Annotated in this window: 34 protein-coding genes and 2 pseudogenes; 19 read left to right on the top strand and 17 right to left on the bottom strand. The window is 30.2% G+C overall.

Annotation, left to right across the window (positions count from 1 at the left end; all coding sequences use genetic code 11):
• Nucleotides 1-58: 58 nt before the first annotated feature.
• The 3 genes from xrtF (at nucleotide 59) to Q0352_RS12555 (ending at nucleotide 1519) form a co-directional block, all read left to right on the top strand.
• Nucleotides 59-595 (top strand): exosortase family protein XrtF, encoded by a 537-nt coding sequence (gene xrtF / locus Q0352_RS12565; RefSeq protein ID WP_299527996.1) that lies wholly within the window; start codon nucleotides 59-61, stop codon nucleotides 593-595.
• Nucleotides 592-1026, top strand: a complete 435-nt coding sequence (locus tag Q0352_RS12560; RefSeq protein WP_299527995.1) for an exosortase F system-associated protein — start codon at nucleotides 592-594, stop codon at nucleotides 1024-1026. The genes xrtF and Q0352_RS12560 overlap by 4 nt, the downstream gene beginning before the upstream one ends.
• A gap of 85 nt (nucleotides 1027-1111) precedes the next feature.
• A complete protein-coding gene (locus Q0352_RS12555; protein ID WP_299527994.1) occupies nucleotides 1112-1519 on the top strand; it encodes a heavy metal-binding domain-containing protein in 408 nt (135 codons plus the stop codon).
• A 94-nt stretch (nucleotides 1520-1613) separates the two neighbouring features.
• Here the strand turns inward: Q0352_RS12555 and groL are convergent, their stop codons facing one another.
• The 7 genes from groL to miaB form a co-directional block, all read right to left on the bottom strand.
• The gene (gene groL, locus Q0352_RS12550; RefSeq protein ID WP_299527993.1) at nucleotides 1614-3248 is read right to left on the bottom strand and encodes a chaperonin GroEL; all 1635 of its coding nucleotides are present in this window, start codon (nucleotides 3246-3248) and stop codon (nucleotides 1614-1616) included.
• 19 nt (nucleotides 3249-3267) lie between these two features.
• On the bottom strand, nucleotides 3268-3546 hold the full coding sequence (gene groES / locus Q0352_RS12545) for a co-chaperone GroES (protein ID WP_299527992.1): 279 nt from the start codon (nucleotides 3544-3546) through the stop codon (nucleotides 3268-3270).
• Nucleotides 3547-3707: 161 nt separating this feature from the next.
• On the bottom strand, nucleotides 3708-4052 hold the full coding sequence (secG, locus tag Q0352_RS12540) for a preprotein translocase subunit SecG (RefSeq protein ID WP_299527991.1): 345 nt from the start codon (nucleotides 4050-4052) through the stop codon (nucleotides 3708-3710).
• Nucleotides 4049-4846, bottom strand: a complete 798-nt coding sequence (locus Q0352_RS12535) for a hypothetical protein (protein WP_299527990.1) — start codon at nucleotides 4844-4846, stop codon at nucleotides 4049-4051. The genes secG and Q0352_RS12535 overlap by 4 nt, the downstream gene beginning before the upstream one ends.
• Before the next feature lie 4 nt (nucleotides 4847-4850).
• Complete coding sequence (locus Q0352_RS12530) at nucleotides 4851-5357, bottom strand: LptE family protein (protein ID WP_299527989.1); 507 nt, start codon at nucleotides 5355-5357, stop codon at nucleotides 4851-4853.
• Nucleotides 5358-5418: 61 nt separating this feature from the next.
• Nucleotides 5419-6654 (bottom strand): sigma 54-interacting transcriptional regulator, encoded by a 1236-nt coding sequence (locus Q0352_RS12525; RefSeq protein ID WP_299527988.1) that lies wholly within the window; start codon nucleotides 6652-6654, stop codon nucleotides 5419-5421.
• Between the two features lie 4 nt (nucleotides 6655-6658).
• A complete protein-coding gene (gene miaB / locus Q0352_RS12520) occupies nucleotides 6659-8092 on the bottom strand; it encodes a tRNA (N6-isopentenyl adenosine(37)-C2)-methylthiotransferase MiaB (RefSeq protein ID WP_299527987.1) in 1434 nt (477 codons plus the stop codon).
• 131 nt (nucleotides 8093-8223) lie between these two features.
• Between miaB and Q0352_RS12515 the strand changes: the two genes are divergently transcribed.
• The 8 genes from Q0352_RS12515 (at nucleotide 8224) to Q0352_RS12480 (ending at nucleotide 19164) form a co-directional block, all read left to right on the top strand.
• Entirely contained in the window at nucleotides 8224-9444 is a 1221-nt protein-coding gene (locus Q0352_RS12515) for a hypothetical protein (RefSeq protein ID WP_299527986.1), read from the top strand.
• Between the two features lie 232 nt (nucleotides 9445-9676).
• Complete coding sequence (gene topA / locus Q0352_RS12510) at nucleotides 9677-12172, top strand: type I DNA topoisomerase (protein ID WP_299527985.1); 2496 nt, start codon at nucleotides 9677-9679, stop codon at nucleotides 12170-12172.
• A gap of 51 nt (nucleotides 12173-12223) precedes the next feature.
• A complete protein-coding gene (locus tag Q0352_RS12505) occupies nucleotides 12224-13384 on the top strand; it encodes a formimidoylglutamase (protein ID WP_299527984.1) in 1161 nt (386 codons plus the stop codon).
• A gap of 104 nt (nucleotides 13385-13488) precedes the next feature.
• Nucleotides 13489-14862 carry a gliding motility lipoprotein GldK gene (gene gldK / locus Q0352_RS12500; protein WP_299527983.1) on the top strand — a complete coding sequence of 458 codons (1374 nt, stop codon included), beginning with the start codon at nucleotides 13489-13491 and terminating at the stop codon, nucleotides 14860-14862.
• A 32-nt stretch (nucleotides 14863-14894) separates the two neighbouring features.
• A complete protein-coding gene (gene gldL, locus Q0352_RS12495) occupies nucleotides 14895-15542 on the top strand; it encodes a gliding motility protein GldL (RefSeq protein WP_299527982.1) in 648 nt (215 codons plus the stop codon).
• A gap of 45 nt (nucleotides 15543-15587) precedes the next feature.
• On the top strand, nucleotides 15588-17120 hold the full coding sequence (gene gldM / locus Q0352_RS12490) for a gliding motility protein GldM (protein WP_299527981.1): 1533 nt from the start codon (nucleotides 15588-15590) through the stop codon (nucleotides 17118-17120).
• A 12-nt stretch (nucleotides 17121-17132) separates the two neighbouring features.
• The gene (gldN, locus tag Q0352_RS12485; RefSeq protein ID WP_299527980.1) at nucleotides 17133-18035 is read left to right on the top strand and encodes a gliding motility protein GldN; all 903 of its coding nucleotides are present in this window, start codon (nucleotides 17133-17135) and stop codon (nucleotides 18033-18035) included.
• A gap of 73 nt (nucleotides 18036-18108) precedes the next feature.
• Complete coding sequence (locus tag Q0352_RS12480) at nucleotides 18109-19164, top strand: FAD-binding oxidoreductase (RefSeq protein WP_299527979.1); 1056 nt, start codon at nucleotides 18109-18111, stop codon at nucleotides 19162-19164.
• On the opposite strand, the gene Q0352_RS12475 is transcribed toward Q0352_RS12480, so the two are convergent.
• Nucleotides 19130-19534, bottom strand: a complete 405-nt coding sequence (locus Q0352_RS12475) for a DUF983 domain-containing protein (RefSeq protein ID WP_367274645.1) — start codon at nucleotides 19532-19534, stop codon at nucleotides 19130-19132. The genes Q0352_RS12480 and Q0352_RS12475 overlap by 35 nt on opposite strands.
• A gap of 126 nt (nucleotides 19535-19660) precedes the next feature.
• Between Q0352_RS12475 and Q0352_RS12470 the strand changes: the two genes are divergently transcribed.
• The 3 genes from Q0352_RS12470 to Q0352_RS12460 are packed head-to-tail and all read left to right on the top strand — an operon-like array spanning nucleotide 19661 to nucleotide 23301.
• Nucleotides 19661-21580, top strand: coding sequence for an ABC-F family ATP-binding cassette domain-containing protein (locus tag Q0352_RS12470; RefSeq protein WP_299527978.1), 1920 nt, complete (start codon nucleotides 19661-19663; stop codon nucleotides 21578-21580).
• The gene (locus Q0352_RS12465) at nucleotides 21571-22503 is read left to right on the top strand and encodes a 1-aminocyclopropane-1-carboxylate deaminase/D-cysteine desulfhydrase (RefSeq protein ID WP_299527977.1); all 933 of its coding nucleotides are present in this window, start codon (nucleotides 21571-21573) and stop codon (nucleotides 22501-22503) included. The genes Q0352_RS12470 and Q0352_RS12465 overlap by 10 nt, the downstream gene beginning before the upstream one ends.
• 3 nt (nucleotides 22504-22506) lie before the next feature.
• The gene (locus Q0352_RS12460) at nucleotides 22507-23301 is read left to right on the top strand and encodes a glucosaminidase domain-containing protein (RefSeq protein WP_299527976.1); all 795 of its coding nucleotides are present in this window, start codon (nucleotides 22507-22509) and stop codon (nucleotides 23299-23301) included.
• Between the two features lie 55 nt (nucleotides 23302-23356).
• Here Q0352_RS12460 and Q0352_RS12455 read toward each other — a convergent pair whose 3' ends face one another.
• A complete protein-coding gene (locus Q0352_RS12455; RefSeq protein ID WP_299527975.1) occupies nucleotides 23357-23851 on the bottom strand; it encodes a hypothetical protein in 495 nt (164 codons plus the stop codon).
• 158 nt (nucleotides 23852-24009) lie between these two features.
• Here Q0352_RS12455 and Q0352_RS12450 point away from each other — a divergent pair, with 158 nt between their 5' ends.
• Nucleotides 24010-25953, top strand: coding sequence for a YgiQ family radical SAM protein (locus tag Q0352_RS12450; RefSeq protein WP_299527974.1), 1944 nt, complete (start codon nucleotides 24010-24012; stop codon nucleotides 25951-25953).
• Nucleotides 25954-26023: 70 nt separating this feature from the next.
• On the top strand, nucleotides 26024-27616 hold the full coding sequence (locus Q0352_RS12445; RefSeq protein ID WP_299527973.1) for a mechanosensitive ion channel family protein: 1593 nt from the start codon (nucleotides 26024-26026) through the stop codon (nucleotides 27614-27616).
• 951 nt (nucleotides 27617-28567) lie between these two features.
• Here Q0352_RS12445 and Q0352_RS12440 read toward each other — a convergent pair.
• The 8 genes and pseudogenes from Q0352_RS12440 to Q0352_RS12405 form a co-directional block, all read right to left on the bottom strand.
• On the bottom strand, nucleotides 28568-30148 hold the full coding sequence (locus Q0352_RS12440) for an NAD(P)/FAD-dependent oxidoreductase (RefSeq protein WP_299527972.1): 1581 nt from the start codon (nucleotides 30146-30148) through the stop codon (nucleotides 28568-28570).
• 403 nt (nucleotides 30149-30551) lie between these two features.
• Nucleotides 30552-30719 (bottom strand): annotated as a pseudogene (locus Q0352_RS12435) (type IX secretion system membrane protein PorP/SprF); the annotation flags it as partial.
• A gap of 59 nt (nucleotides 30720-30778) precedes the next feature.
• Nucleotides 30779-32074 (bottom strand): carboxypeptidase-like regulatory domain-containing protein, encoded by a 1296-nt coding sequence (locus tag Q0352_RS12430; RefSeq protein ID WP_299527971.1) that lies wholly within the window; start codon nucleotides 32072-32074, stop codon nucleotides 30779-30781.
• 114 nt (nucleotides 32075-32188) lie between these two features.
• Nucleotides 32189-34336 carry a M3 family metallopeptidase gene (locus tag Q0352_RS12425; RefSeq protein ID WP_299527970.1) on the bottom strand — a complete coding sequence of 716 codons (2148 nt, stop codon included), beginning with the start codon at nucleotides 34334-34336 and terminating at the stop codon, nucleotides 32189-32191.
• A gap of 323 nt (nucleotides 34337-34659) precedes the next feature.
• Nucleotides 34660-36045 (bottom strand): MFS transporter, encoded by a 1386-nt coding sequence (locus tag Q0352_RS12420; RefSeq protein ID WP_299527969.1) that lies wholly within the window; start codon nucleotides 36043-36045, stop codon nucleotides 34660-34662.
• 231 nt (nucleotides 36046-36276) lie between these two features.
• Nucleotides 36277-38457 (bottom strand): acylase, encoded by a 2181-nt coding sequence (locus Q0352_RS12415; RefSeq protein WP_299527968.1) that lies wholly within the window; start codon nucleotides 38455-38457, stop codon nucleotides 36277-36279.
• A 174-nt stretch (nucleotides 38458-38631) separates the two neighbouring features.
• Nucleotides 38632-40332 carry a lysine--tRNA ligase gene (gene lysS / locus Q0352_RS12410; protein WP_299527967.1) on the bottom strand — a complete coding sequence of 567 codons (1701 nt, stop codon included), beginning with the start codon at nucleotides 40330-40332 and terminating at the stop codon, nucleotides 38632-38634.
• A 244-nt stretch (nucleotides 40333-40576) separates the two neighbouring features.
• Complete coding sequence (locus Q0352_RS12405; protein WP_299527966.1) at nucleotides 40577-41089, bottom strand: DUF456 domain-containing protein; 513 nt, start codon at nucleotides 41087-41089, stop codon at nucleotides 40577-40579.
• A 132-nt stretch (nucleotides 41090-41221) separates the two neighbouring features.
• On the opposite strand from Q0352_RS12405, the gene Q0352_RS12400 reads away from it, so the two are divergent.
• From Q0352_RS12400 to Q0352_RS12390, 3 genes and pseudogenes are all read left to right on the top strand, one after another.
• Nucleotides 41222-41593 (top strand): BlaI/MecI/CopY family transcriptional regulator, encoded by a 372-nt coding sequence (locus Q0352_RS12400; RefSeq protein WP_299527965.1) that lies wholly within the window; start codon nucleotides 41222-41224, stop codon nucleotides 41591-41593.
• A complete protein-coding gene (locus Q0352_RS12395) occupies nucleotides 41590-43098 on the top strand; it encodes a M56 family metallopeptidase (protein ID WP_299527964.1) in 1509 nt (502 codons plus the stop codon). The genes Q0352_RS12400 and Q0352_RS12395 overlap by 4 nt, the downstream gene beginning before the upstream one ends.
• Nucleotides 43099-43110: 12 nt before the next feature.
• Nucleotides 43111-43391, top strand: a pseudogene (locus Q0352_RS12390) (hypothetical protein); the annotation flags it as partial.

Genomic DNA, 43391 nt, shown 5'->3' with positions numbered 1-43391 from the left:
TAATATAGAAATGTTCATATAAATTTGTAGTTTTATGCAAAATTAAAATTCTTTTTTTGTGCAAAGCAATAAAACGGTCATATTATTTTTGATTAAATTTTTCGGAACCTATATATTGTTGTTTCTAATCTATTCAGCTTATTTGAATAAAACACAAAAAAATAGTGAAGTGTTTTCTTGTGCTCCAATTACCAAAATTGTTGCAAAACAAACTGAAATTGCGTTAAATTTTTTTGGGTATAATGCTAAAATTGAACAACATACTGAAGAAGTATCTGTTAAATTATTTATAGATAATATATTCATTGCTCGTATTATTGAAGGGTGTAATTCCATTAGTATTATTATATTATTTATTTCTTTTATTGTGGCTTTTTCAAGTGATTTAGAAACAACATTTTTATTTATAGTATTTGGAAGTTTACTTTTGTATGTAACCAATGTTTTTAGAATTGTTATAATTTCAATTGCATTATACAAATTCCCTCAATATCAATATGTGTTGCATGATATTTTATTCCCATTAATAATTTATGGAACTACTTTTTTGCTTTGGTTTTTGTGGATAAGAAAATTTTCAACGCTAAAAAAATGAAAAAACAACTTCAAATATTTCTAATAGTATTTTTGGTTTTAATGTTAGTTGCTGTTAGAGTTTTTGTTCAACCATATTTTTATGACCCTTTAATTGAATATTTTAAAGCCGATTACCTTCATAATTCAATTCCTGAAATAAATTTGAATTTTTTTTTTCTAAATTTATTTTATAGGTATTTTATGAATACAATAATTTCTTTAGCTATTTTGTATGTAGTTTTTGATAATTTTAAAATTCTAAAATTTTCTTTTAAATTTTACACAATTGCATTTGTAGCATTAAGCGTTATACTATTTATACTTTTGAAATTTAATTTAAGTAACGATTATAAACTTATTTTTTATGTTAGGAGATTTTTAATTCACCCAATTTTTTTACTGGTTTTATTACCAGCTTTTTATTATCAAAAATTGAAGCAAGAAAACTAAGACCTGAAAAAAGTTTAAAAAGAGTTGTCATTTTTTATTACTTTAGTAGACTATATAAAATGTATAATATTTAAAAATTAAAATAATGAAAAAAACAATTTTTGTACTTACAGCAATTTTCTCGTTTGTTGTACTTTTTACTGCGTGTAAAGAAACTAAAAAAGAAGAAGTTAAAGAAGATGTTAAAATTGAAAGTCATGAAGGTCATGACCATGGTTCAGAAGAAATGTCTACAGCGGATGTTTACCAATGTCCAATGGATTGCGAAAAAGGAAAAACATATGATGAAGTGGGTTCTTGCCCAGTTTGTAAAATGGATTTAAAAGTAAAATCAGTTGATGCAAAAGAAATGATACATGCTGACAATTGTAAGTGTAAAGAAGCTGGCGAATGCACTTGTGAAGGCGATGTATGTGAGTGCCAATCAGAAATGGCTTCAATGACTAAAGATAGTGAAATGTGTGCACCAGGAAAATGTTCATGTAAAGCTTAGAGTATAATTTAAAGTGATAATTTAAAATTTCAGTAAACAAAAAAATCCGATGTTTTTAGCATCGGATTTTTTTATAATATATTGAATAACTTTTTTACATCATTCCTGGCATTCCACCACCCATTGGAGGCATACCGCCACCTGGAGCATCTTCTTTTATATCAACCAATGAACAAGCAGTTGTTAAAATCATACCTGCAACTGAAGCAGCATTTTCTAACGCAATTCTTGTTACTTTAGTAGGGTCAATAATACCAGCTTTTAGCATTTTAGTATATTCTCCAGTTTTAGCATTATAACCAAAGTCTCCTTTTCCTTCCATAACTTTAGCAACTACAACTGAACCTTCACCACCTGCATTTTCTACAATTTGACGTAATGGTTCCTCAATTGCTCTTGCTAAAATTTTAACACCTGTTAATTCATCTAAATTATCAGTAGTAAGTGTTTTTAAAACTTCTATAGTTCTTACCAAAGCAACTCCACCACCAGCAACAATACCTTCTTCAACAGCAGCACGAGTTGCATGTAATGCATCGTCTACTCTGTCTTTTTTCTCTTTCATTTCAACTTCACTAGCAGCACCTACATATAAAACAGCAACACCACCAGCTAATTTAGCTAAACGTTCTTGTAGTTTTTCTTTGTCGTAATCTGAAGTAGTAGTTCCAATTTGCGCTTTAATTTGCGCAACTCTACCTTTTATATCTTCAGCATTTCCAGCACCATTAACAATAGTTGTATTGTCTTTATCAATAGTAACTCTTTCAGCAGTACCTAACATTTCAAGTGTTGCTTTTTCTAAAGTTAAACCTCTTTCTTCAGCAATTACAGTACCACCTGTTAAGATTGCAACATCTTCTAGCATTGCTTTTCTTCTATCACCAAAACCTGGAGCTTTTACTGCGGCAATTTTTAGTGCTCCACGTAATTTGTTCATTACTAATGTAGCTAAAGCTTCACCCTCAACATCTTCAGCAATTATTAATAATGGTTTTCCACTTTGGGCAACAGGTTCTAGAATTGGTAATAAATCTTTAAGATTTGTAATTTTCTTGTCGAATAATAAAATATATGGATTTTCTAAATCTACTAACATTTTATCAGCGTTAGTAACAAAATAAGGAGATAAGTAACCTCTGTCAAATTGCATTCCTTCAACAATATCTACATAAGTAGAAGTTCCTTTAGCTTCTTCAACAGTAATAACACCTTCTTTACCAACTTTTTCAAAAGCTTGTGCAATTAAATCACCAATAGTTTCATCATTATTTGATGAAATTGAAGCGACTTGCTTTATTTTATCTGATTTGTTACCTACTTCTTGAGATTGCTCTCTTAAATTTTTAACAATAGCTTCAACCGCTTTGTCAATACCGCGTTTTAAATCTAATGGATTTGCGCCTGCAGCAACATTTTTTAATCCTTCTTTTACAATTGCTTGCGCTAATACGGTTGCAGTTGTTGTTCCATCTCCAGCTAAATCGTTAGTTCTTGAAGCAACTTCTTTCACCATTTGAGCTCCCATATTTTCTAAAGGATCTTCTAATTCAATTTCTTTTGCAACAGTTACTCCATCTTTAGTAATTACAGGTCCACCAAAAGATTTTCCTATAACAACATTTCTTCCTTTTGGTCCTAATGTTACTTTAACTGCATTTGCTAAAGCATCAACACCACGCTTTAAACCATCACGTGCTTCTATATCAAAAATTATATTTTTTGCCATTTTTTTATTTTTAAAACTATTAAATAATTGCTAAAATATCAGACTCTCTCATGATTAAATATTCAGTACCTTCTAAAACTAGTTCAGAACCTGCATATTTACCAAATAAAACAGTATCACCAACCTTTACAGTCATTGGTTCATCTTTAGTGCCATTACCAACAGCTATTACAGTACCTTCTTGTTGTTTTTCTTTCGCTGAATCAGGAATAATAAGTCCTGAAGCAGTTGTAGTTTCAGCTTCAAGAGGTTTTACTAAAACTCTATCTGCTAATGGTTTAATAGTATTTTTGTTCATTTGTAATTTGTTTGAAATTTATGAATTCTATGAATTAAACTGTCTAAAAGTGTGCCAGTTTAGTAAAACTGACAAATGTACTTTTTAACTAAAAATATAGGAAATAAAAATGCCAACGTGTCATCCACATTGGCATTTTTATTTTCTATATTTTTTAAATATTATTGAGCGGAATCTTTTAAAGTTGTTGTTGCAGCAGGTAGTTCTGGTACATCTTGAACTTCACGATTTTCAATAGTGTTTTCAATTTCTGAACTTGTATCAATTACATTTACTTTTGGTGCTACAAAATTTGATAATAAAATGAGCGCAAGTAATATTATTGATAATGTCCAAGTGCTTTTGTCTAAAAAGTTAGTTGTATTTTGAACTCCACCTAATGCTTGTGTTCCACCACCACCAAAAGAAGAAGATAATCCTCCACCTTTAGGGTTTTGTACCATAATAATTAGAATTAGCAAGAATGCTACGATCATAATTAGAACTAAAAATAATGTATACGTCATGACTTGTTTCTTTGTAAAATTTTTATTGCTTTAATTCGGTCTGCAAAGAAACTACTTTTTTCTGGATATTTCAAACATAAAATGCGATATGCTTTAATTGCATTTCCATACTTCTTTTGTTCTAAGTAAACTTTAGCTAAAGTTTCAGTCATTAAATTGTCATTTTCTTTAGAACTTTCAATGGAAACATCAAAATTTACAGCGTTTTTATCTACAGGCTTAATTTTTGGGTTTGACTCAATAAATTTGTCTATAACACTAAATTTATCGTTTTTTTTCTCTTCTCTAATAATTGGTTTTTGACTAATTAATTGCATCCATTCATTAAATGAATGAGGTTCAGCACTACTAAATGAGAGTGGTTTGCCAATTTCTAGAACTTCAGTTGCATTTTGTGCATTTTCTTCAATTTCTTCTTTTGGAACAATTGTAAGTTTTGTTTTTTCATTTTTAGAAGAAACAATAGCTGTTATTTTTTCATGTAATACTTTAATAGTTTCGGCTTCAACAATTTCAATATCTTCTAATACTTCAACATTTGTAGTTGTTTTATTAATAAATATTGGGGATGTAATAAAGTTAAAAAGTACGCTTCTATCTATAGTATAAGCAGCAGTTTTTTTTAATGTTGGGTTATATTTATAACTATTAGTTTTGTTAAGTCCTTTTAATAATAATGCTCTAGCAGATTGAAAATAAGGAAATTCACTAACAATTTCTTCTAATTTCTGCGTTCTTAACGTATTTATAGATTCAGGGTTTTGTAATATGTTTATGTATTGTGAACTATTCATAAAGTTACCACTTTGCTACTGAAGCATTAAAAATATCTTGTGTTACGCGTTCCAAAATTTCATTAAAAGCATCATCTAATATTCCACCTACTAATTGTGCATTAGCATCATAATCATAATAGTGAGAAAACGTTCTTTCAAAATTATCTTCTTCTAACTTATTATTATAAAAGCGAACATTTACTGTAATTGTAAGGCGGTTTTGTGCTGCAGTTTGTGCTGCAGTTGCAGTCATTGGGTTAATTTTGTATCCAGTTATTTCACCTTCAAATTGTAAATCTCCACCTGATTTTACTAGAGTTAAATTGGTTTGTGTTGTGAATAAATCTTGAAAACGAATTGTAAATTCCTGACTTAAAGAAGGTTCAACTAAAATAGCGTTGTTTGGAAAATAATCTATTTGCACTGATTTCACATCGGGATGTAAATTAGTTCCTGTGAATGAATATATCCCACAACTTTGAGCAGAAACAATCAATAAAAATAAAAGGGTGTATTTAAATTTTTTCATTAAAATGTTTTAAACCTGTTTTGATGAATTTAAAAAATAAATTCAAAGTTAATTATTTAAACTATAAATCGTATTGTTTTATTTTACGATATAATGTTCTTTCAGAAATACCTAATTCTTTTGCTGCCAATTTTCGTTTTCCTTGGTTTTTTTCTAATGATTTTTTTATTAATTCAATTTCTTTACTTTGAATTGATAAACTTTCATCATCATCAATAGTTTCAGTGAATTCAAAATCGTCATCAAAATTAAATTTTTCATTAATACGAACAACTTCAACATTGTTTTCATTTTCTATTTCTGAAGAATCTTCTTTGTATATTTTTTTAATAAGATTTTTGTTTTCTTCTTGAACTTTATGGCTGTCTCCACTTTTCATTAAATCAAGCGTTAACTTTTTTAAATCGTTAATGTCATTTCGCATGTCAAACAACACTTTATACATGATATCTCGTTCGTTTGCAAAATTACCACTTGAATTTTTTTGATCTATAACTGATGGTAGGTTTGTTCCTTTACTTGGCAAATATTGAAGCAGTTTTTGCGAAGAAATTTCTCTATTTTCTTCAACTACTGAAATTTGTTCTGCTATGTTACGCAGCTGGCGAATATTTCCAGGAAAGCCATAATTTTCTAACATTTTTACAGCACTTTCTGAAAGTCTAACAGTTGGCATTTTATATTTTTGAGCAAAATCTGCTGCAAATTTTCTAAATAATAAATGAATATCAGCTAAACGATCACGTAATGGAGGCAAATGTATTTCAATAGTGCTTAAACGATAGTATAAATCTTCTCTAAATTTTCCTTTTCCAATTGCATCGTGCATATTTAAGTTAGTTGCAGCAACAATACGAACATTTGTTTTTTCTACTTGTGAAGAACCAACTTTAATAAATTCACCATTTTCTAATACACGCAATAATCTAACTTGTGTAATTAATGGCAATTCACCAACTTCATCTAAAAAAATAGTACCACCATCAGCTACTTCAAAATATCCTTTACGTGCAGAAGTTGCTCCTGTAAAAGAGCCTTTTTCGTGCCCGAAAAGTTCACTGTCAATAGTTCCTTCAGGAATTGCACCACAGTTTACAGCAATATATTTTGCGTGTTTACGATGTGATAAATTATGAATTATTTTCGGAATACTTTCTTTACCTACACCACTTTCACCCGTAACTAATACTGAAATATCAGTTGGTGCAACTCTAATTGCTTTTTCTAAAGCTCGGTTTAAATGAATATCGTTTCCAATAATTTCAAAACGTTGTTTTATTGCTTGTAATGATTCCATAGTTTTAAATTCTTTTTCCAAGAAGCGTTGCTGAAGTACAATCTTCAATATAAACATTTACAAAATCACCAATTTTTTCATCTCCTTTTGGGAAAACCGCAACCGCATTTTGTGAATTTCTACCTTTCCAATGTGCGTCAGATTTTTTTGAAGAACCTTCAATTAAAATCTCAACAGTTTTTCCAACAAACTGTTCTAAATGATATAAACTGTGTTTTTGTTGCACTAAAATTATTTCAGCTAAACGTCTTTTCTTAACGTCAAGTGGAATATCATCTTCCATTTTTTTAGCTGCAGGAGTTCCAGGTCGTTCAGAATAGGCAAACATAAAACCAAAGTCGTATTTCACATATTCTAATAAACTTAATGTTTCTTGATGTTCTTCTTCAGTTTCACCACAAAAACCAGTCATCATATCTTGTGATAAAGCGCAATCAGGAATTATTTTTTTAATGTTATCAATTAATTCCATATACTCTTCACGCGTATGTTGTCTATTCATTCTTTTTAGTACAGAAGTACTACCAGATTGAACTGGTAAATGAACGTAATTACAAATGTTATCGTGTTTTGCCATGGTGTAAATTACATCTAAATTCATATCCTGAGGATTGGATGTAGAAAATCGAATTCTTATTTTTGGAAATGCAATAGCTACCATTTCTAATAATTCAGCAAATCCAATAGCAGTTGTTTGTGCAATTTCTGAAGCATTTTTAAAGTCTTTTTTTAATCCGCCGCCATACCAAAGGTAACTATCCACATTTTGACCTAAAAGTGTAATTTCCTTATAATTTTGTTCGCTAAGTTGTTTAACTTCTTCTAAAATACTTTTTGGTTCTCTGCTACGTTCTCGCCCTCGTGTAAAAGGAACTACACAAAAAGTACACATATTATCGCAACCTCTGGTAATAGATACAAAAGCTGAAACTCCATTGCTATTTAATCGAACAGGAGAAACATCTCCATAGGTTTCTTCTTTAGATAATATTACATTAACGGCATCTCGTCCAGCATTTACTTCTTCTAATAAGTTTGGTAAATCTCTGTAAGCATCTGGCCCAACAACTAAATCAACTATTTTTTCTTCTTCTAAAAATTTTTCTTTCAAACGTTCTGCCATACAACCTAAAACCCCAACTTTCATTCTAGGATTTATCTTTTTAACGGCATTGTATTTTTCTAAACGTTTACGAACAGTTTGTTCTGCTTTTTCTCTAATTGAGCAGGTATTTACCAAAACTAAATCGGCTTCTTCAATTAAATGGGTGGTGTTATATCCTTGTTCAGATAGTATTGCTGCTACAATTTCACTATCATTTAAATTCATAGCACAACCATAACTTTCAATATATAGTTTTTTGCTATTACCTTCTATTTGATTGGTCAAAAGCGCTTGACCTTGGTTTTTTTCTACGATTACTTTTTCTTGACTCATATATCTTTTATTCAGGTGCAAATATAATTCATTTTTTCAGATATATGACATATTGGCAGAATATTTTAAATTTGAAATAAGTTAAGATATCTTAACTTTGTTTAAGTAAATACTATTTAAATTGTTTTAATATGAAAACTAAAAATTTATTTTTTTCGGCGATTTTAATTTCAATTTTTTTTATTTCTTGTTCAAATGATGACAAGTATGAATACTATGATTTAGCAACACCAGTAACAATTAGTTTTGATGAATTAAGAAAATCGGTAGATATTTTACCTCCAAGAGTAATTGAACAATCTGGAAAAATTTACAGTTACAACAAGTATATTTTTGTAAATGATAAAAATAAAGGGATTCATATTATTAACAACACAAATCCTGAAAATCCGGTTAAAATTTCATTTTTACAGATACTTGGAAATATAGATATTTCAGTTAAAAACAATTTCCTATATGCTGATAGTTTTATTGATTTATTGGTTTTTGATATTTCAGATATTAATAATATAAAATTAGTAAATCGTTTAAATGATGTTTTTCCATATTATTACAGCATACCTCAAAATACTGTAGTAGACTGGCAAGCTTTAAACACTCAAAATAATGTAGTTGTAGATTGGGTAATTAAACGTGAAAGAAGAGAAATAAATACAAATATACTTTATAATGATATTGCTTTTGCTGAAGCAGTGGTCACTTCAGGTCAAGGAGGTTCAATGGCTCGTTTTAAAATTGTAAACTCGTATTTATATGCAGTTGATAGCCATTCAATACATATTTTTGATATTGGGAATTTAGATAACCCAACTCAGTTGGAATCTGTATCTGCAGGTTTTGATATTGAAACTATTTTTAATCAAAACCAATACTTGTTTTTAGGTAGCATGTCTGGTATGTTTATTTATGATATTACAGAACCAAGTTCGCCCCAATTTGTATCTGAATTTAGTCATGGAACGGCTTGTGACCCCGTTGTAGTTGATGATAATTATGCGTATATTACTTTAAGGTCAGGGAATTCTTGTGGTGCTTTTGATAGCAGTTTGCAAATTGTAGATATTTCAGATATTAAAAATCCGATATTAGAAAATTCGTATTCCATGGTAGGACCTTATGGATTGGGAGTAAAAGATGAAAAGTTATTTATTTGTGATGGAGATGCAGGTTTAAAAGTATATGATAAAACCGATGTAAATGAAATTGTGTTATTAAACCACTTTAAAGACATTAATACTTTTGATGTAATTCCTCTTGAAAATCATTTATTAATGATTGGAGAAGGTGTTTTATACCAATATTCTTATGAAAATAATGATATTAAATTGCTTAGCACCTTTAATTTATACTAAGTTTTTATAATAATAATCAGTTTTTCGGGCTCTTTTTATTTTTATTTTATTGCTGAAAAGCCAATAGGAGTCTATGTTTTTGAGTAATATTTTTTTGTTTAAAATTTATTTAAACTTCCCATTTAAAAAAATCTATATACTTTTGCAATCCAAAATCTCAATAAGATTCTAAATAATTTTGAAGAAGAAAAAGAAATTATTGAGAGATGAAAGAAAATAATTAATAAGAAATATGGCTAAAAATTTAGTAATAGTTGAGTCACCGGCAAAAGCAAAAACAATAGAAAATTTTTTAGGAAAAGATTTTCAAGTAGAATCAAGTTTTGGGCATATTGCAGATTTACCTTCAAAGGAAATTGGAATTGATGTAGAAGGAGATTTTATGCCAAAATATGTTGTTGCAACTGATAAAAAAGCAATTGTTAAAAAGTTAAAAGATTTAGCGAAGAAAGCTGATACTGTTTGGTTAGCATCGGATGAGGATCGTGAGGGAGAGGCTATTGCATGGCATTTATTTGAGCAATTAAAGCTGAAAGAAGCCAATACAAAGCGAATTGTTTTTCACGAAATAACAAAGAAAGCTATTTTAAAAGCTGTTGAAAATCCAAGAAGTATAGATTATAATTTAGTAAATGCACAACAAGCAAGAAGAGTTTTAGATAGGTTAGTAGGTTATGAATTGTCGCCTGTACTTTGGCGTAAAATAAAAGGAGGTTTATCAGCAGGGAGAGTGCAATCTGTTGCTGTGCGTTTAATTGTTGAAAGAGAAAGAGAAATTAGTGAATTTAAGCCCGTAGCTTCTTATAAAGTTGTTGCTGAATTTATTACTGAAGAGGGAAAGAAATTTAAAGCAACTTTACCTAAAAATTTCGAAACGAAAGCAAAAGCTGAATCGTTTTTAAATTCATGTATTGAAGCTGATTTTAAAGTTGAAGACCTTCAGAAAAAACCAGCTAAAAAATCACCAGCAGCACCATTTACAACATCAACATTACAACAAGAAGCTTCAAGAAAATTATATTTTCCGGTAGCTAAAACTATGATGATAGCGCAACGTTTGTATGAAGCAGGTTTTATAACCTATATGAGAACGGATAGTGTAAATTTATCAGAAGATGCTAAAAATGATGCAAAAGAAGAAATTACATCATCTTTTGGAAAAGAATATAGCAAACCAAGAAGCTTTAGTACAAAAGCTAAAGGGGCTCAAGAAGCTCACGAAGCAATTAGACCTACAACTATGAGCACACAATCTGTTTCAGTTGATTATGACCAAGATAGATTGTACGATTTAATTTGGAAAAGAACAATTGCGTCTCAAATGAGTGATGCTCAGTTAGAACGTACCAATGTTAAAATTACCAATAACAAAAACACCAAAGTTTTAACAGCAAATGGTGAAATGATAAAGTTTGATGGTTTCTTAAAAGTGTATTTAGAAGGTACTGATTTAGAAGATGAAGAACAAGAAGGAATGCTTCCTTTTATGGCTGAAGGTGAATCTTTAATAAATGAAGTTATTACAGCAACAGAGCGTTATACAAAAGCGCCATATCGCTATACAGAAGCTTCTTTAGTAAAAAGATTAGAAGAATTAGGTATTGGTCGTCCATCAACATATGCACCAACAATTTCTACAATTCAGCGTAGAGAATATGTAGAAAAAGGTAGTATTGACGGAACAGATAGAGATTATACACAGATAAAATTAGAAAGTCAAAAAGTAACTTTAGCTACTTTAACAGAAAAAGTTGGTTCAGATAAAGGTAAATTAACACCTACTGATATTGGAAACATTGTAAACGATTTTTTAGTTGAAAATTTCTCAAATATTTTAGACTTTGGTTTTACTGCAAAAGTAGAATCTGAATTTGATGATATTGCTGAAGGAAAAGAAGATTGGATTTCTATGATTAAAGATTTCTACAATAAATTTCACCCAATAGTTGAAGATGTTGCAGCAAATGCTGACCGTGCAAAAGGAGAGCGTTTATTAGGAGAAGATCCGGAAAGTGGAAAAAATGTATATGCTCGTTTAGGAAGATTTGGAGCAATGGTTCAAATTGGCGAAGCAACCGATGAAGAAAAACCAAAGTTTGCTAGTTTACAAGGAGACCAAACGTTAACTTCAATTACGTATGAAGAAGCAATGGATTTATTTAAACTGCCTAAAACTATTGGTGGCTATGAAGATATTGAGGTAATAGTAGCAAACGGTCGTTTTGGCCCATATATTAAATATGACACCATGTTTGTTTCAATTCCGAAGGATGAAAATCCAATGTCTGTTGATATTAATAGAGCTATAGAATTAATTCAAGAAAAGCAAGAAGCCGATGCTCCTATTGGTGAACATGATAATTTACCAGTTCAAAAAGGAGTTGGACGTTTTGGTCCGTTTTTAAAGTGGAATGGAATTTATATTAATGTCAATAAAAAATACGATTTTGATAATTTAACAAAAGAAAATATTGTTGAATTAATTGAAGATAAAAAACGTAAAGATATTGAGAAAGTATTGCACAACTGGGAAGAAGAAGGTATTAGAGTTGAAAAAGCACGTTGGGGTAGATCAAACATTTTAAAAGGAAAATTAAAGATAGAACTGCCAAAAACTGTCGATGCTTTAAAATTGACGTTAGAAGAAGTAAAAGAAATAATTGAAAAAAAATCACCCAAAAAGAAAGCAACTAAAAAAACTACAAAGCGTAAAACAACGAAAAAATAAATTTTTTGATTATCTTGCTCCAAAATAGAAAAAGATAACAACCCCTAATCAATGAATTTCGAATATCTTAATCCTGTTGATGAAACATTATTGATTCATGCCAAAATGCAATCTAGTCAAGCTTTTGGTCAATGTATCGATATTTATACAGCGCAAAATGGTTTTCCAGATTTAACTAAAATAAGAATAGCAATAATTGGTGTAGAAGAAGGAAGGGCTTCTGTAGGAAATTACGGAACAGGTTCTAATTTAAATGAAATTAGAAAAGAATTATACAAATTATATCTAGGCAATTGGCCAATAAGTGTTGCTGATTTAGGAAATATCTCACAAGGAAATACAATTGAGGACACTTATTTTGCTTTAGGGAACTTATTATCTTACTTAATTAAAAATAAAATAATACCTATTATCATAGGCGGAAGTCAGGATTTAACGTATGCCAATTATAGAGCATACGATAAACTTGAGCAAACTGTAAACATAGTAGCAGTTGACAATAAATTTGATTTAGGCTCTATAGAAGATGAATTGACTTCACAGTCATACTTGAGTAAAATTGTAATGAATAAGCCAAATAATTTATTTAATTATAGTAATATTGGTTATCAAACCTATTTTAATTCTCAAGAGGAAATTGATTTATTAGATAGTTTGTTCTTTGATACGTATAGATTGGGAGAGGTTGTAAACTCCATTAAACTAGTTGAGCCATTGATGAGAGATGCAGATATTGTGACGATAGATTTATCTGCTATCAAAAATTCAGATGCACCTGCAAATAAGAATGCAACACCAAACGGGTTTTCAGGAGCAGATATTTGCGCTATTTCACGTTATGCAGGAATAAGTGACAAGGTAACTTCATTTGGTATTTATGAATACAATGCTGAATTTGATGCTAAAACCCAAACAGCTCAATTAATATCTCAAATGATATGGTATTTTATTGAAGGTGTTAATTATAGAGCAAAAGATTATCCTTTTGGGTTAAAAGATAATTACCAAAAATATAGTGTGCCAATTGACGATCAAATACTTACTTTTCATAAAAGTAATAAGAGTGGTCGTTGGTGGATGGAAATTAATTTAAACGATAATAATAAATTTAAGAGACATGCGTTAATACCATGTACTTATGAAGATTATATAAGTGCAACTAATCAGGAAATCCCTGATAGATGGTTTAAGACATTAAAAAAATTAGTATAAAAAATTATGTATTCATACATAATAAAATACGTTTTTTTTTGTTTTAAACAGATTAAAGTAAATATTGTTTTTTAAAATAATTAGTAATAGGTTTGCCTAAATAGATGAAGAAAATAATTATGAAGAAAATATCATTGTATATTTTATTGGCTTTATTAGTATATAGCTGTGGTTCTAGTGACCAAGGTGAGTTGATAGGTGTAAGATCACAAAGTAGATGGTATTCACAAAAACCATTAGGAATGGTTTTAATTCCAGGAGGTTCTTTTACAATGGGGAAAAGTGATGAAGATGTTGCAGGATCACTTACAACACCTTCAAGAACAGTTACTGTAAGACCATTTTATATGGATGAAACTGAAATTACGAACAGTGAGTATAAAGAATTTGTATTTTGGGTTCGAGATTCAATTATAAGAACAAAATTAGCGCTATTATCAGAATTAATGTCTGATGACACCAATATAATTCTCCCAGATTACCAATTTTCAAATCCAGATACTACAAATATGTCTCCATACCAAAAGTATATGATGAATAATTATGGTAGTTTAGGAGATGTAAATTCACCATTACAAGGAAGATCATTAAATTGGGGAGAAGAATTAATTTGGGATAATAATGAATTTCCAGACGAATATTATTCAGAAGTAATGGATACAATGTACGTATCTATTGAAAATAGTTTTGATGGAAAAAGAATTTTGGATACCAAAAAATTAAAATTCAAATACTCATGGTTAGATAGAGGTGCAGCTGCAAAAGAAAAAGGAGACAGAAAAGATTTTATTAAAGATGAAATAGTTGAAGTATATCCTGATACAACTGTTTGGGTAAAAGATTTTAATTATTCTTATAATGATCCAATGCACCAAGATTATTTCTTTCACCAAGCGTATTCTGATTACCCAGTTGTTGGAGTTAATTGGAAACAAGCAAAAGCATTTTGTAGTTGGAGAACGAAAAAGAAAAACGATTTTTTAAAGTCAAAAAAGAATGCAAGTTCAGTACCATATTTTAGATTGGCAATTGAGGCAGAGTGGGAATATGCTGCACGTGGAGGTTTAAATTATTCAACATATCCATGGGGAGGACCTTATACAACTTCTGATAGAGGTTGTTTTTTAGCAAATTTCAAACCAGCTAGAGGTGATTATGCTGTTGATGGAGCTTTGTATACTATGGAAGCTAAATCGTATAACCCAAATGATTATGGACTTTATAACATGGCAGGTAATGTATCTGAATGGACAAATACAGCTTATAGTGAAGCATCCTATTATATAGGTTCAACCATGAATCCAAATGTGGAAATCTCAGAAAATCACAGAAAAATTATTCGAGGAGGATCCTGGAAAGATGTAGCGTATTTTTTAGAAGTTAGTACAAGAGATTATGAATACGGTGACTCAGCAAGAAGTTATATTGGTTTTAGAACAGTACAAGATTTTTTAGGAACTAACATTGAAGGTAATTAAAAAAAAATAACCCAAACTTAAAAATTAAAATTATGGCATCATCAAAGAATACTAAAAAAATATTTAATATGGCTTATGGCCTTGGAGCATCTGTAGTTATTATAGGAGCTCTTTTTAAACTTACACATTTCCATATAGGTTTTTTAACAGGAAATGTTATGTTAGCCATTGGGTTAATTACGGAAGCTATAATATTTGCTATTTCCGCTTTCGAACCTGTTGATGATGATTTGGATTGGGCACTAGTTTATCCCGAATTAGGAAGTGGACAAGATAGAGATAAAGATAGAAAAGATGCAAGAGAATCTCAAAGTTTACTTTCCCAAAAGTTAGATTCAATGCTGAAAGAAGCTAAATTAGATGCCGGTTTAATGCAAAGTTTAGGAGAAAGTATTCAAAACTTTAAAGGTGCTGCAGAAAATATTGCACCTGCGGTAGACTCTATAGCTGCTACAAATAGATATAGCGAGCAAATGTCAATGGCAGCAGCTCAAATGGAATCGTTAAATAGTTTGTATAAAGTACAACTTGATAGCTCAAGTAGACAAGCTGAGATTAATCAACAAGTTGTTGTAAATTCAGAGAAATTAAAAGAACAAATGGAATCCTTAACAACAAGTCTTTCTTCACTGAATAGTGTTTATGGAGGTATGTTATCTGCAATGTCTAATAAAAAGTAATTAGTTGAATATTGGCTAATAAATTAATAAAAAAAACTAATTAGTATGGCTTCAGGTACACTATCACCAAGGCAGAAAATGATTAACTTAATGTACTTAATTTTTATTGCGATGTTAGCAATGAATATGTCCAAAGAAGTACTCTCAGCTTTCGGGTTTGTGAATGAAAAGTTGGTTGATAATAATACAGCTACATCCTTAAAGAATAATGATATATTATCAAATATAGCAACCAAAGCTCAGGAACAACCAGAAAAATATAAATCCTTATATGATACAGCTAAAAAAGTTGATGATTTGTCAAAAAATTTCAACAGCTTTTTAGAGGGTGAAAAGGCATTATTCCTTGCTGAGATTGAAGATGTTAAAGATTATGAATCTATGGATCAGGCAGGAATTGTCGATGAATATTTTTTTAAAGGAGATACCTTTACTGAAGGTGGAAAAGAATTTTTAAATAGTATAAACTCCTATAGAGACCAAATAATTAAACTTGTTGGGAATAATACAGTTATTATAGCAAATATTAATAAGAGATTTAACACATCTGATCAGGAAACAGAAGGAGGAATTAAACAAGCATGGTTAAATAATAGATATGAAGGATTCCCTTTAATATCTACCATTACTAATTTAACATCAATGCAAACAGATATTAAAACAACACAATCTGATATTTATGGAAACCTTCTAGGAGGTCAATTAGAAAGTGACGTTTCCATGTCAAACTATAAAACTATTTTAATTCCTGAAAAATCAGCATTTTTCCAAGGTGAAAATTTTAAAGGAAAAATAGTACTAGGACGTTATGATGCTTCTTTAAAACCAGAAAAAGTGGTTGTAAATGGAATTGAAATTAAAGAAATTAAAGATGGTGGTGCGGAACTTAATTTTCCAGCAGGTGCAGTAGGTGAGAGAGAAATTAAAGGGAAGTTTGTTTTTATGGAAAATGGAGAACCTGTTGAAATAGAAATTAATAGTTCTTATGCTGTAATTCCAAAACCAAATAGTGCCGTAATTTCTGCAGATAAAATGAATGTTGTATATAGGGGAGTGCCAAATCCTATGACAATTTCAATACCAGGAATACCTGATAATTTAGTTACTGCAAATGGAGTTGGACTAAAAAGAGCAACAGGTTCAGGTAAATACACAATGACACCTAGTACAGGAAATGAAGTTAAAATTAGTGTTTCAGGTAAAATGCCTGATGGACAGACAGTTAGTACTTCTCAAAATTTTAGAATAAAGGATATTCCTTCTCCAAGTGGAAGTATAAGAAAACAAATGGGGTATGTTATAATGCCTAAAACTAGTTTGGAAAACTCTACTGTTGGTGCTGAATTACCAGATTTTGATTTTGATTTAGTACTTAGGACTTCAGGTTTTACTTTAAAAGTACCAGGACAAGGTGCAGTGGTAGTTAGAGGTAGTAAAATGGATGCTCAAGCTAAAAAAGCTATTGCTAAAGCTAAAAGAGGTGATGTAGTTACAATATTCGATATTAAATCATCGTTAGTAGGTAATACTACTTATAAAATTAAAGAAGCATCAGCTGTAAGTATTGAAATACAATAAAATAAATTTTAAATGATAAATAAGAAACATATTGGGATTTTTATTTTAGCATTTTTGCTATTTAATTCAATATATGCACAATCAAATTTATTGAATGCGCAAAATCCTTCTGATATTGGTGTGAAAACAGCCGAGCAATTAGCTGTTGATAATGACAAGCCATTAGAATACGGTTATATAGACGATAGGGATATTTTATGGTCTAAAGTTGTATGGGAATATATAGATTTAAATGAGCGTATTAATTTACCTATGTATTACCCAATTGATACTACAAGTATCTCTGGGAATAGACGTTCTTTGTTTGATACCTTATTAAAAGGTATTAAGAGCGATGTAATTACTGAAGTTTATGATGATGACTATTTTACAGCTAAAATGACTAAGGCTGAAATAAATAGAAAATTGTACAGAATTGATACTACTGAAGCAGGTATTGATGAGTTGAATGCAGGAGCAACCAATATTGATGAATATATTGATAAAATTAACTTAACATCTCAAGATATTGAAGGTATCAAAATTAAAGGACTTTGGTATTTTGACAAGCGTCAGGGAGAATTAAAATATCGTTTATTGGCAATAGCACCAGTTGCACCAGATATTCAAACAATGGGAAGAGAAAATTTTAATCTTAATGAACAATTAGCGTTGTTTTGGGTGTGGTTTCCAGATGCGAGAAATACACTTCATGAAATGAAAGTTTTCAACCAAAAAAATTCAGCATACCCAATTTCATTTGATCACTTGTTAAATGCAAGAAGATTTAACTCTATTATTTATAGAGAAGAGAATATTTATGGGAATAGAGATGTAGCACAATATGTAAAAGGAAATGCATTATTCCAAGTATTGGAATCTAATAAAATTAAAGAGGGTATTAGAAATAAAGAATTAGATATGTGGAATTACTAAATTCTACCTATTATAAAACAAAAAACTCTTGCATATAGCAAGAGTTTTTTGTTTTATAGCCTAAATTTGTCCGATGCAAGTAGATTATATAATTGTCGGTTTAGGATTAGCAGGTTTAGCCTTTACAAAAGAGTTAGACAACAATAAAAAATCATTTATAGTCTTTGAAGATAATTCTCAAAATTCTTCAATTGTTGCAGGAGGAATGTACAATCCGGTAATTTTAAAACGTTTCACCCCCGTTTGGAATGCAATAGAACAATTAGAAATTGCAGTGCCCTTTTATGCGAAATTAGAGAAGCAATTCAATAAAAAATATGATTTCCCAGTAGATATTTACCGAATATTTAAATCGGTTGAGGAACAAAACAATTGGTTTATTGCTTGTGATAAACCATTGCTAACTAATTATATGATTGCTCAAATAATTAATAAAAAATTTGATGGAGTTTTAGCGGATAATGGTTTTGGAAAATTAACTAATACAGGAAGAATTGACACTAAATCTTTATTGGAAGATTACAAAAATTATCTAACAGATAGCAACTTATTAAAAAATGAAAGATTTGAATACACTGAACTAAAAATATGCAATGACGGTGTTGAATATAAAAATGTAAAAGCATCAAAAATAATTTTTTGTGAAGGCTTTGGAATCACCAAAAATCCGTTTTTTAATTATTTACCAATGCAAGAAGCAAAGGGAGAGTTGATAGCCATACATGCTCCCAAATTAAATGTAGATTTTTTAATAAAGGCTTCAGTATTTGTGCTGCCGTTAGGTAACAATTATTATAAAGTTGGTGCTACATTTAATTGGAAAGATAAAACAAAGCTTCCAACGGAAGAAGGTAAACAAGAATTGAGTACTAAGTTAGAATCGTTTATAACCGTTCCTTATACAATTGTTGAACATACAGCAGGAATTAGACCAACTGTAAAAGATAGAAGACCTTTGGTAGGAAAGCATCCAATACATAAAAATTTAGCGATTCTAAATGGCTTAGGAACTCGTGGAGTTATGATTGCACCTATAGCTGCAAAAGCATTGTACAAATATTTAGAAGAAGAAGTCGCATTAGATAAAGAGATTTCTATTGATCGTTTTCAGCAGCTTTTTTCAGATTAGCACTGTAGGAAACAAAAATATTAATCCAAACAATGCGAGAAAGACGAATGGTAATAGGAGCGGTTAAAATTAATATTACGACAATAGGAATAAAACTTTCCAATAAATTTAAATGAAAAACTAATGTAGATATTACAAAAGTTATTATTGCAAGTCCAACAGTTAGCCCATAATTAACATACATAGCACCATAAAAAAAAGAAGGTTCCATCATATATTTAAAATTACATTCTGAACAGTTTTCATGCATTTTAAATGCTTTATGAAGTTTAAAAATGTTCTTTTCAACCATAAAATCACCTTCATGACATTTTGGGCATTTATTAAATAAAATGCTATATAATTTTGATCCTTTTTTTATGATTTTCATTAAATTTAAGCTAAGACTCATTTTTTATTAAAATAAAAAACTTTAATTCAGTTCCAAACTTATTTATAGTAAGTTTGCAAAGTTGATATAAAAACACACAAATTTACATTAAATTATAAAATATAAATGCTTAACGTACATAATTTAACGGTTTCTTTTGCCGGTTCTGATTTGTTTTCAGGAATTACTTTTAAATTAAATAAAGGAGATAGAATTGGTTTAATTGGGAAAAATGGAGCGGGAAAATCTACACTGCTAAAAGTACTTTCTAAAGATATTGAAAGTACTAGTGGAACTATGGCTTTTGATAAAGAAGTACGTATTGGTTTTTTGCGTCAGGATATAGATTTTGAAGAAGGAAGAACAATTTTAGAAGAAGCTTACCAAGCTTTTGAAGAAATTAAAGAAATAGAAAGCAAACTAGAAAAAATAAATCAAGAATTAGCTGACAGAACAGATTATGAAAGTGATTACTATCATGATTTAATGGTTGATTTAAATGACTTTACACATAGATACGAATTGCTTGGTGGTTATAATTATCAAGGAAATACAGAAAAAATATTACAAGGTTTAGGTTTTCAAAGAGAAGATTTTGATAAGCTAACAAATACTTTTTCTGGTGGATGGAGAATGCGTATTGAATTGGCAAAGTTATTATTACAAAATAATGATATTTTATTATTAGATGAGCCGACAAACCATTTAGATATTGAATCTATTATTTGGTTAGAAAACTTTTTAAAAGTTTATCCAGGTGCCATTGTTTTAGTATCGCATGATAAAATGTTTTTAGACAATGTAACCAATAGAACCATTGAAATTTCTTTGGGTAAAATATATGATTATAAAAAACCTTATTCTCAATTTTTATTATTGCGAGGCGAGATAAAAGAAAAGCAATTACAAGCACAAAAAAATCAGGAGAAGGAAATAAAAGCAACCCAACTTTTAATAGATAAATTTAGAGCCAAGGCAAACAAAGCAACCATGGCTCAATCTTTAATAAAAAAATTAGATAAAGTTGAACTTATTGAAGTTGATGATGATGACAATGCAGTGATGAATATTCGATTTCAAATTTCAAAGGAACCTGGAAAAGTAGTTGTTGAAGCTGATAATCTTTCTAAGAGTTATGGGAAAAAGGATGTGTTGGAAAATGTTGATTTACTAATTGAAAGAAATAGCAAAATAGCTTTTGTAGGGCAAAACGGACAAGGGAAATCTACTTTGGCAAAAATTTTAGTTGGGGAAATTCCTCATGGCGGTCATTTAAAATTAGGACACAATGTACAAATCGGGTACTTTGCTCAAAATCAATCAGAATATTTAGAGCCAGAACAAACGGTATTGGAAATTATGGAAAATGCAGCTACCGATGGTAATAGAGCCAGAGTTAGAGATATGCTAGGTTCTTTTTTGTTTGGTGGAGATGCGGTAGATAAAAAAGCTAAAATGTTGTCTGGTGGTGAAAGAAATAGACTGGCATTATGTAAATTACTATTGTCACCGTTCAATGTTTTAATCATGGATGAGCCAACAAACCATTTGGATATTGCATCAAAAAATGTTTTAAAACAAGCACTTAATAAATTTGATGGCACACTTATTTTGGTTTCGCATGATAGAGATTTTTTACAAGGACTAGCAACCACAGTATATGGTTTTAAGGATAAAGTGATTAAAGAATATTTAGGAGATATCGACTTTTTCTTGGAGCAACATCAACTTGAGAATTTACGAGAGGCAGAAAAGAGAACGGTAGTAGCAAAAAAACCAGAAGCTTCTAATAAAAAAGAATATAAATTATCACGAGAAGACGAAAAAGAACTTAAAAAATTAAAGAATCAATTATCTAAAATAGAAACTCAAATAGATAGGTTGGAAAAAGAAATTTCAGAAATGGATGTGGATTTAACTGAAAACTTTGAGCTTGCTTCGACAAAACCCAATTTTTTTGATAACTACAAAGCAAAAAAACAAAAAGTAGAAAAATTGATGGAGGAATGGGCTGAAATTGAAGAAAAAACTGAGAATTGTTCTTAGCAACTAAAAATAGCAGAATTCAAAAAATTCATTTAGCTGAAATAAGTGATAAAGAGATTTCTCTTTATATAAAGCGAGAAGATGAGTTGCATCCCTTTATTTCAGGAAATAAATATAGGAAATTAAAATACAATTTACTGGAAGCTTCTAAACAAAATCAGCATACATTGTTGACTTTTGGAGGTGCTTATTCTAATCATATTGCTGCAACTGCAGCAGCAGGTTTTGAACATAATTTTAAAACAATTGGAATTATAAGAGGTGATGAACTGGCAAATAATTTAGAAGAGATTCTTAGAAATAATGCAACATTAAAATTTGCTTCTGAACATCATATGCAATTTCATTTTATTTCAAGAAGTGAGTATAGAAATAAAACCACACCTGAATTTATAGCTAAGCTAAAAGAAAATTTTGGTGACTTTTATTTAGTCCCAGAAGGAGGAACAAATAATTTCGCGGTAAAAGGTTGTGAAGAAATTTTGACAGAAGAAGACGAAAAATATGATGTGATTTGTAGTTCAATTGGAACAGGTGGTACAATTTCAGGATTGATAAATTCATCTAAAAATCATCAAAAAGTAATAGGATTTCCTGCCTTAAAAGGTGATTTTCTTCAAAATGAAATTAAAAAGTATGTACTAAAACAGAATAATTGGAGTTTAAATACAAATTATCATTTTGGAGGTTATGCTAAAATTTCAGAAGAATTAATTACTTTTATCAATAATTTTAAAACTGAAACGCAAGTACCTTTAGAACCAATTTATACTGGAAAAATGTTATTTGGTATTGTTGATTTAATAAAAAAAGATTATTTTAAAAAAGGAACTAAAATTTTGGCAATTCATACCGGTGGTTTACAAGGAATTGATGGAATGAATTTAGTGTTAGAAAAGAAAAAATTAGCTCAAATAGTATAACGTATGAAGTTTAATTATTTATTAATATTACTAGTAATAGTAGGTTTACTTTCAAGTTGTAAATCTAAAAAAAGTGTTGTTAGAAAATCACACAAGAAGGAAGTTATTGTTGTAAAAACCAACCAACCTATAAGTAATACGAATACTACTACGACCAGCAAAAATTCAGTAATTAAAAATTCAACCTTAGATTATATTGAAAATTATAAAAATACAGCAATGGAATCTATGCGTAAGTTTCAAATTCCAGCAAGTATTACTTTAGCACAAGGAATCTTAGAATCGTCAAGTGGGAATAGTGAATTAACAAAAAAATCTAACAATCATTTTGGCATAAAATGCCATAGAGGTTGGGAAGGAGAAAGTGTTTACCATGATGATGATGAAAAAGGTGAATGTTTTAGAAAATATGAAAATCCTGCCACTTCATTTAAAGATCATTCTTTGTTTTTAACTAGTAGAGATAGATATTCTAAATTATTCAAATTAAAAGAAGGAGATTACGTTAGATGGGCTAAAGGATTAAGTGAAGCTGGTTATGCTACTGATAGAAGATATCCTGCAAAATTAATAGCGCTTATTGAAAAGTATGATTTGCATAAATACGATACTCAAGTCTTAGGTAAAAAGTTTAAAAATGATGATAAGGTTGATTTGAATAGTCATACTGTTGCAAAAGGGGATACCTTATATTCAATTTCAAAAAAATATGGTGTAACAGTAGAAGAACTAAAAAGGTACAACGGATTGTCTTCTAATGATATTAGTATTGATCAAATATTATTGTTAAACAAATAAGAAACGCTGCATAAAGCAGCGTTCTTAACAAACAATTAACCAAATCAAACTAAAATTAACATCTATTTATTCTGTAATTTCTTGATTCTCCATTATTTTTATTTCTTCTTTCTTGATTATTTCTTTTTCCATGAGCCATTCTTTTTTTACCGTCTCTCATTTTAACCATTTGATGGTTTTCCCATTTTTCAAATTGTTCTTTATTAAGAATGCTTTTTATAGCCGTTTTATTCGCAATCTGATTTTCTAAACAATTATTTTGATTTTCAAAACGTTGTTCATTTGTTAACTGAACCCCCTTTTCTTTATTTTGTTTAAATTTTTCATTAGTAGCCAATCGTTTTTCAGCTTGTTTTTTCTTCAAGTCATAAATGGCTTTTTGTTGATTTTTATCTAAATCAAAATGTAAAGTCATTCTTTTTGTTTGTAAAGTTGCATGTTGTTCTGGTGAAAATTGATTTTTTTGACCAATTTTATTTTTGTTTCCTTGTGCATTTACAGTTGTTGAAACTAAAAATGCAATTACTAAAATCCCTACTATTTTTCTCATAATTATATAATTTTATATTGTTATACCTCTTTGACCATTAATAATTACAAAGGTTTAAAACGTTAACACTCATTAACTTTTGTTAACTTTTATTTTATGAAATATGTTATGAAGGAGCTTTCTTTAGAATTGTTTTAAATAGTGTATTTTTGCAAAATATGATAATGAATAAACTTTCAGATTGGTTACCTACCACTAATAAAGAGGTGAAACTTAGAGGTTGGGAAGAACTAGACGTCATCCTTTTTAGTGGAGATGCGTATGTAGATCATCCAGCATTTGGACATGCAGTTGTTGGTAGAATTTTGGAAAGTTATGGATTAAGAGTCGCAATTGTTCCTCAGCCAAGTGTAAATGATAATTTACAGGATTTCACTAAAATGGGAACTCCTAAACTATTTTTTGCTGTAACAGGAGGGTGTATGGATCCAATGGTTAGTAATTATACAGCAAGTAAAAGAAGACGTGATAATGATGCATATACTCCTAATGGAGATAAAGGTTTTAGACCAGATTATGCAACTACTGTTTATACGAACATTTTAAAGGAAAAATTTCCTGATGTTCCTGTTTTAATTGGAGGTATTGAAGCTTCTTTACGAAGAGTTACACATTATGATTATTGGAGTGACACTTTAAAACCAACAATTTTAGAAGATTCAAAAGCTGATTTATTAGTATATGGTATGGGTGAACAGCCTTTACGTGAAATTGTAACACTATTACAAAAAGGAGTTCCTTTTTCAAGTATTAAAACGGTAAATCAAACAGCATTTTTATTGAAGAATGATGAAGAACTTCCTAAAAATAAAAATTGGAAAGATGTAAGCATTCATTCACACGAGGTTTGTTTGAAAGATAAAAAATTGTTTGCTTCAAACTTTAAAGTGATTGAGCAAGAATCTAATAAGTTATTTGCAGATCGTATTTTCCAAAAGGTGAATACTTCTACGTTGGTTATAAATCCACCGTATCATACCATGACGGAAAAGGAAATTGATGCTTCTTTCGATTTACCTTTTACACGTTTGCCGCACCCAAAATATAACAAGCGAGGAACAATTCCTGCGTTTGAAATGATAAAGTTTTCTATAAATATTCATCGTGGTTGTTTTGGAGGTTGTAGTTTTTGTACTATTTCAGCACACCAAGGAAAATTTATAGCAAGCAGAAGTCAGGAATCTATTTTAAAAGAAGTTGATCAGGTTGCAAATATGCCCGATTTTAAAGGGTATTTATCTGATATTGGAGGTCCTTCCGCAAATATGTACAAAATGAAAGGGAAAGTGCAGGAAATTTGCGATAAATGTGTTTCGCCTTCTTGTATTTCGCCTGTGATTTGTCATAATTTAGATACTTCGCACAAGCCATTAACTGAACTTTATAAAGCTGTTGACAAGCATCCAAATATAAAAAAATCGTTTATAGGGAGTGGAATTCGTCATGATTTATTAGTGCCAGAATTTAATAAATTAGCCGATCCAAAAGAGTTAGATGCTTACACTGAAGAAGTGATGACTAATCACGTTTCTGGAAGATTAAAAGTGGCTCCTGAACATACCTCAGATAATGTATTGAAATTAATGCGAAAACCTTCTTTTTCTTATTTTCATAAATTTAAAGAACGATTTGATAAAATAAATATTCGTAAAAAGTTAAACTTGCAATTAATACCTTATTTTATTTCAAGCCACCCAGCTTGTGAATTAGAAGATATGGCAAACTTAGCTGCTGAGACGAAAGATTTGGGCTTTCAATTGGAACAAGTTCAAGGGTTTACACCAACACCAATGACCGTTGCTACGGTAATTTATTATAGTGGTTACCATCCCTATACGTTAAAACCTATGAAATCTCCTAAAACCAAAAATGATAGAGATGAGCAGCATCGATTTTTCTTTTGGTATAAAAAAGAAAATCAACAATGGATTAGAAATACGTTGTCTAAAGTTGGAAGAAGTGATTTACTTCAAAGATTACTTCCTGAAAATAATTCTTGGAGGAAAAATAAGGCCGCTAAAGCCAAAGATACTTTTAATGATACTGTTACTTTCACTTCAATAAAGAAAAAGAAATTTAAAGATAAGAAGAAAAGAAAATAATTTTATCACATTAATTTATAACTATGAAATTATAGTTTAATTTTGATGCGAAGTTTAAATTCCTATTAAAATGAAGAAGATTAGTTTATTTTTTTTATTACTTTCAACAGTAATTTTTGCACAAACTAAGGTAAAAGTTGATTTAAGTAATCCAAATTCAGCAATTTATACACACATTTATTTTTTACAATCAGATTCTTACGATCCTTCAAAAGCAGCAACTACTATCGCTGGTTTTGAAGGAGAAGAAGCTGAAAATTTAGCTATCAAGTTAAAGAAAATATTAGATGGAAAAGGATTGATGATTGATTTTACAAAAGTTCCAACTGATAGTATGTATGCTGATTCAACTTTATTTAATAATGCTCATAAATATGTGTTGTTTCCTAACCAACTTCCTGAAATTTATGTTGAAAAGACAGGTGATAATTGGTATTTTTCACTTGAATCAACATCAAAAATTAATGAATTATATAATAAAACATACCCTTGGCATACTGAAAAGTTAAAAAAAATGATACCTGAGTTTGGTCATCATAAAATACTGAATATTGAAGTTTGGCAATATGTAGGTTTTTTATTATTAATACTTATTAGTGTTGTTTTATTTTATGTACTAAGAAAAATTGTTTTTTATATTTTACAGAAAATTCAATACTTAATAATTCATAAAACGAGTGTAAATATTAAATTGGCTTTAAAAAAATTAACAAGACCAATTGTGTTATTATTATTAATTGCATTTATAAAGCTTTTAATACCTTCATTATTCCTTCCTTTAAATGTTAACACTGTTTTGTTTTTAACATTAAATATTATGGTTACCGTATTTTGGATTTATGTATTTCTAAAATTGGTACAAGTAGTTATGAGTATTTATGCCGATTTTGCTGAATCTACTCACGGTAAATTAGACGATCAATTAGTACCCATTTTAGATAATTTCCTTACGGGAATAGTTATATTCCTTGGTTTTTTAAAATTATTGACCCTTTTTGGAATTGAACCCGTTACAGTAATTGCAGGAGCTTCAATAGGTGGTTTGGCAGTTGCACTAGCATCACAGGATACTGTTAAAAACTTGATAGGAACAGTCATGATTTTTATTGATAAGCCTTTTCATATTGGTGATTGGATTGAAGCTGGAACTGTAATTGGAACTGTTGAAACTGTTGGGTTTCGTTCAACTACAGTTAGAGCTGCTGATACTTCTGTATTCCAAATACCAAATAGCGCATTATCAGAAATGGTAGTAAATAATAAAGGTTTGCGTGCTTTTCGTCGTTACCAAACTAATTTAGGAATACGATATGATACGCCACCGGAGTTAATTAATGCCTTCGCACAAGGTGTTCGAAAAATTATAGATTTACATCCTGAAACACGTAGTGATGCTTTTAATGTTGAGTTTTCAGGTTTTGGAGATTCTGCTTTGTTGATATTATTAAACGTTTATTTTGTGCAACTTGATTGGAATTTAGAACAATCATCTAAACATAGTTTGCATATTAAAATTTTAGAATTAGCAAAAGAATTAGGTGTTGAGTTTGCATTCCCATCATCAACAATAATGATTGAACAATTTCCGGAAAAAAAGGGGAGTGGCAATGGCTATAATATTGAAGAAGAAAGGTTACAACAAATATTAGGAGCTATTAAGTAATGTACTTACTGCTTAAAGTTTAAAAAATAGGCTGTCTGAAAATTGAAATTTATGTGATATTGAGCCTGTCGAAATATTTTAACTAATTGAAAAATCAAGGTTAACTTCGACAGGCTCAATATGACAAAACGAATTTTACCCACTTTTCAGACGGTCTCTTTTTTAAGTCAATTTTAATTCTAAATTGTTGAAAAATAAGTTTTTAACATAGTGTTTTGGACTCTTTATTTTAGTATATTTATAACACTTCTAAATGCCTTGATTTTAAAGGTTTTTCATCTGCTTTGTAAAAGTAGTAGAACTTTCTCCAATTAATTGTACTTTATTTTTAAATTAATCGTACTATTTTTCACATAATAATTGTACAATTTTTAAGAATATCTCCTTTACTTATACAAGATTTATCAGAGGATATACAAAGTCTGGTCTATTAATAATCACGAATTAGTAGTCTATTTCTTTTGAAGCCAATAGAAACGTTATTTAGTAACTTTAAAATGTTATTCAAGGCAGCTAAAAAACCGCGATTACGACTAAAAGGAAGCAATCTCATGATTAGAACTATAAAGTTAAAGATTACTTCGTTGCTCCCGCTACTCGTAATGACGTATTGTTTCGGCATCTTAATAAAATTTTATTCGTCATTGGGACTAAAAGGAAGCAATATCATGATTGGAACTACAATGCAACAGATTACCTCGTTGCTGCCGCGCCTCGTAATGACGCCCCTATGAACCGTTATTGAAATTGAACCGCAGTGTAAAGAAGCAATCTCATGAATATTACACGTACAAAATAACAATGAAACGTCATCTCCGGCTTGATCGGAGATCTGTTCATACTAGGCTAAATATTCCGTAGTACTCCTATGCAGAAATATTTTCTCATACGCGAGAATGACGGAGTATTTTATCATTGCAGGACAACACGTTTTAAACCGTTTCACTTTCACTATACCTTTTTTAATATATTATTACCAGTGATGGCCATAGATGTTAACACTCCAGAAAACAAGGCTCCGCCTACTCCTGCAGTCACAATATCCTGACCGGTGAGGTAGAAATTTTTAATTGGTGTGCGTGGTTTTAAAAAGGATTGTCTAAACCTAGAAGGGCTATGATCTAACCCGTAAATTTCACCTTTTTCATAATTCACAAAATGTTGTGTTGTTAATGGTGTAGAAAGTTCGTAACAATTTATTTTTCCTTTTACCTGTGGCAATTGTTTATACAACTCATTTAATAAACGTTGTGCAAATTCTTCTTTAAGTGTTTCATACTCGGCGCCTCTTTTCTTCCAAGGTGTATTTTCCCATTTTTTAAAGGTTTCGTACGGAATTAAGGTAATAATATCAATGCTACTTTTACCCGGATACCGATTAGACCAATCTGGGTCTTTGGCTGAGGGAAAAGAAAGATACACTACCGGAAATGGTTGCGACAAATCCTCTAAATAGTTTTGCACACAAGTATCGTGGTCTCCTTCGGCAGGATAAATCCAATAGTTGGTTTTAGGAAGTTGTAATTCCTCTGGCGTTCCTTCTAAACCAATGTACAAACTTGCATGTGCTACCGATTGTTTCACTTGTTGCAACTGCTGTTTTAATTGGTGTTTTTCAACAGTTGCAGTTGGTAGTAACTTGTTATAAGTAGTCATAATACCGGCATTGCTAACTATGTTTTTGGCATAGATTTTTTTTCCATCTTTCATTAAAACACCTATGGCTGTATTATTTTCAATAAGTACTTCTTGTACTTCGGCATTTATTAATATAGTTCCGCCTGAAGCAGCAATTACAGGTGCTATTGTCTTTACAATTTGCGAAGAACCTCCAACAGGGAAACTGCCTCCATCAAAATAATGTCGTGCTACCGAGGCGTGCATATAAAAACTGCTTTGCTTTGGTGACAACCCGTAATCGCCATATTGCCCCGTTAATACCTTTATAAGGGTTTCATTATTGGTTAAAGAACTAAGTACTTCATAGGTTGTTTTATCTGCCCATTTATAAAACGGTTTTTTTAGATAACCTCCTAGTGTCTTTTCTAAAAAAGGAGGCATTGCCTTGCTCATATAATAGTTTTTACTTGTTTTCACTGCTTCAAAAACCAAATTTACATAAGTGTGTATAGCCTTTTCTTCTTCTGGAAAATAGGAAATGAGCTGTTTCTTAAAATTGGTTACCCCTTTTACAAAATCGTAGTGTTGATCTCCAATGACTATTTTGTCATACACCTCTCCAATATCAGCCCATTTTAATTGGCTGTTGCTTACATAATTAAATAACTTTCTTAGGATGCTATTTTCACGCTGCATTTCACCTATATAATGAATACCTACATCCCATTCATAATCTTTTCGTTTAAAAACATGCGTAAAACCACCAGCTGTATAATGCCGCTCCAATACCAACACTTTCTGACCTTCTTTAGCTAAGATAGCTGCTGTGGCCAAACCGCCCATTCCAGATCCTATAATAATAGTGTCGTATGTTTCCTGTAATTTTGGTTGCTGTTTGTAGGATTGAATCATCTAGTTAATTTTTTACCCAATGTACAAAATAGAAATTAGTTTATTAATAACACGAATATATTCGTTTTTCGTCATTGCGAACGCAGTGAAGCAATCTCATGATTGGAACTAAAATGTAACAGATTACTTCGTCGTAAAAACTCCCTGTCTCCCATAGACAGGCTCGTAATGACGGATTAAGTTACTTTTTTGCAATTGCAAACCAAAAAAACCAACACCACCTTTTTATGGTAGTATTGGTTTTTATTTTTTTAAACTTGACCGCTTACGAGGTATTCATTTTTAAATAGTTAATTTCATACTTCTTTCTTGTTTACCAAAATAATGGTGTTCTGTTTTTAGAAGCGTATGTGCCTTTTGAACCTATATCAAATACCAAGCTAATTTCATGAGAACCATTGTCTTAGTTTCCTAAATTGTTGGTTAAACTATCGTATGAATATCCTACTTTAAAATAATCACTTACACGCACTTGAAATAACCCTGAAATTGATTCATCTAAACGATGTAAAATTCCAAATTCCATGCTGTTATTCCATAAGATATTCGCTGAAATATCTGTTGATAAAGGACTGCCATCTACATTTGGCTATTTACGTTGAAAAATAGATTTAATTGTTTAAGTATCGTTTAAGTTTTTTTTAACTGCTTTTGAATCTTTTTAATGGCATTTTCAATTGGTTTTTCAGGCTCAATAACGTTGTATTCTCCCCAAAATTCTGGGTCAGAAAATCCAGAAGCTTCATCACTTATAATAACGGAAGATTTTAGTCTATCTTTAGATTTAATTAATTTATTACTCAAATTCTTCTCCCAATCGGTAACCGCCATTTCAATAGTTGTATGATAAACGGTATTGAATAATTTTTTATCCCAATTAATTTTAAATCCAAGTTGAATTCTACTATATCCATAATACCACTTTCCGTTTTTCTCACGATAATCAATTTGATAAGTGGCTTCTATTGGATTTACTTTTGCTTTTCTAGGTTTTTTTACAATAAAGTATTTACTTGCTTTTTCTTGATCTTCAAGGTTTAAACTAAATTTTGCATTTGTTAAAGCGAAAGATTGCGCATCAATATATAATTTTCCATAAAAAAAAGGATCCTTCTCATATGCTTTTTGCTTAAAATTCACCACATAAATAGGTCTGTTGTCAATTTTAGTTGATTTGTCAAAGCTAAAATCATAAATTTCAAACATATCTTCAGTAAAAATTAATGTAGGATTTTTCATGATATCTATAAACAAGGTGTTAAAAGGACCACCTCTAAGTTTAAATACTACCGTATCTAATTTAGAATAATCGGTATTTTTTCGTGACTTGTAAAGCTGTAAAATATCTTTTTTAGAATTCGTATAAGACTGTTTATTAATTTCAACTACGGCTTCAGAAAGTGATACATAGCTTCTTCTTTTTTTAATTGTTTCTCTATAAAAAGCAGTCATTGTAGTGAGCTCTTCAGAATAATTATCACCTTTCTTTTTAAACACTTTTGAAATTAGGGAGTTTACATCTTTAATTAAAATTTCAACTTCAGAAAGTTCTTCAATATATGTTTCTAACTTTATCGTTTTCTTATTAATTAAATCAGATTGACTTAAAACTTTACTGGTATATCCTAAAAATGAAATGGTAATTTTGTGATCCTTATATTTCTTAGGGATTTTTAATAAAAATTCACCTTGTGTATTTGTAACAGTGCTAATATTGGTTTCATTAACTATTAAAGTAGCGAAAATTAACTCTTTTTTTGTTTTACTATCAATAACTTTACCTTTATAGGTATTAAAGCCAATGGTATCATTCTGAATATGAGTGTCTAAAGCGTAGCTAAAAGGGTGAAATCCAACTATAAAAACGAACGTTAGAAATAGTGTTGTAAGACTCTTTTTATCTTGAAATATTCTATTTTTTACCATAGTGTTAGAGATTAATTGTGATAAACAATAAATTAATGATACAAGTTAATAATTTTTCAGCAAAAAAGGAATTACATTTCTGTAATTCCTTTTTAAAAATGTTAAAATAGTTATTTATTCAGTTACAGGAAATCCACGATCACGCATCAATGCATCAATTTTGGCATCTCTACCGCGGAATAACTTGTATGCATCTGCAGGATCCATAGCGTTTCTAGGTGCGAATAAAGTTTTTACCATTTTAGCAGATAATTCTTTATCATAGAAGCCATCAGGAGATTCTCTAAATGCTTCAGCAGCATCAGCAGTAAGAACATCAGCCCACATATATCCGTAATAAGCTGTTGCATATCCTTCTCCAGAAAACACATGTCCAAAATGTGGTGTACGGTGACGCATTACCAATTCTTTAGGCATATTCATTTCAGTTAAAGTTTCTCTTTCAAAAGCATCTACGTCAATATTTGTAGGGTCTGTCATATGAAATTTCATATCCATAATAGCAGAAGCCAAATATTCAGTAGTTGAAAACCCTTGATTAAAAGTTGATGCTTTTTTTATTTTTTCAACTAATTCTTTAGGCATTGGTTCCCCCGTTTTGTTATGCACTAAAAACTGATTGATCACTTTATCTGTAGATAACCAACGTTCTAAAACTTGAGATTGGAACTCTGTATAATCTCTAACTCCACCATTAAGTGTTGGATATCTCACTTCAGAAGAGAAGAAATGCAATGCGTGTCCAAATTCGTGTAAAAAAGTTGTTGCATCATCCCAAGAAACCAAAACAGGCTCTCCAGGTGCTGGCTTCACAAAATTTGAGTTATTAGAAGCCAAAACGTTCTTTTCTCCATCAAAAGATGAATAACTTCTGTAAGTTGTTGCCCAAGCTCCTGAGCGTTTTCCTTTTCTTGCGTATGGATCTAAATACCATAAACCAACATGTTTTCCTGAATCTATGTTTGTTACTTCCCAAACTTTAACATCTTCATGAAAAACAGGCACACTACCTTCTGGTACTGGTGTGAATTTATAATTAAATACTTCTTTAGCAACAAAGAATAAAGCATCAGTAAGTTTGTCTAATTGCAAGTATTGTTTTACGTCATCAGAATCTAAGTCATATTTTTGTTTTCTTACTTTTTCAGCATAGTAACTATAATCCCAAGGTTCAATTGTAATATTGGCACCATCGGCATTGGCAACAGCTTGCATATCAGCAACCTCTTCTATAACTCTTGCTGTAGAAGCTTCCCATACCTGATTCAATAAATTCATTACATTTTCAGAATTTTTTGCCATTCTGTTTTGCAACCTCCAGTCTGCAAAATTGTCAAAACCTAAAAGACCAACACGTTCTTTTCTTAGTTTTAAAATTTTAGCGATGTTTTCATTATTATCAAATTCATCGGCATTATCACAACGAGAATAGTAGTTTTCCCAAACTTTTTTTCTTAATTCTCTTTCACTAGAATACGTTAAGAATGGTGACATATATGAACGTGTATTAGGAATGGCATATTTCCCTTCTTGCCCTTTTTCTGATGCAATTTTAGCCATAGATTTAGTCATTGATTCAGACAAACCACCTAATTGATCTTCGGTTAAAAAAACTGCATAATTTTCTTCATCAGCTAAAATATTATTAGAAAAGTTGGTATAAAGTGAAGATAACTCCATATTAATGGCTGCATATCTTGCTTTTTTCTCATCATCTAATTCAGCTCCATTCATTGCAAACCCTTCATAAATAAGTTTTACAACTCTTTGTTGATCATCATCAAGAGGAGTTTTTAAAGAGTTATCATACACTGTTTTAATACGATTAAACAATGCTGTGTTTTGAGAGATTTTAGAACTAAATTCAGACATAATTGGAGCCATTTCACCTTGAATTTCTCTAAACTCAGGAGAGGATACATTTGCACTCCAAATTCCATAATAATTTTGTACTCTTTCTAATGTCTCTCCTGCTTTTTCCATGGCTACAATGGTATTTTCAAAAGTAGGCGATTCAGAATTAGCTGTAATTGCATCAATGTCTTTTAAGTTTTCCTGCATTCCTATTTCAAGTGCAGATTTAATGTCGTTAAGGTTCATTTTATCGAATGCAGGTAATCCTTCATAAGGGCCTGTCCATTCTTCTACTAAAATATTTGTCATAGTATTTTTTTCTTCATGTTGTTTACAGCTTGAAAAAGCAATAAGTATGCTAAAAACTAACATGGGTTTTAGCAGGTTTAATTTGATATATTTGTTCATAATTAGATTGATTTTATAAAACTATTTTAAAATTATTAAGTTTTTATTTGAGACTCTCAAATTTAACTAATTAAGATTTAAAATGAGTTTAGAAACAGCAAGTTTCATAGAAATAGCTGTTAATGATATGTTAAATTTTAAATCGAAAAAACGGCTGTCTAAAAAGTGTGACTTTATGTCAAACTGAGCCTGTCGAAATATTTTAACTAATTCATAATTAAAATAAACTTCGACAAACTCAGTTTGACAATTTGAATTTTATTTACTTTTTTAAACAACCGCTTTTTTAAATATAAAGTGGTTTGTTGTAGAACAACTAAAATTTATGAGTTCGCTATTTCTGCATCCTTTTTTGCGATTACTTTTCCGTAAATAATTAAGGAAATAGCAGATACCAATGCAATTGCAGCAAAATAATACCAAATGTAATGTGCATTTACTGAGGCAGCTTCCCAAGCTTCATGAGTTTCAAATAATTTTGGTTCTGGACAATATTTTGATAGTAAATAACCCGATAAACCAAAACCTAAAATTGAAGAAATGAAAGAGTGCAAGTGACTAAATCCTAGATACAATCCTTCTTCACCTTTTGGTGCTTGTAATGAGAAAAATTGTAAGAATCTTGGCGAAATAAATGATTCAGCCAAACCTTGTAATATAATTCCCGCAATCATCATAAGAGCAATAGGGTGCATACTTATAAATCCAAGATCAATTTCGCCTCCACCAAACCAATTTCCTGAAGCCATAGCTATTGCAGAAAAAGGCATAATAAACATACCAACTGTCATAGAAAATAAAGGTGTTTTACTTGCCATTATTCTTGTTATAAAAGTAACTGTAAGCACTACGGTAAGTGGATTCACATTGGCATACCAAGAAGGTGATGCTGCTTCACCTGCCATTCTAAGAACGTATTTTGGCATGGTGGCATACAGTTGATGTTGAACCATCCAAAATCCTGTAACTATTAAAATTAATGTAATTAATCTACCATTTGTTAGTACTTTAATTAATGCCTGCCATATTTCACCAAAAGTTTTTCCTTCACCTTGGTGTTTCGCACTTTTGTAAAAGAAAACAATCATTATTAAAGCTAGCAATGTCATAGCAGCTGAAAAATAATTTAGATAAATTAATCCCATATCTCCCATAGCAACTCGCAATGGTTTTACAATTGTTTTTCCTGAAAAGGCTCCAATATTTACCATCATATAAAAAATGGAGAAACCTTGAGCTCTATTTAATTCTGTTGTTTCTTTTGCAACCGTACCTGTAATTACTGATTTTATAAAAGAACCACCAATCATGATAACCACCATTACTGGAACAATTGCCCATCGTTCATTTGATTCTAACAATCCAGTAAATGTAATATCACCCGAATAGTCAACTAAACCAATTGATTCAAGCGCTGTTGGTAATATTCCTAAACCAAAATACCCAATAGTTAATAAAGCGAAAGCAATTATTAATGAAGATTTAAATCCAATTTTATCGGCTAAAGCTCCTGTAAAGGTTGGAAGTAAATATAAACCTCCAGAAAAAACACCTGATATTAATGCCGCTTCTATATCGGAAAAACCTAAAATTCTTGATAGATAAAGTGTAATTACAATAAAAACACCATAATATGCACCTCTTTCTAATAATTCAACAATATTAGCTGTCCAAAATGCACGTGAAAACCCTTTTAATTTTTGAAACATGATTATTTTATTTTTATTTTAAACTGTTGCCGAAGATAAGTATTTAGTAACAAATAGCACACAATATTTTTAGTTTAGAATGATTTTATAAGAGGAAAATATAGTACTAAATTATCTAAAAGGAAGTACAATGAAGTACTTCCTTTTAGATAATTTAAGCAACACATATTAAGCGTATCAAATTATAAGCACTTTCTTATAAGATGTTGAATAGCAAATTATATATATTTTTTACTTTTTTTCTCCTGGGTGATAGCTAGATTTAGCTCTTTTTTCAACATCTTTTCTGTAATATGCGACATCTTTAAATTTAACATCAGCATAGCGTTGAGATTGATCAGCGAAATTTGGTGAAGTTGGGTCGCCACTTTGTCCACCGGCAAGCATTGTTTTAGCCTTTACAGTATCACCAAATTCAACAACTGCCACAAAACTATTTCCTGAAGTTCCATAAATACGTTTTGTATTGTATGATCTTGCCCCATAGGAAGCCAAAGCTCCCCATTTACTTGAAGCCATATCAATAGGAATACTTGGCAAACTATCATTAAATGGTTGTTGAATGGCTCCATTTATGCGTTGATACCTATTAATTTCTCCCCAAGGAGTATTCCAAGTCCCAAAGTCTGCTGTTAATTTGTCAATCGTTTGTTTAAAAATAGTTAACCGTTCGCTTAGAGGTGATAATGTTCCAAAATATTGAATAAGTTCTAAATCACTTAAACCTTCTGGTTTTACTCCGTTTTTTAAATATTGAAGGATATAAAAATGAGCCATAGACATGGCTATAGATTCTTTATTCGTTGCAAAATTCCATTCTCTTAACACATCAATTGCCTCTTTTAATGATTTATCTGATTGTGAAGTTTTATCATACGCTTCAATTAAACCTGGAATTAGCACTTCAAAAGCAGGTAAATATGGGTCGTAAGCAAGTTCAATTAATTGATCTATTGTTAGATCTTTTGATTTTTCTAACAAGCGAACCGCATGAATACCACGAAAGTTTTCTTCATTTCTAGACATGTATCTTGGATAATCTTCAACTTTTGGACTATTAATTCCTGCACTGGTAAATGGTGTAGAATTACAATTTTGAATCCAACCATTTTCAGGGTTTGTTAACGTTATCATTTCATCAACAGTATGAAGTCCTTGCCAATCTGTTGCAGGATTACTTCCATCTACAGGTTTGCTAAAATCGAATGTTTCATCTCGTTTTGGTATAAAATCTCCGTGATAATAGGCAATAGTTCCATCAGCATCAGCATAAACTGTATTGTTAGATGAATTTGTTCTCATACTCATCATCTCTTTAAACTCATTATGATTGCTAAGCTTCGTTCTGGTAAAAGATTGTATCAAGGCATTTACAGGATCCCACATCATTGCTGTAGCTACCCATTTCCCATTAATTGATTGTGTGATGGGGCCGTGGTGCGTTTTGTAAGTAGTAAATTTTTTATCTTTTAATTCTCCTTCATTTAAATATTTAAGTGATACTTCAAAAGATTCAACAGGTCTTTGTTCGTTCCCATAAGTATAGCTAAAACCTTTATCTGTTTTGGAAATGGTTTCAACATAATCATCCATAAAATCCATATCTGTTGAAGTGTGCATCCATCCTGTTTTTTCATTAAAACCTTGATATACAAAAAATTGTCCCCAGGTTACGGCGCCATAAGCATTTAATCCTTCTTCACTAACCACGTGAACTTCTCCACGAAAAAAGAAGGAAGTATGCGGATTTATAAGTAGCATTGCATTGCCAGATTTTGTTAATTTTCCAGAAATGGCAAATCCATTTGAACCTCTAGGCTCACTGTCACTTAAACGAATTAAACCATCATGAACAATACTTAATTTTTGTGCTGAAGAATCTTCATAAAAATCTTTAATTTTTCTTGTTGAAATGTTTTCAATATCTCCTCCAATTGAACCTTCACTAAAATACATGGGCATCCAAGGTTCAAAATGTGTTAACAGTCTTGGCTTTACTTCTGGGTGTGTATATAAGTAATAATTAATTCCATCTGCAAAAGCATTACAAAGTTTCTTTAACCATTCAGGGCTTTTTTCATAATTCGCAATTGCATCTTCTTGTGTCATAAATAACTGAGCTCTAAGATCACTATAGATTGCTTTTTCACCTTCTACTTCTGCTAATCTTCCAGTAGCCCAAATATAATTTTGTTCAACTCTATTAAAATCATCTTCACATTGGGCATAAAGCAATCCGAAAACAGCATCAGCATCTGTTTTACCATAAATATGTGGTACACCAAAATCATCGCGTATTATTTCAATAGTTGAAGCAATTGATTTCCAACGTTGCTGTTCTTTTTGAATTTGTGTTTGAGGATTGGAACAGGAGGCAATAAATAATAGGAATGCAATATAAAATAGTTTCATAAAATAGCGATAGTTTTATAATTTATTGAAATAAGTAGATTATTTTAATTTGTTAAATTTAATAAATTAAATGGTTAGTACTCATATAGATTCATTAAAAAAGGAGCTACAATTAAGTAGCTCCTTTTTTAATATTATAGACCCTTCGACAAGTTCAGGGAAACAAAATTTTATTTATACAACCTCTACAAATAACCCTTCATCAGTATTAGTTACTTTGGCTAAGTTGTGTTTTGTTAAGCCTTTCAAAGTTTTATCCCATTTTTTATTACTGAAACCGCTTTTTTCTTTTAAATCGTTTAATAAAATTGGAGCATTTGTTTCTATCATTTTTAATAAAACTTTTTCTTCCTCATTTAATTCAACAGAAGGAGCTTTTTTTTCTGGTCTCATTTGAGGAAAGAAAAGTACTTCTTGTATTGAAGCATTATTAGTCATAAACATAACCAAACGGTCAATTCCAATACCAATTCCTGAAGTAGGAGGCATTCCATATTCTAAAGCTCTAATAAAATCTTGATCAATAAACATAGCTTCATCATCTCCTTTTGCAGATAATTTCATTTGTTCTTCAAAACGTTCACGTTGGTCAATTGGGTCATTTAACTCAGAATAGGCATTTGCTAATTCTTTTCCATTTACCATTAATTCAAAACGCTCAGTTAAAGCTGGATTATCTCTGTGTTCTTTTGTTAAAGGACTCATTTCTTTTGGATAATCTGTAATAAATGTTGGTTGAATGTATAGGTGTTCACATTTTTCTCCAAACAATTCATCAATTAACTTTCCAACACCCATCGTTTCATCAACTTGAATGCCTACTTTAGTACAAACTTCTCTTAATTCAACATCGTTCATTCCAGCAACATCATAACCAGTATGAATTTTTATGGCTTCTAAAATTGGAACTCTAGGATATGGGGCTTTAAAACTAACCTCATTTTTACCAATTTGAACTGTAGATGTTCCATTTGTATCTATTGCTATTTTTTCTAATAATTCTTCAGTCATATCCATCATCCAGTTGTAATCCTTGTATGCAACATACAATTCCATCACCGTAAATTCTGGATTATGAGTTCTGTCCATTCCTTCATTTCTGAAATCTTTTGCAAACTCATAAACAGCATCAAAACCACCAACAATTAATCTTTTCAAGTATAATTCATTTGCTATACGCAAATACAATGGCATATCTAAAGCATTGTGATGTGTCATAAATGGGCGAGCGGCTGCTCCACCTGGAATTGGCTGTAAAATAGGCGTTTCAACTTCTAAATAACCGCGATCATTAAAGAAATTACGCATAGAATTGGTTATTTTAGTACGTTTTATAAATGTTTCTTTAACGTGATCATTCACAATTAAATCTACATATCTTCTTCTATATCTTTGCTCGTTATCCGCAAAAGCATCGTGTACTTTTCCATCGGCATCAGTTTTTACAACTGGTAATGGGCGTAAACTTTTAGCTAAAACTGTTAATTCTTTTACATTTACTGAAACTTCACCAACCTGAGTTTTAAAAACTTCACCTTTTACACCAATAATATCTCCCATATCCAATAATTTTTTGAATACGGTATTGTACATCGTTGGGTCATCTTCAGAAGAAATTTCATCACGGTTCACGTAAATTTGCATTCTACCACTTGCATCTTTTAATTCAGCAAAAGAGGCTTTCCCCATAATTCTACGACTCATCATTCTTCCTGCTAAAACAACTTCTTTTCCTTTAAAAGCATCAAAATTTGATGTTATTTGTTGAATTGTTGCTGTAGTTTTAAACTCATCTGCTGGATACGGATTTATACCTAGTTCGCGTAATTTTTGAAGCGATTCTCTTCTAATTATTTCAAGTGGTGATAATTGCATTCGTTTCTTTTTTAAAATTTATTTTGAATAACAGTTTGCAAAGATACAATCAATTCAGAAAAATATGTGATTTCAAAAGAAAAAGTGTTTAGAATTTGAAATCAAATAAAAATTTATATATTTGTTAACCACATTTAAATGTGGATTAGTTGTGTTGTTTGGCGTTAATAGCGTCAGGTTTTTTTAAAACCAATGGAAAGCTTCCCGAATTCGGGACGCTTTTTTTATTTTACAATAAGTTGTTTTATGATGAAAAAGTAAATAACACGTCTTTATATTCCCAAAATTTAACAAGATATAATCCTGTAAAAATTACAGCAGTTATAAATTTTAAGAAGGCTGAAGTTAAGAAACCAAGTAAAGATCCAAATGCAGCTTTTAACGCTTTTCCAGAATTTTTACTATCGTTAATCATTTCTCCAATATAAGCACCAATAAAAGGTCCAATAATAATTCCAAAAGGAATAGGGGAGAGTAAACCTATAACTAAACCAACCATAGTTCCAATAACGCCGTAACGGGTTCCACCAAATTTTTTAGTTCCCATTGCTGGAATAAAATAATCGATTACCCAAATAATAAGTGCAATTGCCAATGTTATACCTAAGAAAGTCCAATTCATTGGTACGGAATTTGTGAGATGAAGTAACAATAAACCAATCCAACTTGTAAAAGGACCAGGTAGCACTGGTAAAAATGAACCAATAATACCTAATAAGGCAAATAGAAATCCAATGATGAGTAAAAAAATATCCATATGCTAATTTAGGTTTTCAATTTACAATTTGAAAGAAAAATAAATACAAATAATAATATTCAACTAAAAAATTAGTTTAAACTAAATATTTAGTTATATTTGTGTAGTTGAACTAAAAACTTAGTTAATAAAATGGATAAACAATTAACAAAAGCAGAAGAGCAGTTTATGCAAGTTTTGTGGGAATTAGAAGAAGCGTCGGTTCAAGATATAATTGATCAATTACCAAAACCAAAACCTGCATATAATACGGTATCTACAATTATTAGAATATTGGAAACGAAAGATTTTGTAGCACATAAAACGAAGGGAAGAGGTTATATTTATTTTCCTTTGGTGAAGAAAGCAGATTATAGTAACCAGACTTTAAACAAATTAGTAGATGGTTATTTTGGTGGTTCTTTTAAAAGTATGGTGTCGTTTTTTGTAAATAAAAATGATGTTGATATCAACGAATTAGAAACAATTTTAGAAGCTATTAACGATAAAAAGACTGAGAAATGATAAATTATATACTACAGGTACTACTTTTTCAAGCGCTATTTTTGGCTGTTTATGATTTCTTTTTACAAAAGGAAACCTTTTTTAAGTGGAATAGACGCTATTTATTAGTGACACCGTTATTATCATTTATAATCCCATTGTTAAAGTTTGAAACTTTTCAAAGAGCATTGCCTCAAGAATATATGGTTCAATTACCAACCGTATTTTTAAACCCACAAGCGGTTATTGAACAAGCCAATAATAGTAATTCAACGCTCAATTATCTAACAATACTATTTTATGTTGGACTTTTAATTTTTGCGTCCCTGTTTTTAATTAAATTGATTAAAATAATTCAATTAATTATCGCTAATAAAGTAATTAAAAAACAACACTATTCTTTAGTAGTATTAGAAAAGAAACAATCTGCTTTTTCGTTTTTCAATTATATTTTTATAAATGAAAGTCTTCTAAAAAATGAAGATTTACAAATAATTAAGCACGAATTAATACACTGTAAACAATACCATACGTTAGATTTATTGTTTTTTGAAATACTAAAAATAGTATTTTGGTTTAATCCAATGGTGTATGTATATCAAAAGAGAATTACCTTACTACACGAATATATTTCTGATGCTGAGGTTGTTAAAGAAACAGATAAAAAAACGTATTTCAATAAGTTGCTTTCTGAAACATTTAATGTAGAAAATATTTCATTCATCAATCAATTTTTTAAACATTCATTAATTAAAAAAAGAATAGTTATGATCACAAAAGAAAAATCAAAAAAAATGAAACAGCTAAAGTATTTATTAGTGTTGCCTTTGTTGGTAAGTATGTTAGTTTATGTGTCTTGTACAAATGATGCTCAAACTGATATTGATGATATGAATAGGATTATTGAAAATGAAGTTATTTCTCCAAACGGAAAATATTTTGAAGGGAAAAATGGTATTAAAATATTTACAGGAATACATTTAGAAGGTGAAGTAGTTTCTTTTGATAATATGACAGAAAACGAAAAAGAAATTTTCAATAATTTCAAAGATTCTAAGATAGAATATAGTTTAGTTATTGATAAGAACGGAGATAGAGTACACTTTTTAAAAGTACCAATGCCTCCAATGAAAAATAAGGCTAAAGATAAAATTGTTATTGAAGATGATGGCTCCATTCCTTTTGCAATAATTGAAGAAGTGCCAATTTATCCAGGTTGTGAAGGAACCAAAGAAGAATTAAGATTGTGCCTTCAGGAAAAAATCACACAGCATGTGAATAAAAACTTTAATTCAGATTTAGCAAAAGAATTGAAACTTGAACCTGGAGTAAAAAGAATATTTGTGATGTTTAAAATTGATAAAGATGGTAACATTGCTGAAGTACAAGCAAGAGCGCCACATATTGAACTTCAAGATGAAGCAATGCGCGTTATAAATTTATTACCAAAAATGACACCAGGGAAGCAAAAAGGGAAGAGTATAGGTGTTAGATACAGTTTGCCAATTGCTTTTAAAGTTGAATAAATTAAAATTACTATGAAAAAGATCATTATCACACTATTAGTTATAATAGTTGCATTAAAAACCGAAGCGCAGTCCTCGGTTTTTGCCATTGCCGACAGTTTATTATTGAAAGGAAATTACCAAAAAGCATTAGTTATATTAGAGAATGAAGAGCTTAAATCATTAGAGACTTTTGATAAAATTGCTACTATCTATCATATTATTGGTAATTTTAATAAAGCTATTGATTATTATAAAAAAGCTTTGGAAGTTGATGATAATGAAGACATAAATGTAAAATTAGGGAATGCATA

The organism is uncultured Lutibacter sp., from assembly GCF_937891065.1.
Classification (GTDB): domain Bacteria; phylum Bacteroidota; class Bacteroidia; order Flavobacteriales; family Flavobacteriaceae; genus Lutibacter.
Note: the sequence above shows the minus strand (reverse complement) of the source record. Positions and strands in the feature narration are given on the sequence as shown.

Excerpts from the sequence above, each read along its gene's own strand:
- Q0352_RS12560 (WP_299527995.1), top strand. The coding sequence starts at position 592 with ATGAAAAAACAACTTCAAATATTTCTAATAGTATTTTTGGTTTTAATG.
- Q0352_RS12555 (WP_299527994.1), top strand. The coding sequence starts at position 1,112 with ATGAAAAAAACAATTTTTGTACTTACAGCAATTTTCTCGTTTGTTGTA.
- groL (WP_299527993.1), bottom strand. The coding sequence starts at position 3,248 with ATGGCAAAAAATATAATTTTTGATATAGAAGCACGTGATGGTTTAAAG.
- groES (WP_299527992.1), bottom strand. The coding sequence starts at position 3,546 with ATGAACAAAAATACTATTAAACCATTAGCAGATAGAGTTTTAGTAAAA.
- secG (WP_299527991.1), bottom strand. The coding sequence starts at position 4,052 with ATGACGTATACATTATTTTTAGTTCTAATTATGATCGTAGCATTCTTG.
- Q0352_RS12535 (WP_299527990.1), bottom strand. The coding sequence starts at position 4,846 with ATGAATAGTTCACAATACATAAACATATTACAAAACCCTGAATCTATA.
- Q0352_RS12530 (WP_299527989.1), bottom strand. The coding sequence starts at position 5,357 with ATGAAAAAATTTAAATACACCCTTTTATTTTTATTGATTGTTTCTGCT.
- Q0352_RS12525 (WP_299527988.1), bottom strand. The coding sequence starts at position 6,654 with ATGGAATCATTACAAGCAATAAAACAACGTTTTGAAATTATTGGAAAC.
- miaB (WP_299527987.1), bottom strand. The coding sequence starts at position 8,092 with ATGAGTCAAGAAAAAGTAATCGTAGAAAAAAACCAAGGTCAAGCGCTT.
- Q0352_RS12515 (WP_299527986.1), top strand. The coding sequence starts at position 8,224 with ATGAAAACTAAAAATTTATTTTTTTCGGCGATTTTAATTTCAATTTTT.
- topA (WP_299527985.1), top strand. The coding sequence starts at position 9,677 with ATGGCTAAAAATTTAGTAATAGTTGAGTCACCGGCAAAAGCAAAAACA.
- Q0352_RS12505 (WP_299527984.1), top strand. The coding sequence starts at position 12,224 with ATGAATTTCGAATATCTTAATCCTGTTGATGAAACATTATTGATTCAT.
- gldK (WP_299527983.1), top strand. The coding sequence starts at position 13,489 with ATGAAGAAAATAATTATGAAGAAAATATCATTGTATATTTTATTGGCT.
- gldL (WP_299527982.1), top strand. The coding sequence starts at position 14,895 with ATGGCATCATCAAAGAATACTAAAAAAATATTTAATATGGCTTATGGC.
- gldM (WP_299527981.1), top strand. The coding sequence starts at position 15,588 with ATGGCTTCAGGTACACTATCACCAAGGCAGAAAATGATTAACTTAATG.
- gldN (WP_299527980.1), top strand. The coding sequence starts at position 17,133 with ATGATAAATAAGAAACATATTGGGATTTTTATTTTAGCATTTTTGCTA.
- Q0352_RS12480 (WP_299527979.1), top strand. The coding sequence starts at position 18,109 with ATGCAAGTAGATTATATAATTGTCGGTTTAGGATTAGCAGGTTTAGCC.
- Q0352_RS12475 (WP_367274645.1), bottom strand. The coding sequence starts at position 19,534 with ATGAAAATCATAAAAAAAGGATCAAAATTATATAGCATTTTATTTAAT.
- Q0352_RS12470 (WP_299527978.1), top strand. The coding sequence starts at position 19,661 with ATGCTTAACGTACATAATTTAACGGTTTCTTTTGCCGGTTCTGATTTG.
- Q0352_RS12460 (WP_299527976.1), top strand. The coding sequence starts at position 22,507 with ATGAAGTTTAATTATTTATTAATATTACTAGTAATAGTAGGTTTACTT.
- Q0352_RS12455 (WP_299527975.1), bottom strand. The coding sequence starts at position 23,851 with ATGAGAAAAATAGTAGGGATTTTAGTAATTGCATTTTTAGTTTCAACA.
- Q0352_RS12450 (WP_299527974.1), top strand. The coding sequence starts at position 24,010 with ATGATAATGAATAAACTTTCAGATTGGTTACCTACCACTAATAAAGAG.
- Q0352_RS12445 (WP_299527973.1), top strand. The coding sequence starts at position 26,024 with ATGAAGAAGATTAGTTTATTTTTTTTATTACTTTCAACAGTAATTTTT.
- Q0352_RS12440 (WP_299527972.1), bottom strand. The coding sequence starts at position 30,148 with ATGATTCAATCCTACAAACAGCAACCAAAATTACAGGAAACATACGAC.
- Q0352_RS12430 (WP_299527971.1), bottom strand. The coding sequence starts at position 32,074 with ATGGTAAAAAATAGAATATTTCAAGATAAAAAGAGTCTTACAACACTA.
- Q0352_RS12425 (WP_299527970.1), bottom strand. The coding sequence starts at position 34,336 with ATGAACAAATATATCAAATTAAACCTGCTAAAACCCATGTTAGTTTTT.
- Q0352_RS12420 (WP_299527969.1), bottom strand. The coding sequence starts at position 36,045 with ATGTTTCAAAAATTAAAAGGGTTTTCACGTGCATTTTGGACAGCTAAT.
- Q0352_RS12415 (WP_299527968.1), bottom strand. The coding sequence starts at position 38,457 with ATGAAACTATTTTATATTGCATTCCTATTATTTATTGCCTCCTGTTCC.
- lysS (WP_299527967.1), bottom strand. The coding sequence starts at position 40,332 with ATGCAATTATCACCACTTGAAATAATTAGAAGAGAATCGCTTCAAAAA.
- Q0352_RS12405 (WP_299527966.1), bottom strand. The coding sequence starts at position 41,089 with ATGGATATTTTTTTACTCATCATTGGATTTCTATTTGCCTTATTAGGT.
- Q0352_RS12400 (WP_299527965.1), top strand. The coding sequence starts at position 41,222 with ATGGATAAACAATTAACAAAAGCAGAAGAGCAGTTTATGCAAGTTTTG.
- Q0352_RS12395 (WP_299527964.1), top strand. The coding sequence starts at position 41,590 with ATGATAAATTATATACTACAGGTACTACTTTTTCAAGCGCTATTTTTG.